This is a genomic window from Pantoea sp. SGAir0184 (assembly GCF_043544755.1).
In genome coordinates, this window is record NZ_CP028050.1 from 4,055,575 (window position 1) to 4,111,947 (window position 56,373).

Here is a 56,373-nt window from a genome sequence, read left to right on the forward strand (position 1 = left end):
GCAGACCAAACAACACCTGGTTCTGCACCAGCGGCACGCCGGTGGCGTTACCGGCGCGCGCGGCCATGTCGAGCAGCGTCGCGATCTCCGCATCACCCGGTGCCTCTGGCAGCAGCAGCGTGGTCTGCGAAAAATCCGCCAGCCGCGAGAACGGGAACGAAGCACCGACGAAGTACGACAGGTTCGGCAGCATGGTGAAGTGGCGCGTGTGGCTCAGATCGATCCACGAATCCTCTTCGATACGGCTCTTGATGTTGTTGTTGAGCAGCACGCCGCACGGCGCATCCGCCTTTGGCTTGATGTTGAAGTAGAGCGCCAGCTGGTTGTCGCCGTAAATCAGATACGGCTCCAGCTTCAGCGTGTACTGCTCCTGGCGTGCATCGCCGCCCAGCCGGTGCCAGGCGCTCTCCAGTAGCCCGACTTTGTTCACCGTCAGGTTGCGCAGGAAGGTGCCGTTCAGCGTGACGTTAAGAAACGAATTGTTTTCATCGATCCAGCTTTCCGACGGGAAACGGTAGTGCAGATTGACCGGAATCGCGTCGCCGTCCCACAGGAACAGATCCGGCGCCGCGCGGAAGTTAACTCGCAGCGCATCATGCCAGATACCGGTGGTGGTCAGGCTCTGATCTTTACGCAGCAGCTCGCTGAGGCGCACCGGGCGGCTGGTGTTGATCCAGCGCGGTGCGTCGTACGGTTTGCGCGTGCCAAGCGGCTGCGGCGGTACGTTCAGGCTGCTGGCATCGGTGGCCAGCGGCTGCGTGGTCAGGCGGTTGGCCGCCTGACGCAGCTGGGCATCATCCGCACCGACCACCAGCAGCAGTTTGTACACCGGATTGTTGGGGTTATCGATCACCTGCAGCAGCGGACCACGGGCTGCGGGCAGCGTCACGCTGCCGATTTTGTCACCCGGATGGCCGATCAGGATACCGTTGTGCTCGGGCAGATCGCCGCGCACCACCGGGAAACGGATGCCACGGTAATCCGACTGAATGCCGAGCCAGGAAGCCACCAGCGCGGCGGCGCTGACGCTATCCGGCGAAACGTTAGCGGCAAAACCAAAGGTCACGCTGGCGGGCGTCATGCGCTGCACATCAATAAACGGACGCGGGAAGTTGCGCAGGCTGGTGCCGATGTTGAGCTGCTGGCCTTCAAGGCTCAGCGTGGTTTTCGGCAGAATGGTGACCTGATACTGCTGCGCGCTCTCTTTTTCGCACAGCAGCTTGTCAGCATCGTTGATTTTAAAGCTGAGGTTATTACTGGAAACCACCATCGCCGCCGGAATATCCAGCTGATAGTCGCTGACATCGCTGTCGCTGGCACCCAGCGGCAGCGTGCCGAGCGGCTGGCCGTTGAGCATCAGCTGCAGCGACGTGTTGCGCGCCGCCAGCGCGGCAGAGACGCGCAGCGACAGGTTGAGCCGCGCATTAGTGATCACCTCATCACCCGGCAGGGTAAACAGAATACCGGACTGCAGCTGGCCGCCGGTCAGGGTGATGCCGCGCGGCTGTCCCATCTGCGCCACCGAAATGGTGCTACTCACCGGCTGGTTTAACAGCGCGCCAGCGGGCTCAGCGGCAGCCGGTGCCTCTGCAGCCACCTGCGGTATGACGATGTCAGGCGCCGCCGATGCTGCTGGCGTTGCTGACTCTGCCGGCGGTGCTGACTCTGCTGGCTGTGCGGGTGCTGTATTTTCCTGCACCGGCGCTGCATCGCCCGGCGTGTACGGCGCGTCGCCCGCGGCCTGCTTCAGCTGCGGATCGGCACTGCCATCCAGCCCCTGCGGCGGCGGTACGTCAGAGAGCGCGGCGCTGTCCTGGGTTACCGCCGGCGTCTCTGCCCAGGCAGGGGCGAGCAGCAGCGTGGTGGTCAGCGCGCTGGCCAGCAGCGTGTACGTCAATGTTTTCATGCTGCGCTGTCCTCTTTGGCCGTTGCCTGGCCATCACGCTTGCGCGCCTCACGGCGATCTTTCCAGCTCAGCCAGAACAGCTCAAAGACGGTACGGATGATGGTGCCGAGCGACACCAGCGGATTGTCCTGCTTATATTCCGGCTGGATCCACGCATCGGCCCGCGCCAGCACCACGCGCACCAGTTCACGGCGGCGCGCCAGCGGCATCGCGCCAAAGCGCAGGCGAATGGTCTCCTCATCACCGGAGATCTTGCTCACCGGAATGGTGATGGCACCCGATTTCAGCAGCAGATCGATCTCTTCGATTTCATCGTGCTCATGCCGGTTGTCCGGCGCATCCAGCTGCGCGCCGCCCATCGACAGATCGCTGGTTTGCGTGCGCGAAGAGATGCCGCTGGCATAGTGAATCACCGCCGGGATCTGCACCTCGATACGAATGGTTTTACGCACCTGTTTGGTTTCACGCGCCACGGCAATCGCTGCCATCAGGATGATCAGGCTGAACACCGCCCAGCCGACGTTGAGCGCAATCACATACGGGTCCACCCCGAAGTAATCATGCGCCACGGCGCGCACCACGCCGGCCACGATGCCAATCGACAGCAGCGCGGCAACGATGACGTGAGGCCGCACGATGTGGAAGTCAAAGAAGCCCTGGTCCAGCAGGCCACCTTTATCCGTCACGTTGAATTTGCCGTGCTTTGGCGACAGCAGGGTCAGCAGCGTCGGAATCACCAGGTGGAAGCACATCACGGTTTCGTAGATTTCACCCCAGAAGGTGTAGCGGAATTTGCCGTTCATGCGCGAGTTAACGTACAGCGACATCACCAGATGCGGTAGTACGTAAGCGAAGATGAGTGACGCCGACGAGTGGATAATATTCAGGTTAAACAGCAGGTAAGCCAGCGGCGCAGTGAGGAACGCCACGCGCGGCAGGCCAAACTGGAAGTGCAGCATGGCGTTGAGGTAGCACAGACGCTGCTGCCACTTGAGCCCACGGCCCAGCAGCGGATTGTCGACGCGGAAAATCTGCGTCATGCCGCGCGCCCAGCGGGTACGCTGAATCACGTGCAGGCCCAGACGTTCGGTCGCCAGTCCCGCCGCCAGCGGAATTGCCAGGAACGCCGAGCCCCAGCCGAGACGCTGCATTTTCAGCGCGGTATGCGCGTCCTCGGTGACGGTTTCCACCGCGAAGCCACCAATCTGTTCCAGCGCGCTGCGGCGGATCACCGCACAGGAGCCGCAGAAGAACGTGGCGTTCCAGTTGTCGTTGCCCTGCTGCACCGGACCGTAAAACAGCGAGCCCTCATTCGGGATGCTGCGCGCGGCGCGCAGGTTACGTTCGAACGGATCCGGCGAATAAAAGTAGTGCGGCGTCTGCAGCAGCGCCAGCTTCGGATCTTTCAGGAACGGACCGACGGTGGCCTGCAGGAACGTGCGCGTCGCCACGTGGTCGCAGTCAAACACGCAAATCAGCTCGCCTTTGGTGATTTTCATGGCGTGATTGAGGTTGCCGGCTTTGGCGTGGCGGTTATCGTCACGGGTGATATAGCCGACGCCAACGTCGGCGGCAAATACCGCGAACTCGCTGCGTTTGCCATCATCCAGCAGGTAAACTTTGATCTTATCGCGCGGGTAGTCGATACACTGCGCCGCCAGTACGGTATCCCGCACCACGTCGAGGCTTTCGTTATAGGTCGGCACGTAGACATCGACCGTCGGCCACAAGCGGGTATCATCCGGCAGCGGTTCGATGGTGCGTTTTAATGGCCAGCTGGTTTGCAGGAAGCCGAGAATTAAGATCAGCCAGACATACAGCTCGGCCAGATATAAGCCGATACCGAGAATCGCTTCAATCTCGGAATTAAACTGCAGCGTTTCCGTGGTGCGCCACCAGATATATCGGGTCGACATCAGCGCGGAAAGAAAAACCATCACAATGGTTATTTTACGGCTTTTACTGAAGCCCAGTAAAAACATCATGCCAATACTGATCAAACCAAAAATATACTGTTTCTGGCTGTCCATAGGCGTGATGACGATTACCGCAGCGACCGGTGCAAGCACCAGCAGCAGCAGGTAAAACCCGAGTTTACTCATGATTCACCCTGAAGAAGCTGTGTTGTTATTATTTGAACCAGGCCGCTGGCGGCCGGGCTTGTTAATAATGACTGCGGATCGGTGCCTGAACTTCGCCGTTGCCTACGTTGATATTCAGGATATTCGCCACCCGTTTTGCCACCAGTTCAATATCAAACGCCGCTGCCGAAGCCGGGCTGAAATCATAGATTGACTGCTGCGAGGCATTGGCCTCAGCCACGCTTTCATCGCGGTGCACCACGCCAAGTAAATTATCGCCCAGCCGCTGCTGCATAAATGCGGTTACTTCACGGCTGATATTCCGGCGATTATCACTTTGGTTGAGCACGAAATAATGACCGTGCTGATTATTTAATGGCTGGCCAATCATTCGATGGTTTTCAATTTGCGGCAGCAGCGCCACCGAGGCGGTATCCGCCAGCATCACCACTAAATGCATATCGGCCAGCTTCTGCATGGCTTTCAGCGCCGGACCGGGTCCCGGCGGAAAATCCGCAATAATCACCAGACCCGGATAATTCAGAACGGTATCCAGGCCGCGTTTTAAGAAGTGGGCATCGTGCGCCAGGTTGTGTTCGAAGCGCTCACGCTGCGCTTCAGTCACTTCACCGTAAGGCATGACAAAGATGTTGCTGCCGGTGGTAAGGATTGACTGACTCCAGTCAGCGTGCTCTTCCGAGCGCGCCACAAAGCCGCGGCTGTCGTGCAGCGGTACGCCAAAATGCAGGCGCAGCGCATTTTGTACGTCAAAATCGATCGCCAGCACTTTGCTGCCGGCACGCGCCAGACTCCAGGCCAGGTTGGCCGCCATGGTGGTTTTTCCTACTCCCCCTTTTGGCGAGCACACACAAACTAATGGCATAGCGCGATCTTCTCCAGTAACGGTTTGAGCAGTGTTTCTTTAGATAAATGAACCGGTTCCGCCGCACGCGAGCGGAACAGTGCGCCAAAGCGCGAGGGCGTAGCAGGCTCCGGCTGCGCCACGGCGGGCGTAGTGGCCGGTGCTGCGGCAGCAGGGACAACCGCCTGTTCAGCAACCGGCGCGCTGATCGGCGGCGGTGGGAACAGTGAAGTGGCCGCCTGACGCGCTACGTGCGTGGCTGCCGGTGCCAGTGACGACACTGACGCGGCAGTGGGCGCGCTGCTTGCTGGCGGGAATAACGCGCTGCGCGGTGTTTCTGTGTCGGGTGCCGGCGCGCTGGCGGCGAGGCTCTGCAGCAGCGATGCCTTTTCACTGCGGGCGACGGGCGCCGGATTAAGAGCCTGTGGCGGCGCGACAAACTCATCGCCGCGAATCGGCTGCGGCTGTGGCAGATCGACGCGCTGGCCGCTACCCAGCTCCGGCTCATCATCCGTCGCCAGCTGACGGATGATCGCCCACTGGCTGTGATCGGCTTCCAGCGATTGCCCGGACATATCCTTAAAAGCAATGTCCAGCGTTTGCGTTTTTTCCTGGAAACGCTGCAGATCGTCGTAGTTCTTCATGATCAGAGCCTGTTAAAGCGGAGGGGTAATTTCCGCGAATATAACACACACGTTAAGACACGGTGAGAGAATTCTGATTATTAAAACCGCAGATTCGACAAAAGAGTTTTATCTGAAAGATTGAAAATATACAGATGCAAAAAGCATGCACTGATTAATTGAGCAGGATTAATAAAAATCGATTAACGGAAATAGTAGCCGCAAGATAATTAAGCTAAAGCACTGATAATAAACAACTTACCATGGAAATATGCAGTTATCTCTGGCCGTGACGGCGCTCACACAATGCGGCACGGATTCAGAATTTGCCTTAACCTTTTCGCTGTCGTTCAGGACCAGCGATTTAAAGATTCAGTCGCGTAATACATTTCTGCCATCGCAGGCGATTAAGACACGTCAGGTTAATTTTACTGATGTATCATGCCACCAATAACAAAGGCTCCCGCAGGAGCCTTTCGCACTGACTGGCCGTAATTACGGCATCGCCACCGGCTGATTCTCATCCTGGTCGACGGCGAAGCAGGCAATTTGCTGCTCACCATACTGCTTCAGTTTCGGCTGCAGCTGCACGCAGGTACCGAAACGACGGCGACAGCGTGCGTTGAACGCACAGCCCGGCGGCGGATTCAGTGGGCTCGGCAGCTCACCGGTCAGTTTGATGCGCTCGCGGCGTTCGTCCGGATTGAGGCGTGGCGTGGCCGACAGCAGCGCCTGAGTATACGGATGGCGCGGGTTGCTGAAGATCGCCTCTTTGCTGCCCTTTTCCACACAGCGTCCGAGGTACATCACCATCACCTCGTCGGCGATGTGCTCCACCACCGACAGGTCATGCGAGATGAACACATAGGACAGGCCGAGATCCTGCTGTAAATCCATCATCAGGTTGAGCACCTGAGCGCGCACCGAGACGTCGAGCGCCGAGACCGGCTCATCGGCAATCAGCACGTCGGGATCGAGCATCAGGCCGCGTGCAATAGCGATACGCTGGCGCTGACCGCCGGAGAACATGTGCGGATAGCGATCGTAGTGCTCAGTTTTCAGGCCCACTTTGGCCATCATCTCCAGCGTTTTTTCCCGCCGTTCCGCTTTGCTCAGCGCGGTATTGATCACCAGCGGCTCTTCCAGAATCTGGCTGATTTTCTTACGCGGATTGAGCGAGCCATACGGGTTCTGGAACACAATCTGGATTTTCTGCCGGCGCAGCTTTTGCGCCTGCGGATCGTGTTTCAGCAGATCCTGCCCGTGCCAGTACAACTCGCCGGCGGTCGGCGTTTCAATCATTGTCAGCAGGCGACCCAGCGTGGATTTACCGCAGCCGGATTCGCCCACCACCGCCAGCGTTTTGCCACGCTCGAGGTTAAAGGAGACGCCGTCCAGCGCCTTCACCAGGCGCTCCTGGCCGAACAGACCCTTTTTCACCGGATAGTGTTTTTTCAGGTCAATCGCCTGCAGCAGGTAATCCTGCTTCGTGTTATCAAGACTCATAAGTCGGTCTCCCGGCATCATCCAGTGGGAAGTGACATTTGGACTGGCGGCCCGGAATATCGCGCAGCTCAGGTTCTTCAGTACGGCAGCGGTCGGTCACGTACGGGCAGCGCGGATTGAGCAGACAGCCGTTAGGGCGGTCATACTTGCCCGGCACCACGCCCGGCAGCGACGCCAGCCGCGCTTTGTCGGCGGCAAACTCCGGCAGCGCACGCAGCAGCGCCTGCGTATACGGGTGACGCGGCGCTTTAAAGATATCCACCGCTTTGCCGCTTTCCACCACCTGACCGGCGTACATCACGATGATGTGCTGCGCCGCTTCGGCCACCAGCGCCAGATCGTGCGTGATCAGGATCAGCGCCATGTTCTCCTGCTTCTGTAACTCCAGCAGCAGTTCGATGATTTGCGCCTGAATGGTTACGTCGAGCGCCGTGGTTGGCTCATCGGCAATCAGCAGCTTCGGCTTACAGGCAATGGCCATGGCGATCATCACGCGCTGGCTCATGCCGCCAGACAGCTGATGCGGATAGACATCAAGCCGCGACGCCGGATCGGGAATGCCCACCTGCTCCAGCAGGTCGATGGCACGCTGACGCCGTGTGCGCTTGCTGCCGCCCTGATGCACCTTCAGCGCTTCCATGATCTGGTAGCCCACTGTATAGCACGGGTTTAGGCTGGTCATCGGGTCCTGGAAGATCATCGCCACTTCTGCGCCCACCAGCTGGCGGCGCTCTTTTTCGGAGATGCGCTGCAGGTCGCGCTGATTGAACTCCAGCTTCTCCGCTTTCACGCGACCGGGATAGTCAATCAGCCCCATGATCGCCAGCGAGCTGACCGATTTACCGGATCCGGACTCGCCGACAATCCCGACGACCTGGCCCTGTTCTACCTGGTAGCTGATGCGGTCAACCGCACGGAACGGTGCCTTTTCGTCGCCGAAATGCACCGACAGTTTTTCTACATTTAATAACGCCATCTCGGTGCCTCTTTACTGCTTGAGTTTCGGGTCGAGTGCATCACGCAAACCATCGCCCATGAGGTTAAAGGCCAGAACCGTCAGCAGGATGACCACTCCGGGGAAGGTCACGACCCACCAGGCACTCTGCGCATACTGCAACACGTCGGAGAGCATGGTGCCCCACTCCGGCGTCGGCGGCTGCGCCCCCATACCGAGAAAGCCCAACGCGGCCATATCCAGGATGGCGTTGGAGAAACCTAACGACGCCTGCACGATCAGCGGTGCCAGGCAGTTAGGCAGAATATTGATGAACATCTGGCGCAGCGTACCGGCACCGGCCACGCTGGAGGCGGTCACGTAGTCGCGATTGACTTCCACCAGCACCGCTGCGCGCGTCAGGCGAATGTAGTGCGGCAGCGCGACGAAGGTGATCGCCAGCGAGGCGTTGACAATCGACGGGCCAAAGATGGCCACCAGCACCAGCGCCAGCAGCAGGCTTGGCAGCGCCAGCATGATATCGACGAGGCGCATGATCACTGCATCCACCACGCCGCCGAGATAACCGGCCATCAGGCCGAAAATCACGCCCAGAATCAGCGACAGCACGACCACCATGCAGCCCACCAGCAGCGACAGGCGCGCACCAAACATCAGGCGCGACAGGATGTCACGGCCGACGTCATCGGTGCCCAGAATAAATTTCCAGCTACCGCCCTCCTGCCACACCGGCGGGTGCAACAGCGCATCGCGGAACTGCTCAGCCGGGGCATGCGGTGCCAGCACATCGGCGAAGATGGCGATCAGCAGCATCAGAATGATGTAAACCAGGCCGATAACCGCGCCTTTGTTACGTTTAAAATAGTGCCAGAATTCCTGAATCGGGGTCATCGGCTTCGGTGCAGCGGTGACGCTTGCGGGATCAACAGCAGACATGATTCCCCCTTATTTCTTATGACGGATGCGCGGATTCACCACGCCGTACAACAGATCAACCAGCAGGTTGACCAGAATGATCAGGATTGCCACCAGCAGCACGCCGCCCTGCACCACCGGATAATCACGGCGCTGCAGTGCTTCGATCAGCCAGCGGCCGAGTCCCGGCCAGGAGAAGATGGTTTCGGTGAGGATGGCGCCCGCCAGCAGCGTGCCCACCTGCAGACCGATCACCGTGACCACCGGCAGCATGGCGTTACGCAGCGCATGCACCACGATCACGCGCATGCGCGTCAGGCCTTTGGCGCGTGCGGTGCGGATGTAATCTTCACCCAGCACTTCCAGCATCGAGGAGCGCGTCATACGCACAATCACCGCCAGCGGAATGGTGCCCAGCACGATGGCCGGCAGGATCATGTGCATCACCGCATCTTTGAAGTCGCCCTCTTCGCCCCACAGCAGCGTATCAATCAGCATAAAGCCGGTGAGCGGATGGCTGTCGTCAAGGAAGATGGTGTCGCTGACGCGACCGGAGACCGGCGTCAGGTTGAGCTGCACCGACACCAGCATGATCAGCATGATGCCCCACCAGAAGATCGGCATTGAGTAGCCGGTCAGCGAGATGCCCACCGCGGTGTGATCGAAAATTGAGCCGCGTTTCACCGCCGCCAGCACGCCGACCGGAATACCCACGGCAACGGCGAAGATCATGGCGCAAATGCCCAGCTCAAGCGTGGCTTTAAAGCGCGGCACGAACTCATCCCACACCGGGATGCGGCTTTTCAGCGAGATGCCGAGATCGCCATGCAGCACGCCGTTGATGTAAGTGATGTACTGTTTCCACATCGGCTGATCGAGACCAAACTGGGCCATCAGCTGCGCATGACGTTCGGGGGAGATGCCGCGTTCACCGGCCATGATCAGCACCGGGTCGCCGGGGATCAGGTGAACGAAGGCAAAGGTCAATAATGTAATACCGATGAACGTCGGGATGACAAGGCCCAGACGTCGGAGTATGAATTGCAGCATAAGCCGGATTCTCAGTCATTTTCCGTGGCGCTAACGCCATGGACTACATTGCTCACAATCCGCAGCCGGCATAGCCGGACGCGACGCAAGAAGCGCTTCAAAATCCCCGTCATACTTCACGCTGCATCAGCGCAATGTATTGAGGGTTTATAAGAAATTAGCCGGAAATAAAGTGCGGAGTACGGGCGGCGAAGGTGCCGCCCGAGGGCCAGCCATGCTGGCCCTGACCGCGATAATCCGAAAGGTTATTCCTGGATGTCGACGTTTTCGAAGTGATGTTTACCTAATGGATCAACCACATAGCCACTCACTTTCTTGCTCACTGGCTCGTACACGGTTGAGTGCGCGATGATCAGTGCTGGCGCCTGGTCGTGCATTACCACCTGCGCCTGCTTATAGAGCTCAATACGTTTGTTGTGATCGGCTTCAGCACGCGCTGGCTGAATCAGATCTTCAAACGGCTTGTAGCACCAGCGTGAGTAGTTAGAACCGTCTTTCGCTGCCGCGCAGCTGAACAGGGTGGCGAAGAAGTTATCCGGATCCCCGTTATCACCGGTCCAGCCCATCATCACGGTCTGATGTTCACCGGCTTTAGCACGCTTCAGGTACTCGCCCCACTCGAAGGTAACGATTTTGGCTTTCACGCCGATTTTCGCCCAGTCAGCCTGAACCATTTCCGCCATACGACGGGCGTTCGGGTTGTACGGACGCTGTACCGGCATCGCCCACAGGTCAATGCTGAAGCCATCCGGCATGCCCGCTTCTTTCAGCAGCTCTTTGGCTTTGGCCGGATCGTAAGCGTAGTCTTTGACGTCATTGTTGTAGCCCCACATGGTTGGTGGGATCAGGTTTTTCGCTGCCTGACCGGCGCCCTGATAGACCGCATCAATGATCGCTTGCTTGTTCACCGCCATGGTCAGAGCCTGACGCACTTTGACGTTATCCAGCGGTTTTTTCTCGGTGTTGAAAGACAGGTAACCGACGTTCAGCCCTGGCTGTTCCATCAGGTTGATTTTGGTGTCTTTCTTCATGCTGGCGATATCAGCCGGGTTGGGATACGGCATCACCTGACACTCGCCTTTCTGCAGTTTGGCGTAGCGCACTGAAGCATCTGGCGTGATGGAGAACACCAGGCGATCGATTTTTGGCTTGGTGCCCCAGAAGTCCGGGTTGGCTTTGTACAGAATACGTGAGTCTTTCTGGTACTGCTGCAGCACGAACGGACCGGTACCCACCGGGTTGAGGTCCAGTTTTTCTGGCGTGCCGGCTTTCAGCATGTTGTCGGCGTACTCTTTCGACAGGATTGACGCGAAGTCCATGCCAAGGTCGGCGAGGAACGGCGCTTCCGGACGGGTCAGCGTGAAGCGTACGGTGTAGTCATCCACTTTTTCGATTTTGGCGATCAGCTTCGGCATGTCCATGCCTTCGAAGTATTCGTAGCTGCCGCCGGAGACACCGTGGTACTTGTTGTTTTTATCGAGCTGGCGCTCGAAGGAGAACACGACGTCATCAGCGTTGAAGGTGCGGGTCGGCTTGAAGTCTTTGGTGGTTTGCCACTTCACGCCCTGACGCAGATGGAAGGTATAGGTTTTACCATCTTCGCTGACGTCCCATTTTTCTGCCAGGCCCGGCTGCAGCTCAGTGGTACCGGTTTTGAACTCAACCAGACGGTTGTAGATCGGTACTGAGCTGGCATCGTAAGTGGTGCCGGATGTGAACAGCTGCGGGTTGAAGCCTTCCGGCGAACCTTCTGAACAGTAAACGAGGGTTTTCGCCTGAACGCCCGCGGCCACGGTCATAGCAATCAGGCTAAGACCGACCTTCAGCATCCTGGATTTGGCCAGGGAGTTGATCATGTTTTGCTCCATTGTGATGTGATGTTGTGTGCGTCGCCCGACCTCTGATTTTTTTATGCGGTTCGGGCAGGTCAGTTATGTAATGACCAAAATGCGAGCGGTTATTGTTGTAGCGCTGACGCCGTGGAACCTGCCAGCGCTGACCGTCTCTGCATCTTATTGACGCATCAATTTGTCAACAGTTGCAATGAACGTCAATACAACGTGGGGTTATTTACACAGAGTGTGAGTAAGTGCAAGCAACGATAAAAAACAGTGTTTGCACGCTAAGCCAAAATTTAAAAAGGTGATAAAGCGCGCAATGCCGTGTGATTCTCTGGCAATAGCGCCTGATGACAGTGATTATCACCGTTAAAAAACGTCTTAAAGTTGTCGGTAAATGTTGAATATCTGAACGATTCCCCGTGCGTTATGACGTTCAGGCAGCGAAATATGCTGGCGTAATGGCATAAGAAATCAGCAAAAAGCAAAAGCCGGTCATAAGCAGAATGTGTCGCGAATTAAGAGAGGTGCTTTGATGCAGCAAGGGATGAAGAGCGGTGTTGAAGGATAATACGGTTTATCCCGGTGATGATTAATGGAACGCGTAAATTGATGACTTTGCTTGATGGCTGCGAGAATGTGAGTCTGGTTCAGGGAAGGTCATCAGATCGCCATGAATGATGGACGTGGATTCCGGCGCGGCCATCCGGTCGCCATGAATGGCGACCCTACAGGGAATGTGCTGCTGAATGATGGGCGTGGATGCGGGCGCGGCCATCCGGTCGCCATGAATGGCGCCCCTACAGGGAACGTGCTGCTGGATGATGGGCGTGGCTTCCGGCGTGGCCGTCCGGTCGCCATGAATGGCGCTCCTACAGGGAACGTGCTGCTGAATGATGGGCGTGGCTTCCGGCGTGGCCGTCCGCTCGCCATGAATGGCGCCCCTTATATCCCGATCATTCTCCTCCGGGTATGATGATCCCCGACTGATCATCGGGAAGTTGCTGGTGAGATGGGGGCGCCCCCTGGGCATAAAGCCTGCTTCGTAGATTCATCCCCGGCAACTTAACTCCCGCCTTCAAGACCGGACGGTATCCTGTGCCCCGAGCACGCATCCATAAGGATGGTCATGGCGGTTTCCCTGTGCTGTTAAGGAGAATCTATGCAAACCCGTATGCCTGTCGGCATTGATGTTGCCTCCGGAAAGTTTGATGTGGCCGTCTGGAAAGGCGACACGTCTTACAAAACCAAAGTCTTTCCCAACACCCCTAAGGGCTTTATCGCCCTGAAAAAATGGCTGGAGCCGTTCGGCTGCTGCCATATCTGCATGGAGGCTACCGGCGCGTACAGTGAGCCGCTGGCCACCTTCCTGCACGACGAAGGCTATGATGTCAGCGTGGAAAATCCCGCGCGCATCAGGCGCTTCGGACAGGCGGAGCTGAGCCGTAACAAGACGGATAAAGACGATGCGCGCATGATAGCGCGCTACTGTAAACTGCACGGCCCGTCGCTGTGGCAGCCGGCGCCGCTGAATGAACGCAGGCTGAAGGCGCTGGTGAAGCGCCTGACGAATCTTCAGGAAATGCGGCAGATGGAAGAGAACCGGCTGGAGGTCTCGGATGCGGTGGTGCAGCCCTCAATCCGCGTGGTCATTGCGGCGCTGGATGCGCAGATAGACGAAACGAAGCGGGCAATAAACGACCATATCGACAATGATCCGGGCCTTAAAAAGAACAGGGAACTGCTGGAGTCCATCCCGGGCATCGCGGGCGTGCTGAGCAGCACGATGCTGGCGTATCTGGGGGACATGTCGAGGTTCAGCAGCAGCAAGGCGCTTGTGGCGTGGGTGGGTCTGAATCCGATGCGGCAGGAGTCCGGTGAGTGGAAGGGCAAAAGCAGGATATCGAAGATGGGCAACAGCGCGATGCGCAAGGCCCTGTACATGCCTGCGATAGTGGCGATGAAGTGGAATCCGGCGGTGAGTGCGCTGAAGAAACGGCTGGATGCGGGTAAGAAAACGGGAAAAGTCGTGGTGTGCGCGGCGATGAAGAAGCTGCTGCAGCTGGCTTATGGCGTGCTGAAATCGGGTCGTCCGTTCGATGCCGAAATATGTCTTGCCAGGTAACCGGCAAGACGGTATCTACAGGATTATGCACTTTTGTAGGGTGCGTATTTATACGCACCTGGGGATGTGCACGGCAGCCAGTAAACCTTCAGCCATCACCGAAGCCGGATAAAGGGTGGGATACGGGGCCGTGGAGTAAAGCGTCACACGCCATGGATGGCGTGTGCCGAGCGATCAGGGATGAGACAGCGTCTTTACGGAGCGGTCCTGTATTTCACCCTGAGAGTGCAAAAACGACAGACACAGTGGTCTCGCTTCGCTCGGCTCAAACCTCCTTCGGAGGTTCTCATCCTCTTTTACGACAGACGAAAAAAAACCTGCTTTTTGCAAAGCAGGTTTCTTAAATGATGGTCGGCGAGAGAGGATTCGAACCTCCGACCCACTGGTCCCAAACCAGTTGCGCTACCAAGCTGCGCTACTCGCCGATGGGGGCGAATATTACTGCCGTGACTTTAGAGCGTCAATCCCTTTTCCCGAAAATCCGCCTGATTGCCTGGAAAGCAAGCAGTGCCTTAAACACCTGCCTGCTCAATAAGATCCAGGCACGAATTACAACGCTTTTGCACTGCTGGTCGAGGCAGGTGCCTGGCACCAGTTATTCGCCGCTTTAATACCGCCATCCGGCGAGCTGTAACCCAGACACCCTAAAATGGTGTCGAACAGTTCGACGTGACGATGGGTTTTGCCGACGCGCTGCTGCGCCTGCAAGCGCTCAAAGTTGCTGCGGTTGGTCGGGTCCTGCAAATACTTATCCGACGCCCAGACAATCATCGGCACACGGAACTGCTCCGGCGGTGCCATCTCGCGCGGCGTACCGTGCAGGTGCATATTTTCGCTGATCGACTCACCGTGGTCCGCGGCATAGAACACAATCGCCTTCTTATCACGCAGCTGATCCAGCACGCTGTCCAGCATGGTATCAACATACAGAATCGAGTTGTCGTAGGCGTTAATCAGCTGGGCTTTGCTGCACTTATCGTCCACGCCAATACACTCAGGCTGATAGCGGGCAAACTCGCGCGGATAACGCTGTGAATAGAGATAGTGCGAACCTTTCGTGTGCAACACCACCAGATGCTTGCCTTTCGGGAAGCGCTGCAGTGAAGCCTGTAGCTCTGGCACCAGCAGCATATCGTCCACCGCTTTGCCCTGATTACGCTTCTCAGAACCAATCTGCTCGCGGAACGAGAAGTTATTCACATCGGCGTTGTCGTAGAACCACACTTCGCTCTGCATGGCGAACAGCTCGGAGGTGAAGCCCAGCTCTTTCATCACCGCAAAAATGTTCTGCTCTTTCAGCGTACGGCCAGGGTTATCCATGGTGCCGCCCTCGCGCACAAACATGCAGCGCAGCGACAGCTTGGTGGCGGTATCACAGGATTCACCGCGGAATGCCACCAGATTCTTCTCTTTCGACAGCTTCGGCGTGGTATCGCGGTTATAGCCCAGCATGCCCATGTGATCCCAGCGCGTGGTCTCGCCAATCACAAACACCACATAGGTATCGTCAATGCCAGGCGGCGCTATATAGGTAAACTTCTTCGCCGGATCGAGTAACTCCTGGCTGTCCAGCCTCTCATCCACCTTGGTCCAGGCGAACAGGCCCAGCGCCGCGATCCAGTTCGAAGGCAGATAAGAGTGCGCCACTACGCCGCCATAGCTTGGCAGGTCGATATTGGTGATCTCTTCATTGGCTTTTTGCAGCTTGTCGAAGTAGCGAATCGGCAGCCATACCAGCGCCACGCTCAGCAGCAGGATCACTGTAGGTTTCAGACGCTGACCGGGGGTTTTCAGCTGTTCAATCAGTGTCAGGCTCAGGTTATTGCGCCAGATCAGCAGCAGCGGCAGTGCGCTCACCAGCACCATCCACAATACAAAGTGCAGCCCGATAACCTCTTTAGAGAGATCGACATCGGTGGTCATGACCGACGCCACGATGCCGTAACCGATCACCACGTTAAAGAACGCCATGTAATAGGCGGCGGCAACCGAAATCACCACCAGCAGGCTGGCGATCACGCGATAAAACCATTTGCCACCCAGCGACAGCAGTCGCATCAGGAAGAAGGTCAGCAGTACGGCAGCGGTCACTTCCGCCGCGGCGGATAACCAGTTGGTGACGGTGGATTTCGTTAAGAAGCCGTCAAAACGGCGATAAAAGATTGGCAAATTCAACAAGATGCCAAGATAGAGCGCCAGCAAAAGCGACAACTTTTGCTGCGTTAAACTTTTAATGTAATTCATATAAATTTCTGTTCCCGACCTGGTGTCGATGCTTCAACCGTAAATGTGACTGTGCAAAGAGCGTAAGGTTCGCTTGCGTAGCAGAAAAGCGTGACCTGGCGAGTAGGATCGGGACGAATCTGAACCCAAATAATTACGATGATGCACGGAGCGCAGCAGTAGAACATTTAACCAATGGTAAGACCAGAAAATTCTTTAGTTCGATGGGATGCGGGATGGTGTTCGTGATAAAAAAGGCTCCCGCAGGAGCCTTTTATGCATGCATCAACTTAGTTGATGATATTCAGCGTCACGTCGATGTTGCCGCGCGTCGCGTTTGAGTACGGACAAACAATGTGTGCCGCATCAACCAGCTTCTGCGCTTCCGCCGCGTCCATCTCTGGCAGATGGATATTCAGTTTTGCTTCAATGCCAAAACCGGTGGGGATAGGACCAATCCCCACTTCGCCCTCAATCCACGCGTCTTTTGGCATGGCGATTTTGTCGCGGCCGGCGACAAATTTCATCGCGCCGAGGAAGCAGGCAGAGTAGCCGGCAGCAAACAGCTGCTCCGGGTTCGTCACCTCGCCGCCCGCGCCGCCCATCTCTTTTGGCACGCCCAGCTTCACGTCCAGCACGTTATCAGACGAGGTGGCGCGGCCATCGCGGCCACCGGTTGCTTTGGCTTTGGCGGTGTAAATCACTTTTTCTAAAGACATCATAACCTCACTATTCGCTATACAATCGCGTGCTATTTATAAGGCACAAGGGAAAACTTCACTCTCAGGATGCCGCCGCAGCGACATCCCTGATGCTCAGGTGGCGCGATTCAGGTTGCCGCGCAGATCGTCCAGCTGCTGTTTCAGCGCCGCCATAGTGTCGGTATCGCAGGCGGTCGCGCACTGTACCGCTTCCGGAATGCTGGCGGCTTTTTCCTGCAGCGCGCGTCCCTGGTCGGTCAGCGTGACCACGACCTGGCGCTCATCCTGACGCGAACGCTGGCGGCGCAGCAGACCAGCGCTCTCCAGTCGTTTCAGCAGTGGCGTCAGGGTGGCCGAATCGAGAAACAGCTTTTCACCAATCTCCGATACCGTCAGATCATCCTGATGCCACAGCACCAGCATCACCAGATATTGCGGATAGGTGATCTCCAGCGCCGCCAGCAGCTGGCGATAGACTTTATGCATCGCCAGGTTCGCCGAATAGAGCGCGAAACACAGATGCTGATCAAGCTGGAGTGGCGCAGGCTTCACTTTTTTGTCATCTTGATTACTGTTCATGCGACTCAATATAGATAGCGCGCTAGATAATTGCAAGCAACTTTTTCCTGGAGTGTGAAGATGCGTGATTCACTGGAAGAGCAGGCGCGCCGTTATGCCACGCAGGCACATGCCGATGCGGGCCAGCGTCGCAAATACACCGACGAACCCTATATTGTGCATCCGGCTGCCGTCGCGGAGCTGGTGCGCAGCGTAAGCGATGACGAAGCGATGATCGCTGCCGCCTGGCTGCACGACACGGTGGAGGACACCGCCAGTACTTTACAGGATATTGAAGAACACTTTGGTCCGCGCGTTGCACACCTGGTGGACATGCTTACCGACAGCGCCCAGCCGCAGGCAAAGAATCGTACCGCCCGGAAGCTGGCACACTTTCGCCACACTGCCGAAGCCTCGCCCGAGGCGCAAACCATCAAGCTGGCCGATATCATCGATAACACCCGTGCCATCGTGCAGTTCGATCCCAACTTTGCCCGGGTTTACCTGGTCGAGAAACAGATTCAGATTCAGCTGTTACAGCAGGGCGATCGGCGTTTATGGCAGCAGGCGAATCACATCATTGAACAGGGCATCGCGCAGCTGGCAAAACCGCCGTACAGCGTGCCGGAGAGCTGGTTTGTCAAACAGGCGGCGAAATACGGTGGCTTAAGCTGAAAAAAACCCGCCGTGCAGGCGGGTCACAGAGAACCGATAGTCGGCGTTATTCCAGCAGCTGTCGGCCCAGATACGGATTGGCCTGCAGCAGTTTCATCAGTTTGCGAGCCGTGGCGGATGGGCGCGTACGTTGCGCTTCCCAGCTTTTTACTGACGAGACGCTCACCCCCATCACGCGGGCGAATTCATCCACCTGCATGCCGGTCATCTCGCGTAAACGCTGCGGTTCGGGAACGGAAACGGTATTGAGTGCAATTTCTGATACGGGAGTCTGTGCATCACGTGTCAAAACAATTTGCTCAAGACTGCTGAGTAATTCGACCATTGGATCTTTTATTTCCATAGAGAACTCCTTAAAACTCACTATGAAGCACGTGAAAGTAGAGAGGTAAGCGCCACCAGGCGCTGAAACCGGCCTTATCAGGCTGTATCCCGAAACAGTTTTCCCTTATCAGGGCGAAAATAGTGTTTTAATGAAACCGTTACGGGACACAGCCTGTTGCACACTGCGAAAAGATGTCAGGGCAATGCAACATTGAACCGGGTCTCTAAGTATGGGTCAGATCCCCGGCTTTGCTGCCTGTTTCCTGATTATTTTTTCTTCTTTCTTATACTGCAAACGGATCGATCACCATAAGTAACTGACCCGCCTGCACTTGCTGCCCGGCCTGGCGTTGCAGGCTGTGGATTTTGCCACTGACCGGCGCCACGATCGGGATTTCCATCTTCATGGATTCGAGAATGCCTACCGTGGCACCCGCGGTCACGTCACTGCCTTCCGCCACCAGCCATTGCCACACGCTGCCCGCCACCTGGCTCTCCACGCTGTGGCAGCCCGCCGGCACCACCACTTCCTCGCTGCTCTGCGCCTGCAGCTGGCTGTCGAAGGTGAACTGACCATCGGCGCGCCAGCGTGCCAGCTCGGCGTCAAACGCCTGCTGACGCTGCTGCTGGAACGCGTCGATCTCCGTCGCCTGGGCAGTCAGCAGCGCCTGATACTCGGCCAGCCGGAACTCACCGGCTTCCACGCGCAGCGGATAATCGCCCCACGGGAAACGTTCGCGAATTTGCAGCAGTTCGTCGGCACTGACCGGATAAAAACGGATTTGGTCGAAGAAACGCAGCAGCCACGGCTGGGGAAAGGCGTTGGTGCGGCGATCGCGATTCCACATCTGCAGCGTACGTCCGACGAACTGATAGCCGCCCGGCCCTTCCATGCCATAAACACACAGATACGCGCCGCCGATGCCCACCGAGTTTTCCGCTGTCCAGGTGCGCGCCGGATTGTATTTGGTGGTCACCAGGCGGTGACGCGGATCGAGTGGCGTTGCCACCGGCGCGCCGAGATAGACATCGCCCAGCCCCATCACCAGATACGAGGCGCTGAACACAATCTGTTTCACCGCTTCCACGCTATCGAGCCCGTTGATGCGCCGGATAAACTCAATGTTGCTCGGGCACCAGGGCGCATTCGGACGCACCGACTGGCTATAGCGTGTCACGGCTTCACGGCAGGCGGCATCATCCCAGCTGAGCGGCAGCCACACGGTGCGCGACGGCACAGCCGCGTCGGCGAGGTCGCCCAGCAGATTATCAGCGTGCAAAATTTGCGCCAACAGCTCACTTCTTGCGCACTGCTGCGCATCATAATGCACCTGTAACGAGCGGATGCCGGGCGTCAGCTCCAGTTGACCCGCCAGCGGATGCGCCTCCAGCCACTGCATGAGGGCGTGGACGCGGAAACGCAGCGCGATGTCCAGCGTCAGCGCGCCATACTCCACCAGCAGAAAACGGTCGCCCGCGGCGCGCACGCACAGTGCAGGCCGCCCGGCGGTTGCTGCATGCTGGTGCAAGATCGGATCGATCAGCGGCAGTGCTGGCGCCACGCACACCGCTTCCGGTTGCAGATGCGCGATCTCGTGACGCTGCGCCTGCGCCAGACGATCGGCATCAGCAAGGGCGATCGGCACAAAGCGCAGTCGATCGCCCGCTTTGAGCTGACCCAGCTTCCACAGATCGGCGTCGATCACCGTCGCCGGGCAGACAAAGCCGCCCAGCGAAGGGCCGTCCGGACCAAGGATCACCGGCATATCACCGGTAAAATCCACCGTGCCAAAGGCATAGGCGTTGTCGTGAATATTGGACGGATGCATGCCCGCCTCACCGCCGTCGCTGCGCGCCCAGTCAGGTTTCGGGCCGATCAGCCGAATCCCGGTGCGGCTGGAGTTGTAGTGCACCTGCCACTCGGCAGCGAAAAATTCGCTTATATCGTCATCGGTAAAGAAGGCGGGTGCGCCGTGCGGACCATAAACAACGCGCAGCTGCCATTCACCGTTAAGCGGCGGCAGCAGCGTCTCGGGCAGGCGCGCCGCCGCAGCCTGACGCGGCGCGGCCAGCTGCAGCACGTCGCCGGCGCGCAGCGCCCGCCCGGCGTGACCGCCAAACTTACCCAGCGTAAAGGTACTGCGGCTGCCCAGATAGCGCGGCGTATCCAGCCCGCCCGCCAGCAGCAGATAGCTGCGGCAGCCGTCGCGCACGTCGCCCAGCGTCAGGGTTTGCCCGGCCTGCGCATGCAGCACCTGATGCATCGCCAGCGGCTGGCTGTCGAGGGTGGCCGCCAGCGGCGCGCCGCTCAGCACAAAGCTGCATGCCTGATTAAAGCGCAGCGTCGGGCCGCGCAACGTGATTTCCAGCCCGGCCGCCTGGGCCTCGTTACCCAGCAGGCGATTGCCCAGCTGAAAGGCGCGGCTGTCGAACGGCCCGGAAGGCGGTACGCCGACGTGCCAGTAGCCGACGCGGCCCGGCGCATCCTGCACCGTGGTGAGAGTGCCGCCGCTGAGGATATCCAGCGTCGGCGGCTGCCACGCCACGCTGCCGAGCGTGGCGGTAATGATGCGTCCCTGCTGCACGTCCGGCAGCGTACAGAGCTGACGCAGCCAGCGCAGGTTGGTCTCGATGCCATACAGCTCACTCTGCGCCAGCGCCGCGATCATGCCATCAAGCGCGCGCTGGCGATCGGCCGCATGCACGAGGATCTTCGCCAGCATCGGATCGTAAAACGGTGAAACCTCCATGCCGCTCTCTACGCTGCTGTCGATGCGCAGCGTGGCGTGATCGAGCGCCGTCGGGAACTGCACGTGGCTGAGCAGTCCGGCGCTCGGCTGAAACTGCTTCGCCGGATCCTCAGCGTACAGCCGCACCTGAATGGCATGGCCCTGCGCCACCGGTTGCAGCGTCGCCAGCGGCGGCAAACGCTGCTGCGCCAGTTCGACCATCCAGCGCACCAAGTCTACGCCGTACACCAGTTCAGTGACGCCATGCTCGACCTGCAGGCGGGTATTCACCTCCAGGAACCAGAATTGCTGGCTGACCTCATCATAGACATACTCCACCGTGCCAGCGCTGCGATAGTTAACCGCGCGCGCCAGCCGTACGGCGGTGGCCTGCAACTGCGCGCGCACCGCATCGCTGAGCCGCGGCGCGGGCGTCTCCTCCAGCACCTTCTGATTACGGCGCTGCGCCGAGCAGTCGCGTTCGCCCAGCGCAATCACGTTGCCGTGGCCATCGCCAAAAATCTGTACTTCGATATGGCGCGCCCGGGCGATAAATTTCTCTAAAAACACGCCATCGTCGGCGAAGTTGTTACCTGCCAGACGCTTCACGCGGATAAAGGCTTCCTCCAGCTCGTCCGCGCTGTTGCAGCGCTGCATCCCAATGCCGCCCCCGCCGGCGGTGCTTTTCAGCATCACCGGATAGCCAATCTGTTGCGCGGCGGCCTGTGCCTGCTGCAGGGAGGTCAGCAGGCCGCTGCCCGGCAGCAGTGGCACCGCGTTCTGCTGCGCCAGCTCACGCGCGCGATGTTTCAGGCCAAACGCCCGCATCTGCGCCGCATCCGGCCCGAGAAAATGCAGGCCCGCCGCTTCGCAGCGCGTGACGAACTCCGGTTTTTCACTGAGAAAGCCATAGCCCGGATGCAGCGCCTGCGCGCCGCTCTGCGCGGCAATCGCCAGCAGTTTGTCCTGGTTGAGATAGGTGTCGCGCACCTGGCCCTCGCCCAGCGACCAGGCTTCATCGGCCAGCCGCACGTGGCGCGCATGGCGGTCGGCTTCGGCATAGACGGCAATCGCCCGGATATTCATGGCCTGCAGGGTACGGATGATGCGCACGGCAATCGCGCCACGGTTGGCAATCAATACGCGATCAATCATGACTGAATACTCTTATTGCGGCAGGTCGTCCTGCACCAGCTGTGACGGCGTAAAACGGGTCGTCCCGTTGCGTCAGAGAATCACCACACGCTGACGGCAATCGGCGTCGGGTTGTAACCGTTACAGGGATTGTTGAGCTGCGGACAGTTGGAGATCAGCACCAGAATGTTCATCTGCGCCACCATCTCAACATACTTGCCCGGCGCGGAGATGCCATCAGCAAACGTCAGGCCGCCGTCGTGGGTCACCGGCACATTCATAAAGAAGTTAATGTTGTGCGTGATATCGCGGCGCGTCAGGCCAGACTCCGGATGCGCGGCGACCGCCAGCATCCAGCTGTCGCGGCAGGAGTGCATGTGGCGCTTTTCGAGGTCATAACGCACCGTATTACTCTCGCACGAGCAGGCGCCGCCGAGCGTATCGTGACGGCCACAGGTATCGGCGGTGATGGTCAGCATCGGCCGATCAAGATTAGAACGCAGCACGCTGCCGGCCGTGAGAAACACGTTGTGCTGGCCACGCAGCGTCTCGCTCATGCTGTAGCGCTCGGCGGTATCGTCGGCGTTGAAAAACAGCGTATCCGCCGCCTGATTGCCTTCCAGATCGGTAATGCGCAGCGTTTCTCCAGCGGCAATGCGCTGCAGCCAGTAATCACCGGCGTCGATCTGCTGTTGCAGACGCGCCTGCGCCGGGTTTCGTTCACTCTCTTTAATCATCACACTTCTCCCTGCAGTTGATAGAGGGCGTTATTGCGCAGGCCGCGCTGGTTTTCCGCGCGCTGCAGACAGATTTCCGGCAGCGGCGCGCGCTGCGCATCCAGCGTTAGCTGCAGCGGCTGGCACGGATAATCGCTCGCCGGGCTGAGCGGGTGCGGACAGGTGTGCAGCAGCACCAGCGTGTCCATGGCGAAACGCAGCCGAACCTGCGCGCCGGCTTGGCCCTGCCGCTCCAGCGTTAAGCACCCGCTGTCATCGGCGCGTACCTGCGCAAACAGATTGAGGCAGGCCGCCATGTCGCGCTGGCCAAGGCCATATTTCGCCAGCTCGACGAGGAAGCTGTCGTAGCCGTTTTGATGGCGCAGGTTGCGCGCCTGCTGATAATCGCTGACCCCATAGCGCGCGGCAGTCTGTGCCGCGTTCAGCGTGCCGCACACGCTCTCGTGCCAGCCGAAACTGTCGTGTTCAATGCCGCAGAAAATGCGCCCCATGTCCGAGTAGAGACAGTGGCCGGCGGTGAGCCGGAAAGTGTGCTGGCATTTGAGCGTATCCGGCGCGTTGTAGCGCTCCAGCAGGTTTTCCGGGTTATAAAACAGCAGGCTGGCGCTGGCGCCGCCCACCACATCGGTCAGCGTCAGCGCGCTGCCGCTGCGCATGACAAAAGACCAGTGCGCCCCGGCGGGCAGCAGGGTTTGGTATGGCTGCATCGTGCTCTCCTTTAAGCCACCTGCGTCGTGGACAGCACCTCAGCGGCAGGCTGAGTGCGATCCAGCGGCAGGTCGTAAGTGATAGTGGCGCCCCAGGCTTGCGGCGCGTGCGGATCGTGGCGCAGTTTGTCGAACACCAGCAGGCGTGACGCGAGGCTGAAGCCCTCTTTCAGATCGTGGGTGATCATGAAAATGGTCAGCTGATGCTGCTGCCACAGCTGGGTGATCAGCTGATGCATCTCGCTGCGAATACCGGGATCGAGCGCGCCAAAAGGTTCATCCAGCAGCAGAATGCGCGGCTGTTTCATCAGCGCCTGCGCCAGGGCCAGACGCTGCTGCATGCCGCCCGACAGCTGATGCGGATATTTGCTCTGCGCCTGTTCCAGTCCGACCTGCGCCAGCATTGCCTGCGCGCGCTGGCGAATCGCCTGACGTTTGCGTCCCCAGACGCGTCCCAGCCAGCGTGCGCTGCTGAACTCGTCAGCCAGCATTACGTTGCCCAGCACCGTCAGATGCGGAAACACCGAGTAGCGCTGAAACACCACGCCGCGATGGGCGTCCGGCTCGTCGGGAATCGGTGCGCCATCCAGCAGCAGCTCGCCTTTGGTCGGCGCTTCGGTGCCGAGCAGCATATTCAGAAACGTGGTTTTGCCGCAGCCGGAGGCGCCGACAATCGCCACGAACTCGCCGCGCTCGACCTCTATATTCAGCCGCTCCAGCACCACCTGATCGCCGTAGTGTTTTTCCAGATTTTTCAGTTGCAGTAAGGGCATCGCGCGCTCCTTATTTGGCGTGATACCACGGCCAGCAGCGTCGGCTGGCGAGCCGCAGCAGCAGGTCGAGGGCAAAGGCCAGCAGGGTGATCCACGCCACGTACGGCAGAATCACATCCATGGCCAGATAGCGGCGCATCAGGAAGATGCGATAACCGAGGCCTTCCGTGGCCGCAATCGCTTCGGCAGCAATCAGGAACAGCCACGCCGAACAGAGCGACAGCCGCACCGCATCGCACAGGCGCGGCATCAGCTGCGGCAGAATCACCCGCCACAGAATCTGTGCGCTATGCGCACCCAGCGTCTGCGCTTTAACCAGCTGCTCCTGCGGGATTTTCTGCACCTGCAGTTGCAGATCGCGGGCGATCAGCGGCGTGATGCCGATAACGATCAGCACCACTTTGGAGACTTCGCCAAGGCCAAAGCAGATAAACAGAATGGGCAGAATCGCCAGCGGCGGCACCAGCGCAAACAGCGTTACCAGCGGTGCCAGCACCGCGCGCACCACCGGCAGCGCGCCGGTGAACAGGCCGATTGCCAGCGCCAGCAGCGCGCTGATAGCGACGCCACTCAGCAAACGCAGCAGGCTGGCGGCGGTATCGCTCCACAGCAGATATTCGCCGGTGCGCGGGCTGGGCTGAAACGCCATCCGGCTGATGGCCTCGCCCATGGCGTTGAATCCCGGCAGCAGTTTGTCTGCCGCGTTCAGGCTGAGGCGCGCATCCGACGCGAACAGATAGACCAGCAGCACCGCCAGCAGCGGCAGAATGCCAAGCAGCAGGCGGCCGAGCGGCAGCGGTTGGTAGTTAATCAATTTACGCATCGGCAGCGCCTCGCTTACAGCTGACCGGCAGCGGCCAGTTTGGTGAAGGTGTCGGTAAAGCGCAGTTTGATGTTGCCGGCATCGCCCCAGTTACCGGCCGGTGTAGCGACCCCTACCGCATCGGCCCCCGGCGCGCCTTCGCCCAGCAGGCCGTGTTTAAAGGAGAATTCGGCCACCAGTTGCATCGTGGCTTTCAGCTGCGGGCTGTCGACAAAATCCAGCGTGGTTTTGGCATCGCTGAACAGGTGTGTCGCGGCAAGCTGCTGATCAAAACCGGCCAGATCGGTCCCGGATGCTTGCGCCATCTGCGTGCGCGCCGCTTTGGCACTGTCGCTCTGTCCGGCCATGCTGTGCAGCGTCTCGTACCAGGCGCCGGTCAGCGCTTTGCCGAGCTGAGGATATTTGTTGAGCGTGGCGGTGTTGACCACCAGCAGGTCGAGGATTTCGCCCGGGATCTGCGCCGAGGAGAACACCAGATGGCTGTCCGGCTGCTTCTCTGCTTCCGCCAGCAGCGGATTCCACGTGACGATGGCATTAACGTCAGCAGTGCCAAACGCCGCCACCAGATCGGCATCGGCGGTGTTAACCACCCTGACGTCTTTCTCGCTCATGCCGGATTTCTCCAGCGCGCGCGCCAGCAGATAGTGTGAGACCGACAGTTCGACGAGGTTGATGGGTTTGCCTTTCAGCGCGCTGACGCTGTCCGCGCCTTTAAGCAGAATGCCGTCGTTACCGTTGGAGTAGTCGCCGACAATCAGCGCAGTGCTGTCGACGCCGCCGGTCGCCGGAATGGTCAGCGCATCCATATTGGTCATGGTGCAGCCGTCAAAGCCACCTGCGGTGTACTGATTAACCGACTCGATATAGTCGTTAACCTGCACAAACTGAATATCGATGCCGTACTTATCGGCCCACTTTTTCACGATGCCGCTTTGCTGGGCGTAATCCCACGGCATCCAGCCAGCGTAGATGGACCAGCAAAGCTTAAAGGAAGGTTTAGCGGCGGCCAGCGACGGAACGCTGAACAGGGCGACACTGCAAATCAGCAGCAGGCTCAGACAGGCTTTAATCATGATGATTCCTCTGGCGTTAACGGACTAAAATCAGGCAGGAGGCGGCGAGCAACGTTCTCGCTTTCCTCCCGGGCTTTTTTCCCGCCGTGTAACCGTCAGAGGACGGTCGGTCACTCTCGGACCAGCATCTCGCGATCGGAACCCTAGTGACCCATTGCAAATTGTGTGGCGACGTCGGTTGCCCGCGATCGCTCCTGCATCTGCCAGAAAGCAGGCAATATCAATGCCAGGTTGCTATCAGCCTGAATTACATGCGTTATTGCACAGCGCTGCGCTCGCAGGCAGGCTGCGCTGCACAGTTGTGCAGCAGGCACGCACCAGCGTGAAGCACTGCAGACCAGCCGTTGTACAGCCGGGGCCATTGCACTATTCTTTAGGACCTTTCCCAGCGAATCGAATTTAGCCATCGTCACAACAGGAGTTGAATTATGGCGTCAGGAATTTCCCGCATCTGGATGCGTAGCGGCATGCTGCTGACCGGCGTGCTACTTGTGCTGCAGCTTACCGCCTGCGGCGATAAAGAGGGCGATCAGCGCAAAGCCTTTACTGATTTTCTGCAAAACACCGTGATGCGCAGCGGTGAACATCTGCCCAGCCTGAGCGAAAACCAGAAGCAAACCTTCGGTAACTACGCCAGTGATTACGCCATCCTGTATGGCTTCTCGCAGCAGGTGAATCAGGCGGTGGATCAGGGCATGCGCCCGGTGGTTGATGAGCTGGCGGCTATTCGCGTGCCGCAGGATTACCTGACACGCCGCGACAGCCTGCGCCAGGCGAGCGGCAATCTGAGCGTGCTGACGCAGCAGATTCAGAGCGCCAAAATGCAGGCCGACAGCAGCAAAGCCACGCTGAAGCAGCCGGACGATCTGAAGAAAGTGTACGACAGCGTGTACGCCAAAGTGGTGACGCAGCCAGCCAGCACGCTGATCCCGCTGCTGCCGCAGCTGCAGGCGCTGAGCCAGTCGGCAGTTCAGGCCGGCGATTATCTGCAGTCGCAGGGCGCACGCGTCAGCTTCAATGACGGCGGCGTTCAGTTCCCGACCCAGGAGCAGGCCACGCAATACAATACGCTGATGAGCAATCTCGCCAGCAACACGCAGGCGCTGACCCAGGCACAAAATGCCGTACAGGGTGGTTTGCAGTAAGCCGCTCAGCGGGCAGTTCACCCCTGCCCGCTTTTTCAGATTTTCGTCACTTCCTTACATCGCCTTTTTCTGTCAGCACAGAGTGTGATCTGGCGCATTTTCAACCAAAAATAGTTTGTGATCTCAATCACATTTGTGAAACAAACCGGCCCAGGTGAAAGGTGATTTTTGTCACATTTTTACCGCTGTTGCGCGCATTTTTTCGCCGGCGTTGCTTTATTACAGGGTATTTTTGTGATCAAAGTCACCTTTAATCCCCCTGCCCACCCCAACTTAGCGTGATATGCATCACACTTTTTCCTGACGCTACGCAGTGTAATCAACTAGTGCTAGAGTCCGCGTGCATACAGTAATGCCACGGCCCCCGCCGTAACGTCTTAACAAAAACAAACGCGCTCTCTTATTGCAGCGCGTCTCAATAAGGGGTGGGTTTATGTCCTCATCAGTCAAGGTCAAGGTTCAGAGCTTTGGTCGCTTTCTGAGTAATATGGTGATGCCAAACATCGGTGCGTTTATCGCCTGGGGTATCATCACAGCACTGTTCATTCCAACCGGATGGATTCCTAACGAAACGCTGGCCAAACTGGTCGGCCCGATGATTACCTACCTGCTGCCGTTGCTCATCGGCTTCACCGGTGGTCGTCTGGTGGGTGGCGATCGCGGCGGCGTGGTCGGTGCCATCACCACCATGGGCGTGATCGTCGGTGCCGATATGCCGATGTTCCTTGGCTCGATGATTGCCGGTCCGCTGGGCGGCTGGGCGATCAAGTCGTTTGACCGCGCGGTTGACGGCAAAATCAAAAGCGGCTTCGAGATGCTGGTTAACAACTTCTCGGCTGGTATTATCGGTATGCTGCTGGCGCTGCTGGCCTTCCTCGCTATCGGTCCGCTGGTAGAAGGTCTGTCGCACATTCTCGCCGCCGGCGTAAACCTGATGGTGCAGAACAACCTGCTGCCGCTGACCTCAATCTTTGTTGAACCGGCGAAAATCCTGTTCCTCAATAACGCCATCAACCACGGTATCTTCTCGCCGCTGGGTATCCAGCAGGCCAGCGAAGCGGGCAAATCGATCTTCTTCCTGATTGAAGCGAACCCGGGTCCGGGTATGGGCGTGCTGGTTGCTTATATGATCTTCGGCCGCGGCAGCGCCAAGCAGTCGGCGGGCGGTGCAGCGATCATCCACTTCCTTGGCGGTATCCACGAAATCTACTTCCCGTACGTGCTGATGGCGCCGCGCCTGCTGCTGGCAGTAATCCTCGGCGGTATGACCGGTGTGTTCACCCTGACGCTGCTGAACGGCGGTCTGGTATCACCGGCCTCACCAGGTTCGATTCTGGCCGTGCTGGCGATGACGCCAAAAGGCGCTTACTTCGCTAACATCGCGGCTATCGTTGCGGCTTTCGCCGTCTCCTTCGTGGTCTCCTCGATTCTGCTGAAAACCAGCAAAGTAAAAGAAGAAGACGACATCGAAGCGGCAACCCAGCGCATGAAAGACATGAAAGCGCAGTCAAAAGGCCAGGCCGTTGCCCGTTCACCGGTGGTAGCCGATGCCAGCAGCGTTGACGTCAGCCACGTGCGCAAAATCATCGTCGCCTGTGATGCCGGTATGGGCTCCAGCGCGATGGGCGCAGGCGTGCTGCGCAAGAAGGTGCAGGATGCGGGCCTGAGCAATATCTCTGTGACCAACAGCGCGATTAACTCGCTGCCGGGCGATGTCGATCTGGTGATTACTCACCGCGATCTGACCGAACGTGCGATGCGTCAGGCGCCACAGGCGCAGCACATCTCGCTGAACAACTTCCTCGACAGCGCGCTGTACACCAACCTTACCGAGCGTCTGGTGGCGGCGAACCGCAGCGAAGCCCACCGTGAAACGGTGCAGACCGCGCTGGCAGACAGCTATGACGACGGCAGCGCGCACCTGTTCAAACTGGGCGCTGATAACGTGTTCCTCGGCCTGAGCGCCAGCAATAAAGAGCAGGCGATTCGCTTTGCCGGCGAGCAGCTGGTGAAAGGCGGCTACGTGCAGCCGGAATATGTTGAAGCGATGCTGGCGCGCGAGCAGCTGACGCCAACCTACCTCGGTGAATCCATCGCTGTGCCGCACGGCACCGTCGAAGCCAAAGACCGCGTGCTGAAAACCGGCGTGGTATTCTGCCAGTATCCGGCCGGCGTGCAGTTTGGCGATGAGCCGGACGAAGTCGCGCGACTGGTGATTGGTATTGCCGCACGCAATAACGAACACATTCAGGTGATCACCAGCCTGACCAATGCGCTCGACGACGACAGCGTAATCGAGAAGCTGGCGAACACCACCAGCGTGCAGGACGTGCTGGATCTGCTGTCTGGCAGCACTGCCAACGCGTAATTCGCGGTTTTAACTTCCCTGGGGCGGGCAAGCCCGTCCCCACTTTCCGGGGCGGACATGCCCGCCCTTTCGTCATTTGATATGGGTCAAATTTATGAAAGCGTTACATTTTGGAGCAGGTAACATCGGCCGTGGATTTATCGGTAAGCTGCTGGCGGATGCCGGTATCGAACTGGTGTTTGCTGATGTGAATCTGGTGGTGCTTGATGCCCTTAACGCCCGTCATGAGTATCCGGTTCACGTGGTGGGCGAGCAGGCGCAGGTTGAAATCGTTACCGGCGTCAGCGCGGTGAACAGCACCAGCGACGACATCGTCACGCTGATTGCTGAGGTTGATATCGTTACCACGGCGGTTGGTCCGCAGATCCTTGAGCGCATCGCGGGCAGCGTGGCGCAGGGTCTGGCCAAACGCAGTGACAACGGTAATGTCCGTCCGCTGAATATCATCGCCTGTGAAAACATGGTGCGCGGCACCAGCCAGCTGAAGCAGCACGTACTGAAGGCGCTGCCGCCGCAGTATCATGCGTGGATTGAAGAGCATGTTGGCTTTGTTGATTCGGCAGTTGACCGCATCGTGCCGCCATCTGAAGCCGGCAGCACCGATCCGCTGGAAGTTACCGTAGAAACCTTCAGCGAGTGGATCGTCGACAAAACCCAGTTTAAAGGCGCGCTGCCGGACATTCCTGGCATGGAGCTGACCGATAACCTGATGGCATTCGTCGAGCGCAAGCTGTTTACCCTCAACACCGGCCACGCCATTACCGCTTATCTTGGCCAGCTGGCCGGTCACGCCACCATTCGCGAAGCCATTCTTGACCAGAAAGTACGTGCCGTGGTGCAGGGCGCGATGCAGGAGAGCGGCGCGGTGCTGATCAAGCGTTATGGTTTTGATGCGGAGAAACATGCCGCGTATATCCAGAAAATCCTGACGCGTTTCGAAAACCCGTACCTGAAAGATGACGTCGAGCGCGTGGGCCGTCAGCCGCTGCGCAAGCTGAGCGCCGGCGATCGCCTGATCAAGCCGACGCTGGGCACGCTGGAGTATCAGCTGCCGCACGCCAGCCTGGTGCAAGGCATTGCCGCCGCGATGCACTATCGCAGCGAAGCCGATCCGCAGGCGCAGGAGCTGGCGTCGCTGATCGCGCAGAAAGGCCCACAGGCGGCGCTGGCGGAGATTTCTGGCCTTGATGCCAATAGCGAAGTGGTGAGCTCAGTGGTGAGCGCTTACCACGCTATGGCATAATGCGCGCCCTTTAGTGGTCAATTCGGGCACGGCAGCCGCGTGCCCGTCGACGGTAGCTGAATGATGCAGGCAATAATGGAAGAGAAGCAGGCTTTTGAAAACCGGGTGCTTGAGCGGCTGAACGCCGGTCGTTCGGTGAGAAGCTTCCTGATCGCCGCTGTCGAACTGCTGGCGGAAGCAGTCAATCTGCTGGTGCTGCAGGTCTTTCGCAAAGATGACTACGCGGTGAAATATGCGGTGGAACCGCTGCTGCTGGGCGACGGCCCGCTGGGCGAGCTCTCGGTACGCCTGAAGCTTATCTACGGCCTGGGGGTGATCAATCGCCACGAATACGAAGACTGCGAGCTGCTGCTGGCGCTGCGTGAGGAGCTGAATCACGACACCAGCGACTACCGCTTTACCGACGATGAAATACTCGGCCCGTTCGGCGAACTGCACTGCGTGCTGGCCTGGCCGCCGCAACCCGATTTCACCCGCGACGACGCCGCGCTGCGCGCCATGCAGCAGCAGCGCTACCTGCAGATGGTGCGATCCACCATGGTGCTGTCGCTGACCGAGCTGATTTCCCGTATCTCGCACAAGCAGGCCTTCAAGAAGCCCGCCGTGTAACGCTTCCCCTGCGGCGCTGTCGCCACGCGCCGCTGTTCTCTCTGCCGCAGACAAAATATTACGCAGGATATTGATGCAGCGCTTTTTTTGGCGGTTGATGATTTTGCCAACAATCGTCAGATAGCGATATACTTACCGCTCCTGTGGCAAACAGACGACATCCCTATGAAATACGATACATCTGAACTCTGCGACATCTACCATGAAGAAGTGAACGTTGTTGAACCGCTTTTTTCGAACTTTGGTGGGCGCACCTCATTCGGTGGTCAAATTACCACAGTGAAATGTTTCGAAGACAACGGCCTGCTGTATGACCTGCTCGAAGAGAACGGTCGCGGTCGCGTGCTGCTGGTCGATGGCGGCGGCTCAGTGCGGCGCGCGCTGGTTGACGCACAGTTAGCAAGACTGGCGGCGCAAAACGAGTGGGAAGGCATCGTAGTGTACGGCTCGGTTCGCCAGGTCGATGAACTGGAAGAGCTGGAGATCGGCATTCAGGCGATTGCGGCCATTCCGGCTGGCGCCGCAGGCGAAGGCATCGGCGAGAGCGACGTGCGGGTTAACTTCGGCGGCGTCACCTTCTTCTCCGGCGATCATCTCTACGCCGACAACACCGGCATGATCCTGTCTGAAGACGCACTCGACATCGAGTAAGCGACAAACAAAAACGGGTGCCGCGGCACCCGTTGGTTTAAGCGCTAAGGCTTAAACTTCTTCCATTTTTCCCAGCAGTGCACGCAGGCGCTCCTGCCATACATGCTGCTCTTCTTTCAGATGCTGATTTTCACGCGCCAGCGCTTCGTGATTGCCGGATGCCTGGCTCATTTCATTTTTCAGGTTATTGTTCTGCTCTTTCAGCTCTTCAATTTCCATCTGCAGCAGGGTGATGGTATCAATCGCCTGCTGTACTTTCGCTTCCAGTTTCTCGAATACTTCAAATGACATCTTTCTGACCTCTCCTAAATCGTGCAAGGCGTTGATAGACCGGGCGTGCCTTAAAATAGTGCGTCCAGCCACGATGTCCCGATTGTATGTAGCCACACCCGGCAAGTCCAGCAGCACAAGGCCTGCGAGGGAAGTCTGTAACACTTTTCAGTTTATACCTGGAAAACGCGCAACTTCGCGCATTTTGCGCGCGGTCACACGCGCAGGGTGCAGCGCAGCGGGGGTTTTTGGCCCTAAACACAGGCAAAAGACGCGAAAACGCGCATTTTTATGACACGGCACACAAAATTCGATTTCGCTATTTCTCGTTTATGCTCGTTAACGATAAATTCACATCAACCCTACATTAGAGCTGGGCGACTCAAGGATTGAGAACAAAAACTGATAAAATTTAACCTCGCTTCAGGAATTCCATTATGAGTCAGACAACGAACACACTCAAAGGTCAGTGCATCGCCGAGTTTCTCGGTACCGGTTTGATCATCTTTTTTGGTGCCGGCTGTGTGGCGGCGCTGAAGCTGGCCGGTGCCGCATTCGGCCAGTGGGAAATTTGTATCATCTGGGGTCTTGCTGTCTCCATGGCGGTTTATCTGAGCGCAGGCGTATCCGGCGCTCACCTCAATCCGGCAGTCACGGTTGCCCTGTGCCTGTTCGCCAACTTCGAAGGCCGCAAAGTTTTACCTTATATTGTGTCGCAAATCGCTGGCGCGTTCTGTGCGGCGGCGCTGGTCTACGGTCTTTACTACAATCTGTTCTTTGATTACGAAGCCAGCCACCAGATGGTACGCGGCAGCGTGCAAAGCCTCGATCTGGCCGGTATCTTCTCCACCTATCCGAACCCGCACATCACCGTGGCGCAGGCGTTCCTGGTGGAAATGGTAATTACCGCCGTGCTGATGGCGGTGATCATGGCGCTGACCGACGACGGCAACGGCGTACCGCGTGGCCCGCTGGCGCCGCTGCTGATTGGTCTGCTGGTGGCGGTGATTGGCGGTTCCATGGGTCCGCTGACCGGCTTCGCCCTGAACCCGGCGCGTGACTTCGGTCCGAAGCTGTTCGCCTTCTTCGCGGGCTGGGGTAACGTGGCGTTCACTGGTGGTAAAGATATTCCTTACTTCCTGGTGCCAATTTTTGGCCCGCTGGTCGGTGCCTGCCTCGGTGCCTTCGGTTACCGTGCGCTGATTGGCCGTCACCTGCCGGGCAACCTTGCAGAAACCAGTAAAACAGAAAAACCGGTCGCGCGCGCTGAGCAGCGTAAAGCGTAAGTTTCATCGTTAATCATCAGGAAACCATAATGACTACGACTGATAAAAAATATATTGTCGCGCTCGATCAGGGCACAACCAGCTCACGTGCCGTGGTGCTCGATCATGACGCCAACATCGTCGCCGTCTCACAGCGCGAATTCACCCAGATCTACCCGAAAGCCGGCTGGGTTGAACACGATCCGATGGACATCTGGGCCTCACAGAGCTCCACGCTAGTGGAAGTGCTGGCACACGCTGATATCCGTTCTGACCAGATCGCCGCCATCGGTATCACCAACCAGCGTGAAACCGCGATTGTCTGGGACAAAGAGACCGGCAAACCAATTTACAACGCCATCGTCTGGCAGGATCCGCGTACCGCCGACTACTGTAACAAGCTGAAGAAAGAGGGTCTGGAAGAGTACATCCAGCACACCACCGGTCTGGTGATTAACCCGTACTTCTCCGGCACCAAGGTGAAGTGGATTCTCGACCATGTGGAAGGCGCGCGCGAGCGGGCAAAACGCGGCGAACTGCTGTTTGGCACCGTCGACACCTGGCTGGTGTGGAAAATGACCCAGGGCCGTGTGCACATCACCGATCACACCAACGCATCGCGTACCATGATGTACAACATCCACAAGCTGGAGTGGGATGCGCGCATGCTGGAGATTCTGGATATTCCGCGTGAAATGCTGCCGGAAGTGAAAGGATCGTCCGAAATCTACGGCCAGACCAACATTGGTGGTAAGGGCGGTACGCGTATTCCTATCGCCGGTATCGCCGGTGACCAGCAGGCTGCGCTGTATGGCCAGCTGTGTGTGCAGCCTGGTATGGCGAAAAACACCTACGGCACCGGCTGCTTTATGCTGATGAACACCGGTACCGAAGCGGTTACTTCTACTCACGGTCTGCTGACCACCATCGCCTGCGGTCCACGCGGCGAGGTGAACTACGCGCTGGAAGGTGCCGTGTTCATCGGTGGTGCGTCCATTCAGTGGCTGCGCGATGAGATGAAGCTGATCAGCGATGCGGGCGACTCCGAATACTTCGCGATGAAAGTCAAAGACACCAATGGCGTGTACATGGTGCCGGCCTTTACCGGTCTCGGCGCACCGTACTGGGACCCGTATGCGCGCGGCGCAATCTTCGGCCTGACCCGTGGTGCCAATGCCAACCACATCATTCGCGCCACGCTGGAGTCCATCGCTTACCAGACGCGTGATGTGCTGGAAGCGATGCAGAACGATGCCGATACCCGCCTGCAGTCGCTGCGCGTGGATGGCGGTGCGGTGGCCAACAACTTCCTGATGCAGTTCCAGTCCGATATTCTCGGCACGCGCGTGGAGCGTCCGGAAGTGCGCGAAGTGACTGCGCTGGGTGCGGCTTACCTCGCCGGTCTGGCGGTCGGCTTCTGGAACGATCTGGAAGAAGTTCGTGCTAAAGCTGTAGTGGAACGCGAGTTCCGTCCAAGCATTGAAACCACCGAACGCAACGTGCGCTATGCCGGCTGGAAAAAAGCCGTGGCGCGCGCCCAGGCGTGGGAAGAAGAAGAGTAACACTGTGCTGACCCGCGGCGCCCTGCCGCGGGTTTTTCCCGTCCCCCTGCCCCGCTGTGCTACACTGCCCGCCTGTTTTTTGTCAGGTGCAGACCATGAAACGAGAACTCGCGATTGAATTTTCCCGTGTGACCGAAGCCGCTGCGTTAGCGGGCTATCACTGGTTAGGACGCGGCGACAAGAATGCCGCCGACGGCGCCGCCGTCAACGCCATGCGCATTATGCTCAACACCATCAATATCGACGGCCAGATCGTGATTGGCGAAGGCGAAATCGACGAAGCACCGATGCTCTACATTGGTGAAAAAGTCGGTACCGGCCACGGCGATGCGGTGGACATTGCAGTTGATCCTATCGAAGGCACGCGCATGACTGCGATGGGCCAGGCCAACGCGCTGGCGGTGCTGGCGGTGGGCGATAAAGGCAGCTTCCTGCACGCACCTGATATGTATATGGAAAAGCTGATTGTCGGTCCGGGCGCGCGCGGCGCTATCGATCTCAACCAGCCGCTCGCCACCAATCTGCAGGCGATTGCGCAGGCACTCAATAAACCGCTCAGCCAGCTGACGGTGTCGATTCTCGCCAAACCGCGTCACGATGCGGTCATCGCGCAGCTGCAGCAGCTGGGCGTGCGCGTGTTTGCTTTCCCGGACGGCGACGTGGCGGCCTCGATTCTTACCTGTATGCCGGACAGCGAAGTGGACGTGCTGTATGGCATCGGCGGTGCGCCAGAAGGCGTGGTGTCGGCGGCGGTGATCCGCGCCATGGATGGCGACATCCAGGCGCGCCTGCTGGCTCGTCATCAGGTCAAAGGAGATTCGGCCGAAAACCGCCGTCTGGGTGAGCAGGAGCTGGCGCGCTGTGCCGAAATGGGTATCAACGCCGGGGAAGTGCTGACGCTGCAACAGATGGCGCGTAACGATAACGTGATTTTCGCGGCGACCGGCATCACCACGGGCGATCTGCTAAAGGGCATCACGCGCCAGGGCAATATCGCCACCAGCGAAACGCTGCTGGTGCGCGGTAAATCGCGCACCATTCGCCGCATTCAGTCGATCCACTATCTGGACCGCAAAGACGCGGCGCTGCACCCTTTTATCCTGTAACCGTCTGTTTGCCGCTCTCCGGATGACGCGAGAGCGGCCACCAGCACAGCAGCATCACCAGCGACGTCACAAACATCAGCATGCCGAGGCTCGACTGATCGTGCTGCGGCAGCAGCGCTGAGAGCCACGCCACCACGCCGGAACCCAGATTCTGCAGCCCCCCAATCAGCGCACCGGCACTGCCGGCCAGCCACGCGTAGGGCTCCATCGCGCCAGAAGTTGCCAGTGGAAACAGCATGCCCGCGCCGAAGAAGAACAGCGCGGCCGGTACCAGCAGCGTCCAGATAGTCATCACGCCAAACCACGCCGGCAGCCACATCAGCAGGCCCGCCAGCAGGCAGCTGTTCACGCCATACCACATCAGCGTATGCCAGGATTTCTGCTCGCGGCCGGCAAACCAGGCGCCGAAAAAGGCCGCCGGAATCGGCAGGATGAACAAAATACTCACCGTCAGCCCGTCCAGCCCCAGCACGCCCGCCATCAGTACGCCACAGCTGGCCTCAAATACCGCAATGCCCGCCAGCGCGCCGATCAGCAGTAGCAGATAGCGCACAAAGTTGCCGTCGCTGAGCAGCGTGATGTAGCGGCGCAGAAACGGTGTCGCGGGCGCATCCACCGGACGGGTCTCCGGGAGCCAGCGGGCCATTGCCGCCGTTACGCCAACACACAGCAGCAGCAGGAAAGCAAAGCAGGCGTGCCAGCCAAACAGATGGGTCAGCAGCGCGCCGATTACCGGCGCCAGCAGCGGGCTGACCAGAATGCCCATGTTGAGCAGGCTGTTGGCCTGGCGCAGCGCAATGCCGGAGTAAAGATCGCGCGGCATGGTGCGCGCCATCACGCCAGCCACGCCGGTACCCAGTCCCTGCACCGCACTGCCCAGCACCAGCACACTCAGCGACGGCGCAAACAGGGCGATCAGCGCGCCCGCCGCGAAGATCGTCATGCCCGCGAGGATCACCGGACGCCGGCCAATGCTGTCCGACAGCGGCCCGTAGATCAGCTGCGATCCGCCGTAGGTCATCAGATAGGCCGCCATCACCTGCTGCATAGCGCCGCTGCGTACGTTAAGCGCCTCTGCCATATTCGCCATGGCGGGCACATAGATGGTCTGCGCCATCTGCCCGACCGCCACCAGCACGATCAGCATGAACAGCAGGAAGCGGTTTTGCGTATTACTCATCATCATGGAACAAAATGTCTGCCTGAGAAACAAAGTAATGACAGCACTAAAAAGGGCTGCCGGAGAGTTATGGCGGCAAAAATATCAGGAATTGCGCACAAAGCGAGAGGCGGGCGTAAAGCGATAGCTCAGGCACCGTCAAGCTTCTGTACCAGGCTGTAACGTGGCCGCTACAGTTGCTGATGTGTGCGGACGATTTGTCGCAGAGAGCCCTTTACCCGCTGCGGGGCTGGAAATCTGGTGCCGGGCTGACGAAGATAGAAAGAGACCAATTATCAATCATCAGGAGCGAACATGGCAGAGTGGGTCAATGCAGAAGTTAAAGAAGTGAAAAACTGGACCGATGCACTGTTCAGCCTGCGCGTCACGGCGCCCATCGACTCTTTTACCGCCGGCCAGTTTGCCAAGCTGGCGCTGGAAGTCGACGGCGAGCGCGTGCAGCGCGCCTACTCCTACGTCAACGCGCCGCAGGATCCGCTGCTGGAGTTCTATCTGGTAACGGTGCCGGAAGGGAAGCTCAGCCCGAGTTTGCAGGCGCTGCAGCCCGGCGATCGGGTGATGGTGACCAAAGAGGCGGCCGGTTTCTTTGTGCTGGATGAGATCCCCGACTGCCAGACGCTGTGGATGCTGGCGACCGGCACGGCGATCGGCCCGTATCTGTCGATTTTGCAACAGGGCGAAGGGCTGGAGCGCTTCGACAACATTGTGCTGGTGCACGCTGCGCGCTATGCCGCCGACCTGAGTTTTCTGCCGCTGATGCAGCAGCTACAGCAGCGTTATCAGGGCAAACTGCACATTCAAACGGTGGTCAGCCGCGAACAGATGCCCGGTTCACTGCATGGCCGCGTACCGCAGCTGATCGAGAGCGGAGAACTGGAAAATGCCGTGGGCCTGCCGATGCTCGCCGATACCAGCCACGTGATGCTGTGCGGTAATCCGCAGATGGTGCGCGATACCCAGCAATTGCTGAAAGAGACCCGCGATATGCGTAAGCATTTCAAACGTAAACCCGGCCACATGACCAGCGAGCATTACTGGTAATCGTGCCGGCAGCAAAATGTCAGATTTTTCCCGGCGCGGGTTTTGACTTTCAGCGGTAAAAACCGTTCTAATCGTGGGCTAAGTGAATGATTTAGGGCCGAAGCAATGAAGAATCTGCCAGTCGCGCTGCTGCTCAGCGTCGCACTGACATTTCCCGCCTGGGCGGAGGACGCGCCCGCGCAGGATCGCAACGATCACCTGCCTGCGGTGCCGTATCTGCTGGCGGGTGCGCCCACCTTTGATATGACCATCGCGCAGTTCCGCGAAAAGTACAACGCTGCCAATCCTGACCTGCCGCTGCAGGAGTATCGCGCCATCGACAACCGCGATGACAAGAGCCACCTGACTCGTGCCGCCAGCAAAATCAGCGAAACGCTGTATGCCTCTACCGCGCTGGAACAGGGCACCGGCAAGATTAAAACGCTGCAGATTACCTGGCTGCCGGTGCCGGGCCCGGATATGAAAGCGGCACAGACGCGCGCCATGGATTACATGACTGCGCTACTGCGCTTTTTTGTGCCCGGTTTGTCAGCGGAAGAGGGACACAAGAAGCTCGACGGCCTGCTCAGCGCCGGCAAGGGTGCACGCTATTTCTCCCGCACCGAAGGTGCACTGCGCTTCGTGGTCGCAGACAACGGCGACAAAGGGCTGACCTTCGCCGTTGAGCCCATCAAACTGGCGCTCGCTAGCCCCTGATCTCCCCGGCAAAAATGACGAAAAGCAAAGCCAGCGCCCCATTTGATCTCTATACTGTCTGGCAGACATCGCTGCCCCGATGGCAGCGCTATTTCATGAATCGCGTTATGCGGAGGAAAGAATGCGACATCCACTGGTTATGGGTAACTGGAAACTGAATGGCAGCAAGCACATGGCGGGCGAGCTGATTGAAGGCCTGCGCAAAGAGCTGTCCGGTGTGGAAGGCTGCGGTGTGGCGATTGCTCCGCCGGCGATCTATCTGGATCAGGCCAAACACGCCATTTCCGGCAGCCACATTGCGCTGGGTGCGCAGAACGTTGACGTGAACCTGTCTGGCGCTTTCACCGGTGAAACCTCTGCCGAGATGCTGAAAGACATCGGCGCGAAATACATCATCATCGGCCACTCTGAGCGCCGCACCTACCATAAAGAGAGCGACGAGTTCATCGCGAAGAAATTCGCCGTGCTGAAGGCCGCAGGCCTGGTACCAGTGCTGTGCATCGGTGAGACCGAAGCCGAGAACGAAGCCGGCAAAACTGAAGAAGTGTGCGCACGTCAGATCGACGCCGTGCTGGAAACTCAGGGCGCAGCGGCCTTCGAAGGTGCGGTTATCGCCTATGAGCCAGTCTGGGCCATCGGTACCGGCAAATCAGCGACCCCAGCGCAGGCGCAGGCAGTACACAAATTCATTCGCGACCACATCGCGAAGAAAGATGCCGCTATCGCTGAGCAGGTAATCATTCAGTACGGCGGTTCGGTTAACGACAAAAACGCCGCAGAACTGTTCACTCAGCCGGACATCGATGGCGCGCTGGTGGGCGGTGCATCTCTGAAAGCCGACGCTTTCGCGGTGATCGTCAAAGCCGCTGCAGCAGCGAAAAACGCGTAAGTTTCTCACGCAGAGAAAGGCGGCTGATGAGCCGCCTTTTTTATTGCCTGATCGGTCGCGACGCGACTTACTCCAGCAAACGGCACTGGTGATCCTGCAGTTCTTCCGCCGAACCGCGATTCAGCTTGAGCCAGTTGCGCTCCAGCGCCAGCAGCGCCAGGCGTCCATCCGGCAGCTGGGCCAGCGCCAGCCCGTATTTGCCCATCTCACCGCGCGCATGCGGCACCTCCTCTGCAAGCCGGATAAACACGCTCTGCTGCGCCAGTTCGGCGGTGCTCAGCGTGCGAATCAGCCAGGTATGCCGCAGCAGCGTTGCCGTCTGCCACTGCGAATTCAGCTTCGGTGCCAGCGTATCCAGCTGCTGGCGCACATCCGGTCGCAGGCAGGAGATATGAATGTGCAGCTGATTCTGCGTACGACCATACTGCGCGTTGATGGCCAGCGACAGCACACGGTCGTCGACAGGCGCACCGCGCTTCTGCGCCAGCAGGCGGCGCTGCTGCCAGGCGGCAGCAAACAGGTTCGGCGTGGTGGGTTCGAGGAGGATTGGGCTCTCCATGCCGGTGATTTTTGCTATCGGCATCAGCAGATATTGCAGCGGGCCATTCAGATCTTTGAGCGTGACGTAACCCTGCGCCAGATTGACCTGCTGACAGGGGGCGGGATTACCGCGTTGCGTCATGTCCGGTACGCACTTTTCGCTGACAATCTGCCACAGCGCATCGGCGTTTTTATGTAAATGCACCGCGCCGGCGATCAGCCCGGCAATCAGAAGGATGAACGCGATAATCAGCAACGTAACACTACGGCGGCGCGCCTGCATGGCCAGATCCTCAGTGATGAGCTGTCAGCATCCTCACCTGTCGCCAGCGGAAAGTCACGGCTTTTTCCACGCCGTAAAGCAAAACGGCCAGCGCAGGGCTGACCGTTTCGTCATGATGAAAACGCGGTTACGGTTTCATGACCTGATCGTAGCTGCCGCCGTCGGCAAAGTGTGCTTTCTGCGCTTTGCTCCAGCCGCCAAACTTGTCATCGATGGTGAACAGCTTAACCGGCGCGAAGCTGCTGGCAAACTTCTTCGCCACCTCAGGATCGCGCGGGCGATAGAAGTTTTGCGCCGCGATGGTCTGGCCTTCCGGTGAGTAGAGATATTTCAGATACTCTTCCGCCACCTTACGCGTGCCCTGCTCATCCACCACTTTATCGACCACCGAGACCGTCGGTTCGGCGAGGATCGATTCGCTCGGCGTAACGATTTCAAACTTGTCTTTGCCCAGCTTATCGACGGCCAGATAGGCTTCGTTTTCCCATGCAATCAGCACATCACCGATACCGCGCTCAACGAAGGTATTAGTCGCGCCACGTGCACCGGAATCCTGCACTTCAACGTTTTTGAACAGCGCCCGGACGTAAGCCAGCGCTTTGGCCTGGTCACCGTGGTTCTGGTCCAGCGCCCAGCCCCAGGCCGCCAGATAGTTCCAGCGTGCGCCGCCGGAAGTTTTCGGGTTTGGCGTGATCACGGAAACGCCTGGCTTAATCAGATCCGGCCAGTCATGAATGCCTTTAGGATTGCCTTTGCGCACCAGGAACACGATGGTAGAAGTATAAGGTGCCGAGTTGTCCGGCAGACGCTTGATCCAGTTTTTATCGATACGACCACGGTCAGCAATAGCATCGACGTCGGACTGCAGCGCCAGCGTCACCACATCCGCGCGGATGCCATTGATCACGGACGTCGCCTGCTTACCCGAACCGCCGTGCGACTGGCGGATCACCACGTTATCGCCGGTTTCCTGCTTGTAGTGCGCGCTAAATGCTTTGTTGTACTGCTCGTACAGCTCACGGGTTGGATCGTAAGAGACGTTTAACAGCTGAATATCCTTTGCCAGAACACTGGTTGAAGCCAGTAACAGGGTGACACCAATACTCCACTTGTTCATTGCTTGCTCTCCCGAGGTCGTTATAGAACAAGACTGACACAAAGCAATCCATGGATTAAAGAATTAAAAATAAGCTGTTATAACTATGGAGAATATAGCAAGGCATAAAAAAGGGCGCGAAAGCGATCGCGCCCGATTTATCGTTGATTAGTAGAGTTTTTTCGCGGTATCCAGCCAGTCGCGCTTGAACGGACGCTTCATGTTTTCGATAGCGTCGATGATGTCATGATGCACCATCTTCTCGTTCTGAATCCCCACGCAGCGACCGCCGTAGCCCTGCAGCAGCAGCTCAATTGAATAAGCGCCCATGCGTGATGCCAGAATGCGGTCGTAAGCGCATGGCGCACCGCCGCGCTGGATGTGGCCGAGCACGGTGGCACGGGTTTCACGCTTGGTTTCCGCTTCAATAAAGTGCGCCAGATCGTCGATGTCACAGATGTGTTCGGTGATCGCCACGATGGCGTGTTTTTTACCTTTCGCAATGCCCGCCTGGATTTCTGCTACCAGCTCTTCGCGCGTGTAAGGGATTTCAGGCAGCACGATGAACTCACAGCCACCGGCGATGGCCGCCGCTAAGGTCAGGTCACCGCAGTAGCGGCCCATCACTTCTACGATAGAGATACGCTGATGCGAAGAAGAGGTATCGCGCAGACGGTCAATCGCTTCAACCACGGTTTCCAGCGCGGTGAAATAACCGATGGTGTAATCGGTACCGGCGACGTCATTGTCGATGGTGCCCGGCAGGCCGATGCACGGGAAGCCCATTTCGGTCAGGCGTTTGGCACCCATGTAAGAACCGTCACCGCCGATTACCACCAGCGCATCAATGCCGCGCTTTTTCATGTTTTCGATCGCGACCTGACGCACTTCTTCGTTGCGGAACTCCGGGAAACGCGCCGAGCCGAGGAAGGTGCCGCCGCGGTTAATCATGTCCGACACGCTGTAGCGGTCGAGGTTGATCATGCGGTCTTCGTACAAACCCAGATAGCCGTCATAGATACCAAAAACTTCAAGGCCTTCACTCAGCGCGGAACGGACAACTCCGCGAATGGCTGCGTTCATGCCTGGGGCGTCGCCGCCGCTGGTCAGTACTCCGATTTTTTTGATCATGACAACCTCTGGATTGTTCAAAACTAAGGATTATTCCTGCCTGTCGACCGGTGTGGACCAGCTCGCGATCGCACGGCTTAATAGTTGCAGATAGTATATCAAAGGCTTGATGCTGAATTGATTCAGGTCAGACAAGTTTTCGCTAATTTTTTACAAAGTTGTTAGCGTTACGTCATTTTTATTACGTAACGCTATGATTTTTAACTGCTAAAACTGGAAAAACCCTGCTGATTTTGCGGCACAACAGAACAGGGGTCCTGATGAATGATCACATCCGAGCCGGGAAATTTTTGCCGTAATGCCTGCTCAATTTGATCGGCCACCTGATGCGCCTGCACCAGCGGGAGATGATCGTCCATCTCCAGATGAAGCTGAATAAACCGCGTCGGGCCAGACTGCCGCGTACGTAACGCATGGGCACCGCGTACGCCGGGCCAGTGACTTACCAGCGCGATAATCGCCTGTTTTTCCTGCTCCGGCAGCGCACGATCGAGCAGCGACTGCACCGCTTCATAGCCCATGCGCAGCGCGTTATAGAGGATATATACGCCGATGCCGAGCGCAAACAGCGCATCCGCTCGCTTAAAACCATAACTGCTTAAGCCCAGCGCCACCAGAATGGCACCGTTCATCACCACATCCGACTGATAATGCAGCATGTCCGCGCGAATCGCCTGGCTGCGGGTACGCCGCACCACCCAGCGCTGAAAAGCGACCAGCACCAGCGTGGAGCTGAGGGCGATCAGCGTCACGACTACGCCCACCAGCGGCGCGCGCAGCGTTTCCGGTGTGGCCAGATGCTGCAGCCCGGTAAGAAACAGAAACAGCGCCGATCCGGAGATAAACATGCTTTGCGCCAGTGCCGCCAGCGATTCCGCTTTACCGTGACCAAAGGTGTGATCGTCGTCGGCAGGCTGCAATGAATAGCGCACCACCAGCAGATTGGTCAGTGACGCGGCGATATCGACCAGCGAATCCACCAGCGCCGCCAGCACGCTGACCGAACCGGTGTACCACCAGGCGAAAATTTTCACGATCAGCAACAGCGTTGCCAGCGTGGTCGCCGCCAGCGCCGCGCGGTTTACCAGTTTTGCGTAGGAAGGTTCCATGCCTTGCCTCGTCAGGCGCTGCAGCACGCCATGCAGTGGAAAATGGCTCAAGTTTATCACCGTCCCGTGCAGACTGCGTGACAGGATAGCGAAACGGATGCAGTTTGCCCGCAAATCCAGGGCAAAAAAAACCCCGCCATCATGGCGGGGAAGACAGGGATGGTGTCTATGGCAAGGAAAACAGGGATACTATGTTACTGGTTACTGCTGGTACTACTCACTGCTTGCAGCGGTGATGATGGCTGCAATCCGGAGAGCCGACGCGCTTCATTCAGGCGCCGCTCAAAATTCTTCTGCAATGTTGCTTGCTGTGCAGGCGTTAGCAGGTGATACATCTGATTACGAACCCGGGCCATCTCGATTTGCAGTTCTACCTGCTCGCGGGCCTGTTTCTCTGCCTGCTGGCGGATAGCCGATTCGTTAAATTTGTCTGCAATGACAAGGTCATGCATAGTTTCTATATCCTGAACGCTTAACACCGGGCGTTCATGGCGCGCTTGCTGCATCAGGTCGCGCATCTGTTGCCGCTGTTGTTCAGTCAGCTCAATGCCATCGAACATGTGGCTTTGCGGATTTTGCGTCATACTGCCTGTCGTCAATCCGCCGTTATGATGCATCTCGTCAATCGTCGTCGTGTCTGCTGCTTCTGCGCTGGCGTGACTGAGAACCATCGCTGAGGCAAAGACGACGGCGGTTAAGTAGCGCATCGTTTACTCCCGGTTCGTTCCGTTTTGCGATTCAACGAGAGCTAGTGTACGGCGACAGCTGCAAACATCCGTCAGGGGGTGTAAAACTACGTAAAGCGTTGGATTGCCACTATAGGAACACGGTATTTTGCCTGCGGAGGGCAACAAAAAATGAATAAAATCCTGTTGGTTGATGACGACCGCGAATTGACTTCGCTGCTTAAAGAACTGCTTGAAATGGAAGGTTTTGAGGTGATTGTCGCCAGCGATGGCGAGCAGGCGCTCAATCTGCTGGACAACACCGTCGACCTGCTTTTGCTCGATGTCATGATGCCGAAGAAGAACGGTATCGACACGTTAAAAGAGCTACGCCAGCAACATCAAACCCCTGTCATCATGCTGACCGCCCGCGGTAGCGAGCTGGACCGCGTTCTGGGCCTGGAACTGGGCGCGGATGACTATCTGCCAAAGCCGTTCAACGATCGCGAACTGGTGGCGCGTATCCGTGCGATTCTGCGCCGTTCCAACTGGAGCGAACAGCAGCAACAGCACGATAACAGCTCACCGACGCTGGAAGTGGATTGCCTGCGCCTGAATCCGGGCCGTCAGGAAGCCAGCTTCGACAGCGAAACGCTGGATCTCACCGGCACCGAGTTCACCCTGCTCTACTTACTGGCGCAGCATCTTGGCCAGGTGGTGTCACGCGAGCATCTCAGCCAGGAAGTGCTGGGCAAGCGCCTGACGCCGTTTGACCGCGCCATCGATATGCACATCTCCAACCTGCGTCGTAAGCTGCCGGAACGTCGTGATGGTCATCCGTGGTTCAAAACTCTGCGCGGACGCGGCTATCTGATGGTTTCGGCATCATGATTGGAAGTTTGACCACCCGCATCTTCGCCATCTTCTGGCTCACCCTGGCGCTGGTGTTGATGCTGGTACTGATGGTGCCCAAACTCGATTCGCGCCAGATGACCTCGCTGATGGAGAGCGAACAGCGCCAGGGCACCATGATTGAGCAACACGTTGAGGCGGAGCTGTCACAGGATCCGCCCAACGACCTGATGTGGTGGCGCCGGCTGTTTCGCGCCATCGACAAATGGGCACCGCCCGGTCAGCGCCTGCTGCTGGTGACCAGCGAAGGACGGGTGATCGGTGCGCAGCACAATGAAATGCAGGTGATCCGTAACTTTATCGGCCAGTCCGATAATGCCGATCATCCGCAGAAGAAAAAGTATGGCCGCGTCGAGATGGTCGGCCCCTTCGCGGTGCGCGACGGCGAAGACAATTACCAGCTGTATCTGATCCGTCCCGCCACCAGTTCCCAGCTCGATTTCGTCAACCTGCTGTTTGACCGTCCTCTGCTGCTGCTCATCGTCACGATGTTAATCAGCTCACCGCTGCTGCTGTGGCTGGCGTGGAGCCTGGCGCGTCCGGCACGCAAACTAAAACATGCCGCGGATGAAGTGGCGAGCGGAAATTTGCGTCAGCATCCGGAACTGGAATCGGGCCCGCAGGAATTTCTCGCAGCCGGCTCCAGTTTCAACCAGATGGTGAGCGCGCTCGAACGCATGATGACGGCACAGCAGCGACTGCTGTCGGATATCAGCCATGAATTACGCACGCCGCTGACGCGTCTGCAGCTGGCGACTGCGCTACTGCGCCGGCGTCATGGCGAAGGCAAAGAACTGGAGCGTATTGAGACCGAAGCGCAGCGTCTGGACGGCATGATCAACGACTTGCTGGTACTGTCGCGCACCCAGCATAAGAACGCGCTGGTGAGCGAAGCGATGAAGGCCAACCAGCTGTGGAATGGCGTGCTGGAAGATGCCAAATTCGAAGCGGAGCAGATGGGTAAAACCATGGACGTGCCGTATCCGCCCGGTCCGTGGCCGCTGTACGGTAACCCGCACGCGCTGGAAAGCGCGCTGGAGAACATTGTGCGCAACGCGCTGCGCTATTCGCACACGCACATCAGCGTTAGCTTTGCCGTGGATATTCAGGGCATTACCGTGCACGTCGACGACGACGGTCCCGGCGTCAGCCCGGAAGATCGCGAGCAGATTTTCCGTCCGTTCTACCGCACCGATGAAGCGCGTGACCGTGAATCCGGCGGCACCGGGCTCGGGCTGGCGATTGTCGAAACCGCCGTGCAACAGCACCGCGGCTGGGTGAAAGCCGATGATAGCCCGTTAGGCGGTCTGCGCCTGACGCTGTGGCTGCCGCTGTACTCCGCCCGGCAATAATTTGCTATGCTGCGGCCCTCGTTTCCGGGGGCCTTATGCTAAACATCGTCTTATTTGAACCTGAAATCCCGCCAAATACCGGCAACATCATCCGCCTGTGCGCCAATACCGGCTTTCAGCTGCACCTGATTGAGCCGTTAGGCTTCGCCTGGGATGATAAACGCCTGCGCCGCGCCGGACTGGATTACCATGAATATACCGCGCTGAAAAAGCACGCCAGCTACGTCGCTTTTCTGGCGGCGGAAGCGCCACAGCGCTTATTCGCGCTGACCACCAAAGGCACACCGGCGCACAGCGCCGTCAGCTATCAGCCGGGCGACTATCTGCTGTTTGGCCCGGAGAGCCGTGGCTTACCGCCAGAAATTCTTAATGCGTTACCGGCAGAACAGAAGATCCGCATTCCGATGCGCGCGGAGAGCCGCAGCATGAACCTGTCGAATGCAGTTTCAGTGGTGGTGTATGAGGCGTGGCGCCAGCTGGATTATGCGGGCGCGCTGATCAAAGGCTAGATGCCGTCGCCGTACTCAAACCCGGCGCCGGTGAAATGCTGATCCATATCCATCGACGGTTTGTCGCTGGCTGGTTTACCGACAATGCGCGCCGGCACGCCGGCCGCCGTGGTATGGGGCGGCACCGGCTGCAAGACCACCGAACCGGCGCCGATTTTGGCACCGCGCCCGACTTCAATATTGCCAAGGATTTTGGCACCCGCGCCAATCATCACCCCTTCACGGATCTTCGGATGGCGATCGCCGCTGGTTTTACCGGTACCGCCCAGCGTGACCGACTGCAGAATGGAGACGTCATTTTCCACCACAGCCGTTTCACCAATCACGATGCCGGTGGCGTGATCCAGCATGATGCCACGCCCGATGCGCGCCGCCGGATGAATATCCACGGCGAATGAGACCGAGATTTCGTTTTGCAGATACACCGCCAGCGCGCGCCGTCCCTCTTTCCACAGCCAGTGGCCAATACGGTACGCCTGCAGCGCGTGGAAGCCCTTCAGATAGAGTAATGGCGTGGAATATTTGTCGACCGCCGGATCGCGCTGACGCACTGCCTGAATATCGTACGCGGCCGAGACAATCATCTCAGGATCCTGACGATAGGCTTCTTCAACAATTTCGCGTATGGCAATAGCGGGCATGATCGGGTTAGCGAGCTTGTTAGCCAGCATGTAGCTGAGCGCGCTGCCGAGATTTTCGTGCTTGAGCAAGGTCGCATGGTAAAAACTGGCCAGCATCGGTTCACAATCGGCCAGCGCTCTGGCTTCGGCTTTGATATGGTTCCAGACCAGTTCTAACTCTTCAGACGACATTGCTGTTTGCTCCCGATAAAAAAGCGCCCGATTAGGCGCTACAGGTGATAATGCTTAAGCATCCTGCTTTAGCTTTGGCTGTTCTCGTCCTTCCTTGTACGACCAAGCAGGCTCAATGCTGCCTCTCGCGCCGATTTTTCGCAATATAATACCTGATAAATTTGCTCGGTTATTGGCATTTCCACGCCCACATGCGCAGCTAACGCTTTGACTTCTTTGGTATTTCTGTAGCCTTCTACAACTTGTCCGATAATGCGTTGCGCCTCATCCACGCTTTCGCCCTGCCCCAGCATCATGCCGAAACGGCGGTTGCGCGACTGATTATCGGTACAGGTCAGCACCAGATCGCCAAGACCCGCCATGCCCATAAAGGTCGTCGGATCGGCACCCAGCGCAGCACCGAGACGGCTCATCTCCGCCAGACCGCGGGTGATGAGTGCCGTACGCGCGTTGGCGCCAAAGCCAATGCCGTCGGAGATTCCAGCACCAATCGCAATGACGTTTTTCACTGCGCCGCCCAGCTGCACGCCGATAAAGTCCGGATTGTTGTAAACGCGGAAGCTTTTGCCGCAGTGCAGCTTTTGCTGCAGATCGTCGGCAAACTGCGCGTCAGTGGCCGCCAGCGCAATCGCCGTCGGCAAACCGGCCGCCAGCTCTTTGGCAAAGGTCGGGCCGGAAATCACCGCCAGCGGAATGCTGTCGCCGAGGATTTCACGCGCCACATCCTGCAGCAGCCGTCCGGTCTCTTTTTCCAGTCCTTTGGTCGCCCAGACAATGCGTGAGTCGGCACGCAGCAGCGGTTTGAGCTGCATCAGCACGTCGCCGAACACATGGCTTGGCACCACCACCAGCAGATCGCGGCTGGCGCTGACGACGCGGGCCAGATCGGCTTCAGGAACGAGATTATCGGGGAAAGGAACATCGGGCAGGAAAGCGCTATTGCATCGGTCAGCCTGCAGCTGCGCCACGCTTTGCGGATTGTGGCCCCACAGCAGCACCGGGTGGCCATTACGGGCCAGCGTAATGGCCAGTGCGGTGCCGTACGAGCCGGCACCGATGACGCTAATCGAAGCGTTGAGTGTAGTCATCAGGCATCCTGACGTGGCGCTTCGCCTTCACCCTGCTGCTGCAGATAATTCATGAACAGCGCATCAAAGTTGACCGGCGCCAGATTGAGCTGAGGGAAGGTACCGCGTGACACCAGGCTGGTGACACATTCACGCGCATACGGGAACAGAATGTTCGGGCAGTAAGCGCCGAGGCAATGTGCCATCTGCGTGCCTTCGATACCGCTGATGGTGAAGATACCGGCCTGCTGTACTTCGCACAGGAACGCGGTGTCTTCGCCCACGGTGGCGGTGACAGTAACGCGCAGCACGACTTCATACACTTCATCCGCCAGCTGAGAAGAGGCGGTGTCCAGATCCAGCTTCACTTCCGGTTCCCACTCTTTCTGGAAAACCTGAGGTGCGTTTGGCGCTTCAAATGAGACGTCTTTGGTGTAAACGCGTTGAATCTGGAACTGCATTTCGTTGCTGCTATGCTCTGACATGTTACTGAATCCTTTAAGTGAAAATTGTCGGTCGAAAATATTATGCGCGGAGTAAGGGATCGAGTCCCTGACGCCCGTCCAGCGCGTAGAGATCGTCACAGCCGCCAATGTGCTGCGCGTCAATAAAGATCTGTGGCACCGTGGTGCGGCCGCTGCGTTTGATCATCTCTTCGCGCTTTACCGCGTCCCCATCAATGGGAATCTCCTGGTATGACACGCCTTTTTGATCCAGCAACGCCTTCGCCCGGTGGCAGTAAGGACAGGTCACTTTGGTGTAAATCTCAACATTAGCCATGCGGTGATACCTCAGGAAGTTATTTACCGCGAACCAGCGGCAGGTTTTCGCCACTCCAGCCGCTCACACCATCTTTCAGCACGGTCACTTTGTCAAAACCCGCTGCGCTAAGGGTGGCTGCCGGTTCTGCGGCGCTCTGGCCGGTGGCACATACCACAATTATGGGCTGCGACTTGTGCTTTTCCAGCTCGCCGAAGCTGCCTTTTTTGATATCGGCTGCGGCGATGTTAATAGCCCCTGAAATGTGTCCTTTGCGATAGTCGTCGCGTGAACGAACGTCTACCACCACCGCGTCCTCTTTGTTGATCAGGTGGGTTGCTTCGCCACGGCTGATGGTTTTTACCTTAGAGAACATACCTTTAACGGTGGTTACAATCACCAGAATAAGTAAAGCGACCCATGCCAGACTAAGGATGGGGTGATTGCTTGCAAACTGCATAATTTCTTGCATGAGGGGTAACGACTCCAGACCGGGGCTAATAAGCTAAAACAAGGGTTCTGAGTATACCTGCGCCACTTCGCATGTACAGTCGCGAAGCGGGCAGAGTTACGATTTGTGCGTCATTTTCCAAAAAAAGTGTTCTAATCGCAAAATTGAGACAATCTTTATCCCGGTAAGCTGTGGCCGACATCTTTCGTAAAGCAAAACCCGGCCGGGATAACTGGTAAGCGGCTGTTCATCGTGGAATAATTATCGACTATGAAGGGAAAAGCGACCGTTACACACACAAGGACCCGTTACAACGACCCGGCATCTCCGTTGTCATTTCGCTGGTCCGATATCTCCCTCAGCCTGCTTTGTGCGGGTGCGTTGCTGTTGCCCGTCGCCGCGCATAGCGCCGATGACAGCAAAACGCAGCTAAAGTCCATTCAGCAGGACATCGCCGAAAAAGAGAAAAGCGTTAAAGCGCAGAAGCTGCAGCGCAGTAAGCTGCTCGATCAGCTGCAGAGTCAGGAAAAAGTGATTGCCCAGGCCAGTCGCCAGCTGCGTGAAACCCGCAACAGCCTGAGCGCGCTGAACGGCGAAATCGCCCAAACCACCGCCGCCATTGCCCGGCTGGAAAAGCAGCAGGCGCAGCAGGAAAAATTGCTGGCGCAGCAGCTGGATGCCGCGTTTCGTCAGGGCCAGCACAACGGCGTGCAACTGCTGCTCGGCGGTGAAGAAGCACAGCGCAGCGAACGTATTCTGGCCTATTTTGGCTACCTCAATGCCGCCCGGCAGAAAAACATCGACGAGCTTAAGCAGACTCAGCAGGAACTGGCGCAGCAGCGTCAGGCGCTGCAGGGCAAGCAGGAGCAGCAAAAGTCGCTGTTAGCGCAGCAGCAGACGCAACAGAACAAGCTGGAAACCGCCAGCGCCGCGCGTAAGAAAACGTTGTCCGCACTGGAGAGCGCGCTGGAGAAAGACCAGGCCGATCTGGTCGAGATGCGCCAGAACGAAAGCCGCCTGCAGGACAAAATTGCCAAAGCCGAACGTGAGGCGCGCGAACGGGCGCAACGCGAAGCGCGCGAGGCGGAAAAAGTGCGCCAGCGTCAGGCCCAGGCAAAAGCCAAAGGCTCCAGCTATTCCCCTACGCAAAGCGAGCGCGAGCTGATGGCGCGCACCGGCGGCCTTGGCCGGCCGGGCGGACAGGCCATCTGGCCAGTGCGCGGTCGCATTGAACATCGCTTTGGTGAAGCAATGCAGGGCGAACTGCGCTGGAAAGGTCTGGTGATTGATGCCCCGGAAGGCACTGAAGTCAAAGCCATTGCTGATGGTCGCGTGCTGATGGCCGACTGGCTGCAAGGCTACGGCCTGGTTGTGGTCGTCGAACACGGTAAAGGCGATATGAGCCTTTATGGCTACAATCAGAGCGCGTTGGTGAGCGTCGGTGCGCAGGTGAAGGCAGGACAGCCTATCGCCCTCGTGGGCACCAGCGGCGGCCGCGGCACGCCCTCGCTCTACTTTGAAATTCGTCGTCAGGGACAGGCCGTCAATCCACTGCCGTGGTTAGGAAGATAAGTGTTGTTTCAGTCCCAAAAGCTTAGCGCCGCCCTGTGCGGGCTGTTTTTCACCTTTACCGCCCATGCGGGAAAACTGGCTATCGTCATTGACGACTTCGGCTACCGCCCGGCTGAAGAGAATAAAGTGCTGCAGATGCCCGCCGCGATTTCTGTGGCGGTGCTGCCCAACGCGCCTCATGCGCGTGATATGGCAACCAAAGCGCATCAGGGCGGTCATGAGGTGCTGATTCACCTGCCGATGGCACCGCTGAGCAAGCAGCCGCTGGAGAAGGATACGTTAACGCCGGAGATGAGCAGCGAAGAGATCGCGCGCATCGTGCGTGACGCCAGCAACAAAGTGCCGTATGCGGTTGGCCTGAACAACCATATGGGCAGCAAAATGACCTCCAGCCTGCCCGGCATGCAGAAAGTGATGCAGGTGCTCAATCACTACAACTACTACTTCCTCGATAGCATGACCATTGGCAACAGCCAGTCGGTCCCGGCCGCACAGGGTACGCAGGTTAAGGTGCTGAAGCGGCGCGTATTCCTCGACGACAGCCAGAATGAAGCGGCAATTCGCACCCAGTTCACCCGCGCAGTGAAGCTGGCACAGCGTGATGGCTACGCCATCGCTATTGGCCATCCGCATCCCACCACGGTACGGGTGTTGCAGCAGATGTTGCCGACGCTACCGGGCGATATCACCCTGGTCCGCCCCAGCCAGTTGCTCAACGAACCGCTGCGCCAGGGCGCTACGCCGCCGGCCAGCACGCCGGTGAAACCGCGCACCCCGGTGTTCCGTGCGCCGGGCGTGTGTAAGCCGGGCCAGCCGCTGCCTGCCGTACCGCAGAGTCGTGCGGTGGAGGTGGTGACAGAGAGCATTACCGGCAGTCCACTCGTGCAGTCGCTTAAACAGCTATTCTGATTATCAGGCGCAGCGTGCTGCGCCTTATTTAACGCCACACCTTTTCCGCGCAAGGATATCGGAACAGATGACGTCAACCAGAAAGAAAATTCTGCTGCTGGATACCGGGCGCGAATGGGGCGGCGGTACCAACAGCATGCTGGAATTACTCAAGCGCATTGATCGCCAGCGTTTCGCTATCACCTGCTGTTTTTATCAGAATTATGCGCGTGGCAATCAGGAGACGATTGCCTCGGTATTAGACGCGATCGGCATTCCGGTGACATTTATTGCGCAGCGTCGCCAGCCGCTCTGGGCAAAAATCACCAAAGAGTTGCTGCGCACCCTGCTGTTTTTTAACCGCGCGGTGAAAAAAAACGCCATCGACCGCATCGATCGCCAGTGGCGCATGCAGCCTAACGCCCGCCAAATCGCGACGATTTTACGCGACGGTGGCTATGATGCGCTGTACATGAATAATCAGCCCAGCACCAACGTTGAAGGCTATCTCGCCGCTGAACAGACTCACGTGGCGTTAATTCAGCACTGCCGCATTGATCCATTACTCAATAATGCGCTGGTCAAGATGATTAATCGGCATTGTGATGCGGTGATTGCCGTGTCACAGGGCGTACACCGCACCCTGAGCGAAAGCGGTGTTGATGCGCAGCGCTGCTTTACCGTATCCAACGCTATCGATATTCATCAGCCGCTGCCGGTGCGTGAGGCGGTGCGTCAGCGCTTTGATTATCCAGCGGATACCTTTATTTTCGGCTCCATCGGTTCCCTGATTGCGCGTAAATCTAACCATCATATTTTGCAGGCGTTAGGTGCATTCAGCCGCGCGCATCCTGCCGCTAAATGGAAAATGGTGATCGTCGGTGCCGGCCCGGAGCAGCAGCACTTACAGCAGCTGGCGCAAAAAGAGGGTATCGCCGCGCAGGTTATTTTTACCGGCTTTCAAAATAACGCGCTGGATTATCTGGCGGCATTCGATACGTTTATTCTCGCCTCAGCCAGTGAAGGGCTGCCGCGCGTGGTGCTGGAAGCGATGCTGGTGAATACGGCGGTGATAGGTTCGAATGTCGTCGGTACGTCGGAATTAATTCAACACGGCGAGACCGGTTTACTGTTTGACTATGGCAATACGCAACAGCTTAGCCAGCATCTTAGCGCGCTGTGGCAGGATACTGCGCTGCGCCAGCGTTTAATCGCCGCCGCCGCCGCCCGGGTGCGCGAGCGCTATAGCATTGAACATTACGTATCGGGCGTGGAAAACATTCTGGAAAACGTCATGGAGAGAAAAAAGCATGTTTGATTTTTTAAATAAACACCGTCGCTATATTCTCTCGCGCCACAACATTCCCGCCACGCAGGCGGATGCGCAGGGCACAATTGCCGTCAGTTCCGTGGTCATTCCCTGTACCGGCGCTGATTACATTGAAGAAGCGGTGCTCAGCGCTTATTTTGCCAGCCGCTGCGCCGACACCATCAGCGAAATTGTCATTGTCAGCGATCAGCCTTCCAGCGCTTTTCCGCCGCTGCCGGCACGCGTGCGTGTGGTGACGCTGGAGGTGCCGTTTCGTGAAGAAAACTACCGCTATAAACAGATCTACCGCAGCCGCCTGATTAAACTTCAGGCCCCCTTGCAGGCAACCGGTGAAGGTATATTGATGATCGATTCCGATCTCAATTTATTAAAAACGCCGGATATTGCGATGCGTGAGCATCATCTGTACAGCAGCTTCCGTCAGGGCAAGATGATCGCCAAACTGGCCGGCGCGCCAGAAGAACATATTCCGGCCTATTACCACCACACCGTTCGCCCTTATTTGCAGGATCACGTGAATGGCGCCTATCTGGCGGCCTCCCGTCGCACATGGCAGCGTATTTGTCCGCTGTGGCTGACGTTATTTAATGATACCTGGGAATTGATGAACGACGACCAGCCGCCAACCGATCAGCTACCGCTCGCTGCCCTGCTCGACCTGCTGGATCTCCGCACGGTCAATCTGGGCGAATGGGCTAACTGGCCGGTGTCGAAACGCATTGGTGGTCAGTCGGCCGTGATTCCACCGCAGGTGATTGGCGCGCATGGCGGCTTTCCCTTAAGTGAATGGCAAAAATATTTGCAGGATCCGCACCAGCCGCTGAGCTTCAAAGGCCAGGATTACACGCGTAAGGTGCGTTACCTGACCGATGCGGAAAAACAGCAATCCTGAGCGTCACCGGCCCGCAGGCCGGTGTGTCGTTTAATCCCAGCTCAGCACCACTTTGCCTGAACGCCCGGAACGCATCTCGTCGAAGCCCTGCTGGAAGTCGTCGATGTGATAGCGATGCGTGATGATCGGCGTCAGATCGAGGCCGGACTGAATCAGCGCGGCCATTTTGTACCAGGTTTCAAACATCTCACGGCCGTAAATCCCCTTGATAAACAGCCCCTTGAAGATAACCTGATTCCAGTCAATCGACATCTCACCCGGCGGAATGCCCAGCAGCGCGATGCGTCCGCCGTGATTCATGGTCTCCAGCAGGGTACGAAACGCCGGCGGCGCGCCGGACATCTCCAGTCCGACATCAAAGCCTTCGGTCATGCCCAGTTCCTTCATCACCTCGCGCAGATTCTGCTGCGCCACGTTGACCGCACGCGTCACGCCCATTTCACGCGCCAGCCCGAGGCGGTACTCATTGATGTCAGTGATCACCACGTTTCGCGCGCCGACGTGCTTACACACCGCTGCCGCCATAATGCCAATCGGTCCGGCACCGGAGATCAGCACGTCTTCACCTACCAAATCAAACGAGAGCGCGGTATGCACCGCGTTACCGAACGGGTCGAAAATCGCCGCCAGCTCGTCGGAAATATTGTCGGGAATTTTGAACG

Annotated in this window: 53 protein-coding genes, 1 tRNA gene and 1 riboswitch (2 of these 55 cut by a window edge); of the genes, 20 read left to right on the top strand and 34 right to left on the bottom strand. The window is 58.2% G+C overall.

Annotated elements, in window-relative coordinates:
- From bcsB to C1N60_RS19195, 10 genes are all read right to left on the bottom strand, one after another.
- A protein-coding gene (gene bcsB, locus C1N60_RS19150) for a cellulose biosynthesis cyclic di-GMP-binding regulatory protein BcsB (protein ID WP_394521200.1) crosses the window boundary here: on the bottom strand, positions 1-1,906 show its 5' portion. 614 nt of this gene lie to the left of the window's left edge; only the first 1,906 of its 2,520 coding nucleotides appear in the window; its start codon is at positions 1,904-1,906; its stop codon lies beyond the left edge, outside the window.
- Positions 1,903-4,008, bottom strand: coding sequence for a UDP-forming cellulose synthase catalytic subunit (gene bcsA, locus C1N60_RS19155; RefSeq protein WP_021507015.1), 2,106 nt, complete (start codon positions 4,006-4,008; stop codon positions 1,903-1,905). Before bcsA ends, bcsB begins: the two co-directional genes overlap by 4 nt.
- 61 nt (positions 4,009-4,069) lie before the next feature.
- Entirely contained in the window at positions 4,070-4,870 is an 801-nt protein-coding gene (gene bcsQ / locus C1N60_RS19160; protein ID WP_394521201.1) for a cellulose biosynthesis protein BcsQ, read from the bottom strand.
- Positions 4,861-5,493 carry a cellulose biosynthesis protein BcsO gene (gene bcsO, locus C1N60_RS19165; protein ID WP_394521202.1) on the bottom strand — a complete coding sequence of 211 codons (633 nt, stop codon included), beginning with the start codon at positions 5,491-5,493 and terminating at the stop codon, positions 4,861-4,863. Before bcsO ends, bcsQ begins: the two co-directional genes overlap by 10 nt.
- A 474-nt stretch (positions 5,494-5,967) precedes the next feature.
- Complete coding sequence (gene dppF, locus C1N60_RS19170) at positions 5,968-6,978, bottom strand: dipeptide ABC transporter ATP-binding subunit DppF (RefSeq protein ID WP_159378045.1); 1,011 nt, start codon at positions 6,976-6,978, stop codon at positions 5,968-5,970.
- The gene (gene dppD / locus C1N60_RS19175; RefSeq protein WP_021507019.1) at positions 6,968-7,954 is read right to left on the bottom strand and encodes a dipeptide ABC transporter ATP-binding protein; all 987 of its coding nucleotides are present in this window, start codon (positions 7,952-7,954) and stop codon (positions 6,968-6,970) included. Before dppD ends, dppF begins: the two co-directional genes overlap by 11 nt.
- 12 nt (positions 7,955-7,966) lie before the next feature.
- Positions 7,967-8,869, bottom strand: a complete 903-nt coding sequence (gene dppC, locus C1N60_RS19180; RefSeq protein WP_021507020.1) for a dipeptide ABC transporter permease DppC — start codon at positions 8,867-8,869, stop codon at positions 7,967-7,969.
- Between the two features lie 9 nt (positions 8,870-8,878).
- On the bottom strand, positions 8,879-9,898 hold the full coding sequence (gene dppB, locus C1N60_RS19185; RefSeq protein WP_021507021.1) for a dipeptide ABC transporter permease DppB: 1,020 nt from the start codon (positions 9,896-9,898) through the stop codon (positions 8,879-8,881).
- A 245-nt stretch (positions 9,899-10,143) separates the two neighbouring features.
- On the bottom strand, positions 10,144-11,754 hold the full coding sequence (dppA, locus tag C1N60_RS19190) for a dipeptide ABC transporter periplasmic-binding protein DppA (protein WP_058758078.1): 1,611 nt from the start codon (positions 11,752-11,754) through the stop codon (positions 10,144-10,146).
- A 574-nt stretch (positions 11,755-12,328) separates the two neighbouring features.
- Positions 12,329-12,730 (bottom strand): hypothetical protein, encoded by a 402-nt coding sequence (locus C1N60_RS19195; protein ID WP_136546660.1) that lies wholly within the window; start codon positions 12,728-12,730, stop codon positions 12,329-12,331.
- A 168-nt stretch (positions 12,731-12,898) separates the two neighbouring features.
- On the opposite strand from C1N60_RS19195, the gene C1N60_RS19200 reads away from it, so the two are divergent.
- Positions 12,899-13,861 (top strand): IS110 family RNA-guided transposase, encoded by a 963-nt coding sequence (locus tag C1N60_RS19200; RefSeq protein WP_021312959.1) that lies wholly within the window; start codon positions 12,899-12,901, stop codon positions 13,859-13,861.
- Positions 13,862-14,209: 348 nt separating this feature from the next.
- On the opposite strand, the gene C1N60_RS19205 is transcribed toward C1N60_RS19200, so the two are convergent.
- The 4 genes from C1N60_RS19205 to C1N60_RS19220 all read right to left on the bottom strand — a co-directional run bounded on the left by C1N60_RS19205 (position 14,210) and on the right by C1N60_RS19220 (position 17,364).
- A tRNA-Pro gene (locus tag C1N60_RS19205) sits at positions 14,210-14,286 on the bottom strand.
- 124 nt (positions 14,287-14,410) lie between these two features.
- On the bottom strand, positions 14,411-16,105 hold the full coding sequence (gene eptB, locus C1N60_RS19210; RefSeq protein WP_282954984.1) for a kdo(2)-lipid A phosphoethanolamine 7''-transferase: 1,695 nt from the start codon (positions 16,103-16,105) through the stop codon (positions 14,411-14,413).
- A gap of 269 nt (positions 16,106-16,374) precedes the next feature.
- Positions 16,375-16,803, bottom strand: a complete 429-nt coding sequence (locus C1N60_RS19215; RefSeq protein WP_021507024.1) for an organic hydroperoxide resistance protein — start codon at positions 16,801-16,803, stop codon at positions 16,375-16,377.
- 96 nt (positions 16,804-16,899) lie between these two features.
- Positions 16,900-17,364, bottom strand: coding sequence for a MarR family winged helix-turn-helix transcriptional regulator (locus C1N60_RS19220; RefSeq protein WP_010616544.1), 465 nt, complete (start codon positions 17,362-17,364; stop codon positions 16,900-16,902).
- 60 nt (positions 17,365-17,424) lie between these two features.
- On the opposite strand from C1N60_RS19220, the gene C1N60_RS19225 reads away from it, so the two are divergent.
- A complete protein-coding gene (locus tag C1N60_RS19225; protein ID WP_125309574.1) occupies positions 17,425-18,018 on the top strand; it encodes an HD domain-containing protein in 594 nt (197 codons plus the stop codon).
- A 46-nt stretch (positions 18,019-18,064) separates the two neighbouring features.
- Here C1N60_RS19225 and C1N60_RS19230 read toward each other — a convergent pair whose 3' ends face one another.
- The 7 genes from C1N60_RS19230 to C1N60_RS19260 all read right to left on the bottom strand — a co-directional run bounded on the left by C1N60_RS19230 (position 18,065) and on the right by C1N60_RS19260 (position 26,318).
- A complete protein-coding gene (locus C1N60_RS19230; RefSeq protein WP_021507026.1) occupies positions 18,065-18,361 on the bottom strand; it encodes an HTH-type transcriptional regulator in 297 nt (98 codons plus the stop codon).
- A 265-nt stretch (positions 18,362-18,626) separates the two neighbouring features.
- Positions 18,627-22,226, bottom strand: a complete 3,600-nt coding sequence (gene uca / locus C1N60_RS19235; RefSeq protein WP_394521203.1) for an urea carboxylase — start codon at positions 22,224-22,226, stop codon at positions 18,627-18,629.
- An 80-nt stretch (positions 22,227-22,306) separates the two neighbouring features.
- Complete coding sequence (locus C1N60_RS19240) at positions 22,307-22,942, bottom strand: urea amidolyase associated protein UAAP2 (protein WP_021507029.1); 636 nt, start codon at positions 22,940-22,942, stop codon at positions 22,307-22,309.
- Positions 22,942-23,649 (bottom strand): urea amidolyase associated protein UAAP1, encoded by a 708-nt coding sequence (locus C1N60_RS19245; protein ID WP_058781653.1) that lies wholly within the window; start codon positions 23,647-23,649, stop codon positions 22,942-22,944. Before C1N60_RS19245 ends, C1N60_RS19240 begins: the two co-directional genes overlap by 1 nt.
- Positions 23,650-23,660: 11 nt before the next feature.
- Positions 23,661-24,422 (bottom strand): ABC transporter ATP-binding protein, encoded by a 762-nt coding sequence (locus C1N60_RS19250; RefSeq protein WP_058781654.1) that lies wholly within the window; start codon positions 24,420-24,422, stop codon positions 23,661-23,663.
- Between the two features lie 10 nt (positions 24,423-24,432).
- The gene (locus C1N60_RS19255) at positions 24,433-25,245 is read right to left on the bottom strand and encodes an ABC transporter permease (protein ID WP_394521204.1); all 813 of its coding nucleotides are present in this window, start codon (positions 25,243-25,245) and stop codon (positions 24,433-24,435) included.
- Positions 25,246-25,259: 14 nt separating this feature from the next.
- Positions 25,260-26,318 carry a putative urea ABC transporter substrate-binding protein gene (locus C1N60_RS19260; RefSeq protein WP_394521205.1) on the bottom strand — a complete coding sequence of 353 codons (1,059 nt, stop codon included), beginning with the start codon at positions 26,316-26,318 and terminating at the stop codon, positions 25,260-25,262.
- Positions 26,319-26,381: 63 nt separating this feature from the next.
- A riboswitch (guanidine-I (ykkC/yxkD leader) is annotated at positions 26,382-26,476 on the bottom strand.
- A gap of 270 nt (positions 26,477-26,746) precedes the next feature.
- Between C1N60_RS19260 and C1N60_RS19265 the strand changes: the two genes are divergently transcribed.
- From C1N60_RS19265 to rraA, 5 genes are all read left to right on the top strand, one after another.
- Positions 26,747-27,463, top strand: a complete 717-nt coding sequence (locus C1N60_RS19265) for a DUF3053 domain-containing protein (RefSeq protein ID WP_010616539.1) — start codon at positions 26,747-26,749, stop codon at positions 27,461-27,463.
- A gap of 433 nt (positions 27,464-27,896) precedes the next feature.
- Complete coding sequence (locus C1N60_RS19270) at positions 27,897-29,831, top strand: PTS mannitol transporter subunit IICBA (protein ID WP_058781655.1); 1,935 nt, start codon at positions 27,897-27,899, stop codon at positions 29,829-29,831.
- 94 nt (positions 29,832-29,925) lie between these two features.
- Complete coding sequence (gene mtlD, locus C1N60_RS19275) at positions 29,926-31,074, top strand: mannitol-1-phosphate 5-dehydrogenase (RefSeq protein WP_058781656.1); 1,149 nt, start codon at positions 29,926-29,928, stop codon at positions 31,072-31,074.
- Positions 31,075-31,134: 60 nt separating this feature from the next.
- Entirely contained in the window at positions 31,135-31,683 is a 549-nt protein-coding gene (gene mtlR, locus C1N60_RS19280) for a mannitol operon repressor MtlR (protein ID WP_193717991.1), read from the top strand.
- A 165-nt stretch (positions 31,684-31,848) separates the two neighbouring features.
- Complete coding sequence (gene rraA / locus C1N60_RS19285) at positions 31,849-32,334, top strand: ribonuclease E activity regulator RraA (protein WP_021507037.1); 486 nt, start codon at positions 31,849-31,851, stop codon at positions 32,332-32,334.
- 51 nt (positions 32,335-32,385) lie between these two features.
- On the opposite strand, the gene zapB is transcribed toward rraA, so the two are convergent.
- Positions 32,386-32,625: a cell division protein ZapB gene (gene zapB / locus C1N60_RS19290; protein WP_021507038.1), complete on the bottom strand. Its 240-nt coding sequence runs from the start codon at positions 32,623-32,625 to the stop codon at positions 32,386-32,388.
- A 416-nt stretch (positions 32,626-33,041) separates the two neighbouring features.
- Here zapB and C1N60_RS19295 point away from each other — a divergent pair, with 416 nt between their 5' ends.
- The 3 genes from C1N60_RS19295 (at position 33,042) to glpX (ending at position 36,537) form a co-directional block, all read left to right on the top strand.
- Positions 33,042-33,890 (top strand): MIP/aquaporin family protein, encoded by an 849-nt coding sequence (locus C1N60_RS19295; RefSeq protein ID WP_021507039.1) that lies wholly within the window; start codon positions 33,042-33,044, stop codon positions 33,888-33,890.
- A gap of 29 nt (positions 33,891-33,919) precedes the next feature.
- A complete protein-coding gene (gene glpK, locus C1N60_RS19300) occupies positions 33,920-35,431 on the top strand; it encodes a glycerol kinase GlpK (protein ID WP_021507040.1) in 1,512 nt (503 codons plus the stop codon).
- Positions 35,432-35,526: 95 nt separating this feature from the next.
- Complete coding sequence (gene glpX, locus C1N60_RS19305) at positions 35,527-36,537, top strand: class II fructose-bisphosphatase (RefSeq protein WP_394521206.1); 1,011 nt, start codon at positions 35,527-35,529, stop codon at positions 36,535-36,537.
- On the opposite strand, the gene emrD is transcribed toward glpX, so the two are convergent.
- A complete protein-coding gene (gene emrD / locus C1N60_RS19310) occupies positions 36,527-37,720 on the bottom strand; it encodes a multidrug efflux MFS transporter EmrD (RefSeq protein ID WP_275044624.1) in 1,194 nt (397 codons plus the stop codon). The two genes, glpX and emrD, sit on opposite strands and share 11 nt — an antisense overlap.
- A gap of 291 nt (positions 37,721-38,011) precedes the next feature.
- On the opposite strand from emrD, the gene fpr reads away from it, so the two are divergent.
- The 3 genes from fpr (at position 38,012) to tpiA (ending at position 40,343) form a co-directional block, all read left to right on the top strand.
- The gene (gene fpr, locus C1N60_RS19315; protein WP_394521207.1) at positions 38,012-38,758 is read left to right on the top strand and encodes a ferredoxin--NADP(+) reductase; all 747 of its coding nucleotides are present in this window, start codon (positions 38,012-38,014) and stop codon (positions 38,756-38,758) included.
- 105 nt (positions 38,759-38,863) lie between these two features.
- On the top strand, positions 38,864-39,454 hold the full coding sequence (locus C1N60_RS19320; protein WP_394521208.1) for a YiiQ family protein: 591 nt from the start codon (positions 38,864-38,866) through the stop codon (positions 39,452-39,454).
- 121 nt (positions 39,455-39,575) lie between these two features.
- On the top strand, positions 39,576-40,343 hold the full coding sequence (tpiA, locus tag C1N60_RS19325) for a triose-phosphate isomerase (RefSeq protein WP_031279624.1): 768 nt from the start codon (positions 39,576-39,578) through the stop codon (positions 40,341-40,343).
- A gap of 67 nt (positions 40,344-40,410) precedes the next feature.
- On the opposite strand, the gene C1N60_RS19330 is transcribed toward tpiA, so the two are convergent.
- From C1N60_RS19330 to cpxP, 5 genes are all read right to left on the bottom strand, one after another.
- Positions 40,411-41,166, bottom strand: coding sequence for a CDP-diacylglycerol diphosphatase (locus tag C1N60_RS19330; protein WP_211727022.1), 756 nt, complete (start codon positions 41,164-41,166; stop codon positions 40,411-40,413).
- A 127-nt stretch (positions 41,167-41,293) separates the two neighbouring features.
- Positions 41,294-42,283, bottom strand: a complete 990-nt coding sequence (locus C1N60_RS19335) for a sulfate ABC transporter substrate-binding protein (protein WP_021507046.1) — start codon at positions 42,281-42,283, stop codon at positions 41,294-41,296.
- A 147-nt stretch (positions 42,284-42,430) separates the two neighbouring features.
- Positions 42,431-43,393 (bottom strand): 6-phosphofructokinase, encoded by a 963-nt coding sequence (pfkA, locus tag C1N60_RS19340; protein WP_021507047.1) that lies wholly within the window; start codon positions 43,391-43,393, stop codon positions 42,431-42,433.
- A gap of 200 nt (positions 43,394-43,593) precedes the next feature.
- On the bottom strand, positions 43,594-44,502 hold the full coding sequence (fieF, locus tag C1N60_RS19345; protein WP_394521209.1) for a CDF family cation-efflux transporter FieF: 909 nt from the start codon (positions 44,500-44,502) through the stop codon (positions 43,594-43,596).
- A 194-nt stretch (positions 44,503-44,696) separates the two neighbouring features.
- On the bottom strand, positions 44,697-45,209 hold the full coding sequence (gene cpxP, locus C1N60_RS19350) for a cell-envelope stress modulator CpxP (protein ID WP_021507049.1): 513 nt from the start codon (positions 45,207-45,209) through the stop codon (positions 44,697-44,699).
- A gap of 150 nt (positions 45,210-45,359) precedes the next feature.
- Here cpxP and cpxR point away from each other — a divergent pair, with 150 nt between their 5' ends.
- From cpxR to trmL, 3 genes are read left to right on the top strand one after another with little or no spacing between them, the layout of a single operon-like run.
- Positions 45,360-46,058, top strand: coding sequence for an envelope stress response regulator transcription factor CpxR (gene cpxR / locus C1N60_RS19355; protein ID WP_007885339.1), 699 nt, complete (start codon positions 45,360-45,362; stop codon positions 46,056-46,058).
- Entirely contained in the window at positions 46,055-47,431 is a 1,377-nt protein-coding gene (gene cpxA / locus C1N60_RS19360) for an envelope stress sensor histidine kinase CpxA (protein ID WP_031279625.1), read from the top strand. The genes cpxR and cpxA overlap by 4 nt, the downstream gene beginning before the upstream one ends.
- A 35-nt stretch (positions 47,432-47,466) precedes the next feature.
- Positions 47,467-47,940 (top strand): tRNA (uridine(34)/cytosine(34)/5-carboxymethylaminomethyluridine(34)-2'-O)-methyltransferase TrmL, encoded by a 474-nt coding sequence (trmL, locus tag C1N60_RS19365; protein WP_058775484.1) that lies wholly within the window; start codon positions 47,467-47,469, stop codon positions 47,938-47,940.
- On the opposite strand, the gene cysE is transcribed toward trmL, so the two are convergent.
- The 5 genes from cysE to C1N60_RS19390 all read right to left on the bottom strand — a co-directional run bounded on the left by cysE (position 47,937) and on the right by C1N60_RS19390 (position 51,050).
- Positions 47,937-48,752, bottom strand: a complete 816-nt coding sequence (cysE, locus tag C1N60_RS19370) for a serine O-acetyltransferase (protein WP_021507052.1) — start codon at positions 48,750-48,752, stop codon at positions 47,937-47,939. The genes trmL and cysE overlap by 4 nt on opposite strands.
- A 68-nt stretch (positions 48,753-48,820) precedes the next feature.
- Complete coding sequence (gene gpsA, locus C1N60_RS19375; protein ID WP_394521210.1) at positions 48,821-49,840, bottom strand: NAD(P)H-dependent glycerol-3-phosphate dehydrogenase; 1,020 nt, start codon at positions 49,838-49,840, stop codon at positions 48,821-48,823.
- Complete coding sequence (gene secB, locus C1N60_RS19380) at positions 49,840-50,304, bottom strand: protein-export chaperone SecB (RefSeq protein ID WP_021507054.1); 465 nt, start codon at positions 50,302-50,304, stop codon at positions 49,840-49,842. The genes gpsA and secB overlap by 1 nt, the downstream gene beginning before the upstream one ends.
- A 40-nt stretch (positions 50,305-50,344) precedes the next feature.
- Positions 50,345-50,599: a glutaredoxin 3 gene (gene grxC, locus C1N60_RS19385; protein WP_010616518.1), complete on the bottom strand. Its 255-nt coding sequence runs from the start codon at positions 50,597-50,599 to the stop codon at positions 50,345-50,347.
- 19 nt (positions 50,600-50,618) lie between these two features.
- Entirely contained in the window at positions 50,619-51,050 is a 432-nt protein-coding gene (locus C1N60_RS19390) for a rhodanese-like domain-containing protein (RefSeq protein ID WP_058759412.1), read from the bottom strand.
- Positions 51,051-51,299: 249 nt separating this feature from the next.
- Here C1N60_RS19390 and envC point away from each other — a divergent pair, with 249 nt between their 5' ends.
- The 4 genes from envC to C1N60_RS19410 all read left to right on the top strand — a co-directional run bounded on the left by envC (position 51,300) and on the right by C1N60_RS19410 (position 55,711).
- Entirely contained in the window at positions 51,300-52,601 is a 1,302-nt protein-coding gene (gene envC / locus C1N60_RS19395; RefSeq protein WP_031279626.1) for a murein hydrolase activator EnvC, read from the top strand.
- Positions 52,602-52,604: 3 nt separating this feature from the next.
- A complete protein-coding gene (locus C1N60_RS19400) occupies positions 52,605-53,510 on the top strand; it encodes a divergent polysaccharide deacetylase family protein (protein WP_125309614.1) in 906 nt (301 codons plus the stop codon).
- A 67-nt stretch (positions 53,511-53,577) separates the two neighbouring features.
- Positions 53,578-54,807, top strand: coding sequence for a glycosyltransferase (locus C1N60_RS19405; RefSeq protein WP_058775482.1), 1,230 nt, complete (start codon positions 53,578-53,580; stop codon positions 54,805-54,807).
- Positions 54,800-55,711 carry a hypothetical protein gene (locus tag C1N60_RS19410; protein WP_058775481.1) on the top strand — a complete coding sequence of 304 codons (912 nt, stop codon included), beginning with the start codon at positions 54,800-54,802 and terminating at the stop codon, positions 55,709-55,711. The genes C1N60_RS19405 and C1N60_RS19410 overlap by 8 nt, the downstream gene beginning before the upstream one ends.
- Positions 55,712-55,741: 30 nt before the next feature.
- Here the strand turns inward: C1N60_RS19410 and tdh are convergent, their stop codons facing one another.
- Positions 55,742-56,373: the 3' portion of an L-threonine 3-dehydrogenase gene (gene tdh / locus C1N60_RS19415; protein ID WP_394521211.1), read on the bottom strand. Its footprint extends 397 nt past the window's final position; only the last 632 of its 1,029 coding nucleotides appear in the window; its start codon lies beyond the right edge, outside the window; its stop codon occupies positions 55,742-55,744.

What these genes read in the sequence shown, in the direction of transcription:
- eptB (WP_282954984.1), bottom strand. Translation starts at nt 16,105, where the DNA reads ATGAATTACATTAAAAGTTTAACGCAGCAAAAGTTGTCGCTTTTGCTG.
- mtlD (WP_058781656.1), top strand. Translation starts at nt 29,926, where the DNA reads ATGAAAGCGTTACATTTTGGAGCAGGTAACATCGGCCGTGGATTTATC.
- fpr (WP_394521207.1), top strand. Translation starts at nt 38,012, where the DNA reads ATGGCAGAGTGGGTCAATGCAGAAGTTAAAGAAGTGAAAAACTGGACC.
- fieF (WP_394521209.1), bottom strand. Translation starts at nt 44,502, where the DNA reads ATGGAACCTTCCTACGCAAAACTGGTAAACCGCGCGGCGCTGGCGGCG.
- C1N60_RS19260 (WP_394521205.1), bottom strand. Translation starts at nt 26,318, where the DNA reads ATGATTAAAGCCTGTCTGAGCCTGCTGCTGATTTGCAGTGTCGCCCTG.
- C1N60_RS19200 (WP_021312959.1), top strand. Translation starts at nt 12,899, where the DNA reads ATGCAAACCCGTATGCCTGTCGGCATTGATGTTGCCTCCGGAAAGTTT.
- C1N60_RS19250 (WP_058781654.1), bottom strand. Translation starts at nt 24,422, where the DNA reads ATGCCCTTACTGCAACTGAAAAATCTGGAAAAACACTACGGCGATCAG.
- cpxA (WP_031279625.1), top strand. Translation starts at nt 46,055, where the DNA reads ATGATTGGAAGTTTGACCACCCGCATCTTCGCCATCTTCTGGCTCACC.
- C1N60_RS19215 (WP_021507024.1), bottom strand. Translation starts at nt 16,803, where the DNA reads ATGTCTTTAGAAAAAGTGATTTACACCGCCAAAGCCAAAGCAACCGGT.
- C1N60_RS19220 (WP_010616544.1), bottom strand. Translation starts at nt 17,364, where the DNA reads ATGAACAGTAATCAAGATGACAAAAAAGTGAAGCCTGCGCCACTCCAG.
- dppC (WP_021507020.1), bottom strand. Translation starts at nt 8,869, where the DNA reads ATGTCTGCTGTTGATCCCGCAAGCGTCACCGCTGCACCGAAGCCGATG.
- C1N60_RS19265 (WP_010616539.1), top strand. Translation starts at nt 26,747, where the DNA reads ATGGCGTCAGGAATTTCCCGCATCTGGATGCGTAGCGGCATGCTGCTG.
- C1N60_RS19330 (WP_211727022.1), bottom strand. Translation starts at nt 41,166, where the DNA reads ATGCAGGCGCGCCGCCGTAGTGTTACGTTGCTGATTATCGCGTTCATC.
- glpX (WP_394521206.1), top strand. Translation starts at nt 35,527, where the DNA reads ATGAAACGAGAACTCGCGATTGAATTTTCCCGTGTGACCGAAGCCGCT.
- C1N60_RS19335 (WP_021507046.1), bottom strand. Translation starts at nt 42,283, where the DNA reads ATGAACAAGTGGAGTATTGGTGTCACCCTGTTACTGGCTTCAACCAGT.
- rraA (WP_021507037.1), top strand. Translation starts at nt 31,849, where the DNA reads ATGAAATACGATACATCTGAACTCTGCGACATCTACCATGAAGAAGTG.
- envC (WP_031279626.1), top strand. Translation starts at nt 51,300, where the DNA reads ATGAAGGGAAAAGCGACCGTTACACACACAAGGACCCGTTACAACGAC.
- gpsA (WP_394521210.1), bottom strand. Translation starts at nt 49,840, where the DNA reads ATGACTACACTCAACGCTTCGATTAGCGTCATCGGTGCCGGCTCGTAC.
- C1N60_RS19230 (WP_021507026.1), bottom strand. Translation starts at nt 18,361, where the DNA reads ATGGAAATAAAAGATCCAATGGTCGAATTACTCAGCAGTCTTGAGCAA.
- bcsO (WP_394521202.1), bottom strand. Translation starts at nt 5,493, where the DNA reads ATGAAGAACTACGACGATCTGCAGCGTTTCCAGGAAAAAACGCAAACG.
- C1N60_RS19225 (WP_125309574.1), top strand. Translation starts at nt 17,425, where the DNA reads ATGCGTGATTCACTGGAAGAGCAGGCGCGCCGTTATGCCACGCAGGCA.
- emrD (WP_275044624.1), bottom strand. Translation starts at nt 37,720, where the DNA reads ATGATGAGTAATACGCAAAACCGCTTCCTGCTGTTCATGCTGATCGTG.
- mtlR (WP_193717991.1), top strand. Translation starts at nt 31,135, where the DNA reads ATGATGCAGGCAATAATGGAAGAGAAGCAGGCTTTTGAAAACCGGGTG.
- C1N60_RS19410 (WP_058775481.1), top strand. Translation starts at nt 54,800, where the DNA reads ATGTTTGATTTTTTAAATAAACACCGTCGCTATATTCTCTCGCGCCAC.
- cpxP (WP_021507049.1), bottom strand. Translation starts at nt 45,209, where the DNA reads ATGCGCTACTTAACCGCCGTCGTCTTTGCCTCAGCGATGGTTCTCAGT.
- C1N60_RS19405 (WP_058775482.1), top strand. Translation starts at nt 53,578, where the DNA reads ATGACGTCAACCAGAAAGAAAATTCTGCTGCTGGATACCGGGCGCGAA.
- bcsQ (WP_394521201.1), bottom strand. Translation starts at nt 4,870, where the DNA reads ATGCCATTAGTTTGTGTGTGCTCGCCAAAAGGGGGAGTAGGAAAAACC.
- bcsA (WP_021507015.1), bottom strand. Translation starts at nt 4,008, where the DNA reads ATGAGTAAACTCGGGTTTTACCTGCTGCTGCTGGTGCTTGCACCGGTC.
- C1N60_RS19270 (WP_058781655.1), top strand. Translation starts at nt 27,897, where the DNA reads ATGTCCTCATCAGTCAAGGTCAAGGTTCAGAGCTTTGGTCGCTTTCTG.
- uca (WP_394521203.1), bottom strand. Translation starts at nt 22,226, where the DNA reads ATGATTGATCGCGTATTGATTGCCAACCGTGGCGCGATTGCCGTGCGC.
- C1N60_RS19255 (WP_394521204.1), bottom strand. Translation starts at nt 25,245, where the DNA reads ATGCGTAAATTGATTAACTACCAACCGCTGCCGCTCGGCCGCCTGCTG.
- dppB (WP_021507021.1), bottom strand. Translation starts at nt 9,898, where the DNA reads ATGCTGCAATTCATACTCCGACGTCTGGGCCTTGTCATCCCGACGTTC.
- trmL (WP_058775484.1), top strand. Translation starts at nt 47,467, where the DNA reads ATGCTAAACATCGTCTTATTTGAACCTGAAATCCCGCCAAATACCGGC.
- C1N60_RS19195 (WP_136546660.1), bottom strand. Translation starts at nt 12,730, where the DNA reads ATGATCAGTCGGGGATCATCATACCCGGAGGAGAATGATCGGGATATA.
- glpK (WP_021507040.1), top strand. Translation starts at nt 33,920, where the DNA reads ATGACTACGACTGATAAAAAATATATTGTCGCGCTCGATCAGGGCACA.
- dppF (WP_159378045.1), bottom strand. Translation starts at nt 6,978, where the DNA reads ATGAGTCTTGATAACACGAAGCAGGATTACCTGCTGCAGGCGATTGAC.
- C1N60_RS19390 (WP_058759412.1), bottom strand. Translation starts at nt 51,050, where the DNA reads ATGCAAGAAATTATGCAGTTTGCAAGCAATCACCCCATCCTTAGTCTG.
- tpiA (WP_031279624.1), top strand. Translation starts at nt 39,576, where the DNA reads ATGCGACATCCACTGGTTATGGGTAACTGGAAACTGAATGGCAGCAAG.
- dppA (WP_058758078.1), bottom strand. Translation starts at nt 11,754, where the DNA reads ATGATCAACTCCCTGGCCAAATCCAGGATGCTGAAGGTCGGTCTTAGC.
- cpxR (WP_007885339.1), top strand. Translation starts at nt 45,360, where the DNA reads ATGAATAAAATCCTGTTGGTTGATGACGACCGCGAATTGACTTCGCTG.
- zapB (WP_021507038.1), bottom strand. Translation starts at nt 32,625, where the DNA reads ATGTCATTTGAAGTATTCGAGAAACTGGAAGCGAAAGTACAGCAGGCG.
- grxC (WP_010616518.1), bottom strand. Translation starts at nt 50,599, where the DNA reads ATGGCTAATGTTGAGATTTACACCAAAGTGACCTGTCCTTACTGCCAC.
- secB (WP_021507054.1), bottom strand. Translation starts at nt 50,304, where the DNA reads ATGTCAGAGCATAGCAGCAACGAAATGCAGTTCCAGATTCAACGCGTT.
- pfkA (WP_021507047.1), bottom strand. Translation starts at nt 43,393, where the DNA reads ATGATCAAAAAAATCGGAGTACTGACCAGCGGCGGCGACGCCCCAGGC.
- C1N60_RS19320 (WP_394521208.1), top strand. Translation starts at nt 38,864, where the DNA reads ATGAAGAATCTGCCAGTCGCGCTGCTGCTCAGCGTCGCACTGACATTT.
- C1N60_RS19240 (WP_021507029.1), bottom strand. Translation starts at nt 22,942, where the DNA reads ATGATTAAAGAGAGTGAACGAAACCCGGCGCAGGCGCGTCTGCAACAG.
- C1N60_RS19295 (WP_021507039.1), top strand. Translation starts at nt 33,042, where the DNA reads ATGAGTCAGACAACGAACACACTCAAAGGTCAGTGCATCGCCGAGTTT.
- C1N60_RS19245 (WP_058781653.1), bottom strand. Translation starts at nt 23,649, where the DNA reads ATGCAGCCATACCAAACCCTGCTGCCCGCCGGGGCGCACTGGTCTTTT.
- dppD (WP_021507019.1), bottom strand. Translation starts at nt 7,954, where the DNA reads ATGGCGTTATTAAATGTAGAAAAACTGTCGGTGCATTTCGGCGACGAA.
- cysE (WP_021507052.1), bottom strand. Translation starts at nt 48,752, where the DNA reads ATGTCGTCTGAAGAGTTAGAACTGGTCTGGAACCATATCAAAGCCGAA.